This is a genomic window from Chryseobacterium piperi (genome assembly GCF_002285635.2).
GTDB classification, from domain to species: domain Bacteria; phylum Bacteroidota; class Bacteroidia; order Flavobacteriales; family Weeksellaceae; genus Chryseobacterium; species Chryseobacterium piperi.
The window spans coordinates 1326441-1384111 of sequence record NZ_CP023049.2; the positions used below are offsets into that span (position 1 = coordinate 1326441).

A 57671-nucleotide genomic window follows, 5' to 3' on the forward strand; every position below is an offset into this window, starting at 1 on the left:
AAAGACAATCCCTTTTGGTTTGTATATTACCAATTCCGTTCAGGAAGAGGTAGGTTTATATGGTGCAGACATGATTGCGGATACCATCAAGCCCAATATCGCCATTGTAACAGATGTTACTCATGACACTACCACCCCAATGATCGAAAAGAAAAAAGAAGGAGATCAAAAATGTGGGGACGGACCGGTTATTTTCTTTGCACCAAGTGTTCACCATACTATCAGAGAGCTCATTATAGATACAGCAAAATCTAAAAAAATCCCTTTCCAGAGAGCCGCAGCCAGCAGAGCAACGGGAACCGATACGGATGCCTTTGCACATTCTAATGGCGGGGTTCCAAGTGCCTTAATTTCATTACCTTTGCGATACATGCACACAACGGTTGAAATGGTTTCAAAAGAAGATGTAGGAAATGTAATTTCATTGATCTATGAAACTGTTTTGAAAATAAAACCGGAAATGAAATTGAAATATCATTAATAGACATAAGATTCAAGAATCGAGAAACAAGATTTTGCAATCAAAAATATCTTGAATCTCGGCTCTTGAATCTAAATATAATATAAAAGTAAAAATGAAAACGAAGCTTATTGCTCCTTCCCTTTTATCCGCAGACTTTGGGAATCTGCAAAGAGATATTGAAATGTTGAACAATTCTCAGGCCGACTGGTTGCATGTAGATGTCATGGACGGAAGGTTTGTTCCTAACATCTCATTTGGTTTTCCTGTGATGAAAACTGTTCAGCAGCATGCTAAAAAGTTCGTAGACGTTCATTTAATGATCGTGGAGCCGGAAAAGTATGTTGAAGAATTTATTAATCACGGTGCAGATTTGGTTTCCGTTCATTATGAAGCTTGCACTCACTTGCACAGAACCATCCATCATATCCAGAGCCTTGGAGCAAAAGCAGGAGTTGTTCTTAATCCTTCTACTCCGGTATTAATGCTTGAAGATATTATTACTGATGTAGATCTGGTATTATTAATGAGTGTAAACCCAGGATTCGGAGGACAGAAATTTATTGAGAATACTTATAAAAAGATCGCTGAAACTAAAGATTTAATTTTAAGTAATAATTCTACTGCGCTTATTGAAGTGGATGGTGGCGTTAATCTCGATAATGCTTCTAAATTATTTGAAGCAGGAGCTGATGTTCTGGTAGCAGGAAATGCTGTTTTCTCTTCTGAAAGCCCTGAAAGAACCATTGAACTTTTAAAAATTTAAATAATTAAATATTTAATATCATATGAAAAGGCAGCTTTACAGCTGCCTTTCTTCTTTGAAAATCCGAGTTGATGATGGTTATTAGTTCTGTCGTAAAGACTCTAGTTCTTCAATTTTCTTTGTTCTATGCTGGTGTAAAGATCTCAATAAAATACCATACAGCACATCCGTAAAAACACGGAAATTATCATCCGTATTTCTACGGTATTTCTCTTACAATAAAATTTTACACATCTGATGATTTAGTCCAGACACAAGCAACTATTACTAGCAGAATACTCAATGTTGCGCATGTTGCTCTTATATGATTCAAATAATTCCATCTGTTTTCAAAAGTATCCCGCATCTTTTTTACTGCTTCAACAGAAGCATCGCCAATATTGAACTGATCCAGCCGATCGTTTAAAGGAACATTTCCCACTACAGTTATTCCGAAAACCCCGATTAAATAACATATCGTTGCCAGAAGCAATAAAATAAAAACGGGATTTTGCGCCCGGCATAAAAAAGTAGAAACAGGAAGCATAACTGCTGTTCCCATAAAGCTCAGAAAGAATACAGGATTAAGGATTTCACGGTTAATCGATTGCATAGCCTTCAGGTATTCTGCATCCGTCAATTTGCCCAGCCCTAATATAACAGAACAGGAATAAGCATAGAAAAGCCCGGCTATAAGAGCTGTGAGCACTCCGGTGATAATCAATACAATTGTTGTCATTTTCATAGTTTTTATTTTATAGTTTTCATGTAAGGTCTAAACAACTATTTTAATACGGATTCCATTTTTAATGACAGTTCTCCTTGTATTGATCACTTCCCAATCCCATTTCTCCATTTTAAAATAGCGAAATTGATAGCTTTTGAACAAATACCACTTTATCTCCAGACAGCAAGTGTTCAATAGCCCTTCCTCAAGTCTTCAAAGCAGTAATGCTAAATTAATACTTTTTTTAATCCAAATAGTCTAACAAAGGAAAACACAATAATAGTTTTATATAGAGGTTTTATAAGACACTTTCCTTATTTTTGAGATTAAAATAAAAAACTATGAATAGCAGGTTTACTGGTTTATTTTTCCTTGGACTCACTTTAACAACCGGAAATATAAGTGCTCAAAACACATCGGCTGACATTAAAAAAATGGAATGGTTTCAGGATGCCAAACTGGGGATATTTATCCATTGGGGAATCTATTCAGTTGATGGAATATCAGAATCCTGGTCTTTTTTCAATAATTATATCAATCATGAAAATTACATGAAGCAATTGAACGGATTTTCTGCTTCACAATATACCCCTGATGCCTGGGTTAAACTTATAAAAAATTCAGGGGCAAAATATTCTGTAATTACAACAAGACATCATGACGGAGTTTCACTCTGGAACTCTAAAGCAGACAAAGCCATTAGCATTCCTCAGAATGCACTGGCTAAAAAAGATGTTCTAACGCCCTTTGTTGTCGCTCTTAAACAATCAGGACTTCGGACCGGACTTTATTATTCACTCCCTGACTGGAGCCATCCTTATTATGATATCAATACAAGAACAAAGAAAAGATATGATCTCAAAAATGATACTGCAAAATGGCAGAACTACATCCGCTACTACCAAACACAGCTGAACGAACTATCAACCCAATATCAGCCTGATTTAATATGGTTTGACGGAGACTGGGAACATTCATCAGAAGAGTGGCAGGCTTCGGAAACATTAAAAAATTTGAGGAAATTCAACTCAGAGGTTATCATCAATTCCAGATTAAACAACCACGGGGATTATGAAACGCCGGAGCAAGGAATTCCGGTGATCAGCCCACAAAGTAAATATTGGGAATTATGCTATACCATGAATGATTCCTGGGGATTCCAGCCCTTTGATCATCATTATAAAACACCCAATATGCTGATCAGAACCTTAGCTGATGTGATAAGCATGGGAGGTAATTTACTTCTTGATATAGGACCTAAAGCAGACGGAACTATTCCTGACGAACAGGTAAAAATTTTGCAAAGCCTGGGACGCTGGACCTCAAAATATCCTGAAGCCATCTATGGAACACGTCGTGGATTACCTTTTGAAAATTACAAGGGCAAATCCAGTATGTCAAAGGATGGAAAAAAACTGTTTCTCTATCTGGAGGAAGCTAAAGATTTTGCAAAAATTTACGGATTGGATTCTATTCCAACTACTGCCCGGATTCTGGGAGATTCCAAAGGAAAAGTACAGTTCACCTCTGATCATAATGGGAATCTTACATTACATTTCTTGAATACTTCCTTTGATCAGGATGTAACAGTTGTCGAGCTTTCTTTTGATAAAGAATTAATGTTAAAACCAAGTATAAAAAAGGATAAGCCAACTTTAAAAACTCTGACAGAATACCCTGATACAAGATCAGCAGTCTATGAAATTGCCGAACAACTACATGAAGGAAATAGTATTTTCACCAATTCCGGACTTACCCAGGATGGTATGGATATGAAAATTCCAGAAACATCAAAAACCAACAAAGAAACTCTTTCCTGGATCAGTAAACATGCAGAAGCTTTGTTTGAAACCGAAAAGGGACTTCCTGACGGTCATTATTCAGGAGTGAGTACGCTTTCAAAAGATCAGCAAACCCTTTATCTTTTTGTGGAAGGAATTCCTACTGGACCCGTTGCTTTAAAAGGGATTAAAAATGGAATTTCTCGGATTCGTATTGTAGGTGAAGGCTCCATGATTAATCATTCTGTGTATAATAAATTGTATTGGAGTGACAGACCTGGAATTATTTACATTGATGTTCCCAAAGAAAGGCTGGATAAAAAAATGACGGTTATTGCTGTATTACTGGATAAACCTGTTGAATTGTATCGTGAGAAAGTAGGTGCTGTTGAAAGTAATTTGTAGCCTGTAAATATTCAATAATCTGTGCCATCGTGAAATCTGTGGGATAATATTTTTTAACTCTCGCAAATTGAACGGTTTTAAAAACTTATATTTAATTCTTTGTTGAGATACCTTCACTTCGCTTCTGAACTGCGTTCGCAGACTTATCGTCTGTGTTCTGAAATTGAAGATTAGACGTAGTCAATGACAAACCGGAATGGTAAAATCCTCACTCTTCTTTGCTGAGTGAAACGCCTTTGCGTCTTAAAAAAGCAAAACTTTGAAAATCCTTTGCGACCTTTTGCGTTTAACCATATTAACCACTTTCTAATATTTTCATGTTCCATACTTCGCTTCGCTCTGAAATCGAAGATTAGACGAAGTCAATGACAAGACTCTGTTTTAAGTCTATCTGAAGAAATACATTAATATAGAAACCAGACGTAGTCAATGGCAAACACCAACCTTATTTTTCATCGTGCTTTTCCTTACTATAAGAGCATAAAAAAATCCGGAGATTGCTCTCCGGATTAGTATTTTGAAAAAATTTCTTCTTAAAAAATTTCTCTTCCTGAAAAATGGAATTGTGCTTCAATAAGAGCGTTCTCATCAGAATCAGAACCATGAACAGCGTTCTCTCCAATGCTTCTTGCAAACATTTTTCTGATAGTCCCTTCTGCAGCTTCTGCAGGGTTAGTAGCACCAATAAGAGTTCTGAAATCTTCAACAGCGTTGTCTTTTTCTAAAACAGCAGCAACGATTGGTCCTGAACTCATGAATTCTACTAATTCTCCATAGAATGGTCTCTCAGCATGTACTTCGTAGAATTTTTTGGCATCAGCAACAGTAAGTTGAGTTAATTTCAAAGCTTTGATTTTAAAACCACCTTCTGCAATTTTACCTAAAATAGCACCGATATGTCCGTCTGCTACGGCATCAGGCTTAATCATAGTGAATGTAATGTTAGACATAAATGTATAATTTTTTAATGGCGCAAAATTACAAAAAATATTTTTTAGATTCATTTTAATTTTTTTTAACATAAAAATAACTTTTATTAAGAAATGTCATGCCAATCTTTGGCACAGTAATTGTTTATTCTATTCCGATTCTCATGTTTAATTTGAGTTTTCATGGTTATTAGTTTTTACCCAGCTTCGGCTGGGTTTTTTATTATAAATACTTAAAGAATTTATTCCTATTTTGACCATAAATCCCCAAAATCATCACCTAAGACCATAAAAACACAAAAATTAATCATGTGTTCAATAAAAAGATGCCAAAATATCCCTTTTTTATTTTACAAAAACGAAACATTTTGGCACCCTATATTATTTATTTGTTAATAATCTATGCCATTATTTTTTTTCGGGAAAAAGTTCCATAAGCAAAATATACCGCTACCAACGCAAGTAAAACACGCGTAATAACCATAGGCATAATTGATTTAGATTCTAAAAATCCTACCAACGCAGACATTAAAAAAGTAACCATAAGCTGCATAAAACCCATTAGTGCAGCAGCTGTTCCGCGTCCTTCTTTAAAAGGAGATAAAGCATGAGCCGTAGTAATAGGAAACAAAAGACCTATAGCCACAAGAGAAAGGTATAATACTGCGATTTCCAGCCCCACAGGCAAATGATTCATTGCAACAATTATGTGCAGGAAGCTCATCGAAAACAAAAGAAGAGCTGCAGAAAGTAAAATTTTAGTGTCCTGCATTCTCAGAACTAATTTAGGCGTAATATATGCGGCAAAAATCAAAGCCATTGAATTAAAGGCAAATATAATACTGAACACTTCACTGGAAAATCCGTGAATTTCCATAAATAGTAAAGGAGCATTAGAAATATAAATAATAAGAGAGGAAAAAGCAATGCTTCCAATAATGGTATTACTTATAAAATCTCTGTTTGAAATAATAGCTTTTAACTGGTGTTTTAATTTTGTTTCATCCGTTATACTTTCAGGAGATGTTATTCTTGAATTGGTTTCCGGTACAAATCTTACGACCAACAGTAAAGTAATGGCACCTAAAATACTTAAGAAAGTAAATGCACTATTCCACCCCCAGAATCTTAAAAATACACTTCCTAATAGGGGTGCTACAATCGGAGCAATACCACTGATCTGAGATTGCTTGGAAAAAATAGTTACCGCCTTTTCCTTATCATACAAATCAATTACAATAGCTCTACCAATAACAATTCCTGCACTTCCGCCAAAGGCCTGAAGAAAACGCATTGTCCATAATACATAAATATTCTTGGTAAAAATAATAGCTACAGCTCCCAGGATAAAAAGAATCAGTCCACAATACAACATAGGCTTTCTTCCTTTTTTATCTGATAAGGGTCCCCATAACAGCTGCCCTGTCGCAAAACCGGCAAAGAAAATAGATATTGAAATTTGAATATGTCCAATATCAGTCTGGAAGATTCTGGCCATACTGGGAAAAGCAGGCAGATATAAATCAATACTCAGCGATTCCAATGTGTTCAGTAGGGCTAAAATAAATACAATAATACTCAGGTTTCTCATAAAGATTTTTTTAAATCATTAAACATCTACATAGTGATTTTCACGATCGCAAAATTCTTATAAAAAAGGGAGGTATTCAATACAACAAGTGAGGAGATACCAGCACAAACTGAGGATCTATTTTTAAGACATGATTTCTGTGATCCAATTCAAATTTTATGAAAAGAAGTCTTTAATCTCTTATATTTTTAAACTGTTCGGGACTATAGTTTGTCTGTTTTTTAAAGAACCGGGAGAAATAAGAAGTATCATTAAATCCTAATTTAAAGGCCACTTCCTTAGTCGTTAAAGCACCATAACTCAATTCTCTTTTAGCTTCCAGTAAAAGCCGTTGAGCAATCATTTTCTTAACGGTCGTTCCTCTCGCAAGCCGGACAATATCATTTAAATGATGGGTACTTACATTTAGTTTTTCTGCATAAAATCCGGAATCTTTTTGAACCTTATAATTTTCTTCAATCAAAGTAATCAACTGCTGGATGCGCTGTTTCTCATTGGTCAAAGATTCCTGGCTATTCAGTTCTTCGGTTATTACAATACAAAAAGCTTTAAGATAAGCTTTCATTAAGCCAATCCGTGAACTGTTATGATATTCCTGTTCAAGAAGGTCTACAATAAGCTGACAGGTCATTTGGTTGGCAACATTCAGAAAAAAAGGTGATGTTCCACTTGTAAGAACTGTTTCTATGTCACAGACTTCCTTGAATATTTCTCTACTTATCGCAAAGACATATCCTTTTTCGCCACGCAACTTCATATTGAATACCTGTCCAGGAGCTATGATACAAATCTGATTATTTTTGATATGGTAGTTCTCAAAATCCAATTCCAGACGGCTTTCTTTTCCAACTTCCCTGAACCAAAGAATTTCAAAAAAATTATGCCTATGGATATCGTTAAAATTCTCAGGATGCCCATTCTCCAATGTAGTCAGCTGAAATTCCTGATAGGTCAGGTTATGAATAGGAATATGTTTTTCCTGGCTCATGGAATCGTTTTATTTTTGAGAAAGCTCATCTGCTTCTTCCATCAGTTTGATGTAGGTAGAATATCGCGAATGCTGTATTTCTCCTGTTTCAAGAGCATCAATAACTGCACATTTCGGTTCATTGATATGCATGCAATTATGGAATTTGCATTCCTCTCTTTTCTTAAAAATTTCAGGGAAATAATGCTGTACCTCTTCTTTTTCAATGTCGATCATTGCAAACTCTCTCACTCCGGGAGTATCAATTACATTCCCTCCGAAATCCCAGAAATACATTTGGGCAAAGGTAGTCGTATGCTTTCCTTTAAGATGGGTATCTGAAATTTCCGATGTTTTCAAATTCAGTCCTGGCTGTAATGCATTTACCAATGTAGATTTACCACATCCTGAATGCCCAAAAAAGACAGATGTTTTACCTTGTAAACATTCTTTCAAATCGTCCAGGTTTAATCTGGAGTAAGATGAAATTTCCAATGTTTTATATCCTATTTCCTGATAAAGAAATTCAATATCTTTTACAATCTCTATTTCTTCATCATGTAAAACATCTATTTTATTAAACAAAATTAGCGGTGTAATATTGTAAGCTTCACAACAAGCCAAAAAGCGGTCTAAAAAACCAAGTGATGTTTCCGGATACTTAAGCGTAAAAATAAAACATGCCAAATCTATATTAGATGCAATAATATGAGCTTCTTTTGAAAGGTTTACAGATTTTCTAATCAGGTAATTTTTGCGGGGCTCAATTTTAGTAATCCATGCAATATCATCCTGCTCTAACTGAAATTCAACATAATCACCCACAGCAAGCGGATTGGTAAGACGGGTTTTAATCAATTTGAATTTTCCACGGATTCTTGCTTCGAAAATCCTATTGGTTTCCGACTCTAAAACCTGATACCAGCTTCCTGTAGATTTAATAATTTTTCCTTTCATACGTATAGAATGCAAATATAAGGAATTAGGTGATAGGTAGTGGAGTTTAGAGGTAAAAGGTAGCAGGTTGCAGATAGCAGTAACTATTTTTAGAAATTATAAGTGATCTATTTCTTATACTTCATAATAAATAGGGCTTAAGATTCAGGATCTCATTACAGATTTTCATCTTCAACTTCTCCTGATTCCTAAGCCCTAAATTCTGCAACCTTCGACCTAATTACCTTTCTATCATGATACTGTTCTGTACCTCAATAGATTCTTCATGAATCGCTTTAAAAACCTTCTCAATAAATTCCTGAGACATACCGGTTTCTATAGCTTTCTGAGTTGCATATTCTGTAATTACTTTCCAACGTTCCGGCTGGAAAATAGCAATGTCATTCTCTTTTTTAAGCTTTCCAATTTTTTCTGAAATTTTCATTCTTTGAGAAAGCAATTCTATTAACTGGAAATCAAGATCCGATATCAGGGTTCTGTGCCTTCCCATTTCATCATCAAATCCAGCTAATCCGGAGTTTCTGATTTTTAAATTTCCTATTAATTCAGACAATACTTCTGGAGTAATCTGCTGTGAAGCATCACTCCACGCTTCATCAGGATTACAGTGGCTTTCTATGATAGCACCCTGGTACCCCACGTTCATAGCTTCCTGAGTAATATCTGCCAATCCTGTTCTGTTTCCACAAATATGAGAAGGATCAATCAACATTGGAATGTTTGGAAACTGGCTTTTGAAATCCAGTGCAATCTGCCAGTTTGGATTATTTCTGTATTTAGTCTTCTGGTACGTAGAAAACCCTCTGTGAATTGCTCCAAGATTGGTAATCCCTTGTCCTAAAAGCCTTTCTAAAGCTCCGATCCACAATGCCAAATCCGGATTTACCGGGTTTTTAACCAAAACAGGTTTATCTGTTCCTCTTAAAGCCATTGCAATTTCCTGAACTGTGAATGGGTTCACTGTAGAACGCGCTCCGATCCAAAGAATATCAACATCAGCTTCTAATGCAGCAAATACATGGTGCGCATTGGCAACTTCCGTAGCTGTTTTAAAACCATACTCTTCTTTCACTTTCTTCAGCCAATTAAGACCGATTACTCCTACTCCTTCAAAGCCGTTCGGTTTTGTACGAGGCTTCCAGATCCCTGCACGGAAAACTGACACGTTCGCATTTGTTTCTTTTATTCTTTTGGCAGTCTCCAGCATCTGAGTTTCGCTTTCTGCGCTACAAGGTCCTGCAATCATTAATGGTTGTGAAAACTCATTAATCCAGTCGTTTTTTAAATCCTTTAAATTCATATTGTTCATTTATTTTATTTCTTGTTTTTCTTAAAATTTCACACAAATAATTCTTCCCTTATAAAATTTACTTTATAATTCTTTTCAAAAAATGCCGTTTAAAAATTTTTAATGGAATCAGGAATTAAGAGAGAATCTTTTTATTCCTATATTTTTTGAGAAAGAAATTCAGTTAGTAATACCAATAAAATCGGTAATAGGTTCTGAAATTTCTATAATAGGTAGCCGAAAAGCTAAAATAACTGCTAAAATAATTAGCAGGTATAAAACCAAAAAGGTTTTTAAAATTAGACAGATATGGGATAAATAATTTTTCCACTTTATACTGTGAATCGTCTATTTCTAGCTTTACAATTTAAAATTTGTTTTGATAAAAAAGTTCTTTTAACCAAAATTATTCGACAAAGATATAAAATTAAGTTAAATCAAACTTCATTAAATCATCAAGATCTTTTAGTAAAGGATTTTTTTCGATGAACTTTTCATAGATCTTCTTCTTAGTAACTACCTCAATTTTAAGACTTTGAACATCTTTTTTATACTCAATTTCAATCGAGTAATTTTGTACTTTTCTTTTGAAATGATTAAAAAATTCACCACTTATTTTATCAAATTCAACCTTGGCTGAATCAGAAGGATATAAAACCTGGATGTTTTTTTCATCAATTTTAACCATTTTAAATGATTTGACAGCATTATAAATGACTGCCTCTTTGAATTGGATCTGCTTTAGCATCAGATTCCATTCCATCTGCAAATCAGTTTCGGTAAAATGATGTTGTGGGAGATTGTCTGCCTGAGTAACGACAGCTTCTTCTTTTTCTTCCTTCTCTTCCTTGTTTAAGAAAGAATTAATACTAAATCCTGAAGAAACAGCTTGCCTTGATAAGGGCTTGGATGTTTTTTTAACAACAATTTCCTCAGGAGCAGCATCTGTGCTCACCGGTTTTCCCGTTTTCTCTTCTTTAACCGGTTGTACTTTCTCCTTCTCCGGAAGTTTTACTTCCTGTTTCTCATTAAGAAACGGAGCTAGTATTATAAACTTTTTTTTTTAGTAACGTCTGCTGATTGAGCCGTCAAAGAAGCTAATTGCATTAAAGCAATTTCTACGGTAAGTCTTGGATTTTTCGAATTTTTATAATTGATATCCGCATGATTACAAATTTCAATGGCATCAATTAATTGCTGTACACTCCACTTCTGGCTCTGCTCTACAAATTTAATTTTCGTTTTTTCACCAACTTCAATCAAATCTATGGTTGACGTATTCTGAGCCATCATCAGATCTCTGCAATGGTTTCCTAATCCGGCAATAAAAATATGGGGATCAAAACCTCTTTTTACAATTTCATTGAATGCAAAAAGAACTTCAGGAATTTTATTCTCCTTAGCCAGGTCCAGAATATTCAAATATTGATCATAATCCAGAATATTAAGTACTTCAGCAGCTTTTGCCAGAGTAATATTCTTCTGAGAAAATGTAGAAAGCCTGTCAAAAATAGAAAGTGCATCTCTCAGGGCACCATCTGCTTTTTGGGCAATAAGATATAAAGCATCGTCTTCATATTGAATATTCTCCTTCTGAGCAATATTTCTTAAATGTCCCTGAATGTCTTCAATAACGATTCTTTTAAAATCATAAATCTGACATCGGGATAAAATCGTAGGAATGATTTTATGCTTTTCTGTTGTTGCCAGAATAAAAATGGCATGAGCAGGCGGCTCTTCAAGAGTCTTAAGGAAAGCATTGAAGGCTGCAGAAGACAGCATATGCACCTCATCAATAATGTATACCTTATACTGGCCGACCTGAGGTGCAAAACGAACCTGATCGATCAATTCCCGGATATCATCCACTGAGTTATTAGAGGCAGCATCAAGCTCATAAATATTATAAGCAAAGCCATCTTCTGAAACGGAACCATCTTTTTCGTTGATTTTTCTGGCCAGAATTCTGGCACATGTAGTCTTACCAACACCACGAGGTCCGCAAAACAGTAAAGCCTGTGCTAACTGATTCTCTTCAATTGCATGTTCTAAAGTATCCGTAATATGGGATTGTCCAACAACAGTGTCAAACTCTTGTGGGCGATATTTTCTTGCAGATACGATGAAATTTTCCATTGGTCAAAAATAAGAAATATAGTTCTAATTTGAAAGTCAAAAGTTTTCAAATTATCCACAAATTTTATTTTTGATCAAATAGAAAAGTTTTATTGCTTACTTTTTTTCTCGTAGGCAAAATCTATCATATCAACAATTACTTTTTCAATTTCAGCTCTTCCTTCATTTGTTCTCATATCAATACCACAAAATTCAGTCCCGTTATAGGCAGGAAATAGGTTCAGATAGTAAACTCCTGAAACAATTAAAGCCAGCATTGCTCTAAATCTTGTCGCATCTTCTCCAAAATAAGGATCGGTAACATTTTCAAATAAATTGGCACCTACTTCTTCTCTTTGTTTTAGTATATTTTTAAGAATAGGTTTACTTTCAGAAAGTTCCCAAAGAATAATTTTTTGAAGTTCTTTATTTTTCTTTAGGCTTTCAAATTGTGCAAGGATTCCTTGGGTTAAAGCTTCTTTACCTTTTCCAGCATGCACTTCCTCTTCTATATTCGGGCTGAATTTGCTCCAATAATCCTGAGACTTGATATATTCATCAATAAGTTTGTCTGTGCTCCCAAAATACTCATAAATAAGCTTTTTGTCAAAGCCTGCTACGGCTGCAATTTTACTTACTTTCAGACCTGAATAGCCTTTCACTCTCAAGATTTTCCCCACTGCTGCAAGCAGTTTTTGTTTTGTTTTTTCTTTGTCCCTAATGGGGCCTTGCACTACTTTTCTAGGCATAATTATTATTATTTTTTCGCAATATGCATTTTTTTATTAATATCATCAAAGACATTAAGTGTTTTATCCAGATGTTCTTTTTCATGTCTCGCTGTTACACTCATTCTGATGCGTGCATCTTTTCTTGGTACAGCAGGATACATAATAGGATTAGCATAAATTCCATTTTCAATCAATATTCTACCAATATCCCACATTTTACTCTGGTCTCCTATTTTCACCGGAATAATAGCTGAACAAGTAATTCCGGTATCCAAGCCTAAATCATTAAGCCCTTTTTTAAAATAATTGATATTATCCCACAGCTTATCTTTCCAAAACGGTTCTTCATCAACCAAATCAATCGCTTTTACTATTCCCAAGGAAGAAGGCGGTGCTGTTACTGAAAAAATATGCTGTCGAGACTGGAATTTAAGGAATGATGCTATTTTTTTATTTGCAATCACATATCCTCCCAAATTACCAAAGGTCTTACTAAATGTTCCCGTTATAAAATCTACTTTATCTAATAAACCATTATCCTCAAGTGCACCTCTTCCTGTTTCTCCCAAAACTCCAACACCATGCGCATCATCTACCATCAGATAGGCATTATATTTTTTTACAAGGTCATATATCTCACTAGATCGTGAAGCATCACCTTCTTGAGAATAAATTCCATCTAAAATAACAAGTTTCGTACGATATTTATCTTCAGATATCCTCAAAATCTGTTCCAAAGCTTCCAAATTATTGTGTGGAAATGTTTTTTTATTGGTAAAAGCACATCCTTCATGTACACTGGCATGTACTCCCATATCTAAAATAGCGATATCTTCTTTCTGCATTAAAATTTGTAAAGTAGCACTATTAGCATTATATCCGCTAGTAAATAATACCACTTCATCTTCATTTCTTCCAAAGAAACTGGAAATTCTTTTCTCTAAAGCACCATGATAATCAAAGTAACCACCGATCAAAGGTGATGCACCAGTTCCAGTTCCATATTTTTCAATTCCATCAATAGCAGCCTGCTTTACTTTGGGGTGCTGCGTAAACCCTAGATAATCACTGGAAACAAAGCTTACATATTCCTTATTCTGGTTGGCAATATTGATATTTAATAGTGCATCGCTTCCGGAAGTATTTTCCAATCTGTAGGTCATATGCCCTCTCTCTTTCATATGATCCAGAAACTCATAAAAATATTCTGCTCTTTGAGCAATGCTGTAATCCGGGATATTTTCAAAATCCTTGAAAGTCGCTGTGGTAAAATCTATTTTCATCCTTAATATAATATATTAGTTGTTTATAAAACAAATATATGATTATTTCATATTTGTCATATCTATTTTTAATTAAAAATTATTATGGATACAATATTTAAACCTTATTTATTGAAAATCAAATTAATTCGCAAGTAATAATTGTTTATTATCAAGAATAATTAATTTAATTAAATTATTTTTTTAATATTATAAATAGAATTATTTACTAAAAAAAGCGATTGTTTTTACAATCGCTTTTCATCATTTGGTTATTTTTTTACCTGGTCGTATATCCTCCGTTTGCGAATATGGTTTGCCCTGTAATCCACCAACCGTCGCTCACTAAAAATTCTATCAGCGGAGCAATATCTTTAATATCGGTTAAACCACCTAGAGCAGAAGCCGATTTATGATAGTTTACAGCATCATCATTTTCCTGTCCGTAGAAGAAAGGAGTATCCATTGGTCCGGGAGCAACTGCCGTTACTGAAATTCCACGGTCTCCAAATTCTTTAGATGCCATTCTGGTAAAATGTTCTACCGGAGCTTTTGCTCCTGCATAGGTAGAATATAAACCTGTATATGCAGCCAATAAGGAAGTAACAATAGTACATATTTTACCTTCGTTATTCAACTTCTTCCCTGCTTCCTGTATAAAAAAGTAAGCTACTTTGGAATTGATATTAAACATAGAATCATATTCAGCCTCTGTTGTTTCTACAAAAGGTTTCTTAAGAACCATCCCAACTGTATTGATGGCAATATCAATTCCTCCGAAAGTCTTTATAGTTTCATCAAAGAGCTTCGTAATATTCCCTACCTGTGTAAGATCTCCCTGAAATAAAAATGCTTCAGCTCCCAAAGCTTTAACTTCTGCCAGTGTTTTTTCACTTTCTTGTCTTGAACTTTCACTATTGTAATGAATAGCCAGCTTGGCTCCTTTTTTAGCAAAATCCCTGCTTAACAAACCTCCCAGGTTTTTTCCACCTCCTGCTATCAGCACCACTTTTCCGTTTAAATCATTTCTTGACATAATTTATGTTTTAAATTGTTATGTCTAACAAATGTATCTAATAGAATTAATCTAAGTATGGTGAACTTTTCGGAATTTTGTTCTGGACTGTTTTTCTGAAGTCTCCTGGCGTTATGTGCATCCATTTTTTAAAGAACTTGGAAAAGTTCGAGGGATCATAAGTGAAGATGCGGGCAATCTCAGCTATTGATTTATCTTTCCCAGCAAGCATTAACTGGGCTTGTTCTATTATCTTAGCATCATAAAAATAACAAGGATGTTTTCCTTTTACTTTCTTTACCGTATCCGTAAGGTGCTGATGAGAAACTGCTAATTGCCCTGCTATTTCATTAACTTCCATAAATTCAGAAACCTTCCCTGAGATCACATCCTGAATATGCTGGTCTAAAAAAGCAAAGAAATTACCAGCAATTTCGTCACTTCTTTTTATTTTTTTTTCATCATTTTTCATTTGTCTTTGTTTTTTAATCTTTATTAAAATTACGAATTTAAAAAAGATCAAGTAACTTAAAATGGTGAACTTTTCGGAAATGTTAAAAGCTTTACACTACATATGAAAGCTTTCATTAAAGGCTTTTACGGAATTTTTGACCTTCAGTTTCTCCAGGATATTCTGCCTGTGGCGGCTTACTGTATTAATACTTATAAAAAGCAGGTCCGCAATTTCCTTGCTGGTATATCCCTCTCCTACACATTTTAACACTTCCAGCTCACGTTGTGACAATATATTTTTATAATTAAGCTTATCTTCTATAAGTGTCTCTCCTTTTATGGTATTAACAATGAGGAAATCCGAAGGCAGAAGAGCAGACTGATCTAAAGAAAAGCTATATAGACACAACGCAAATCTTAATTTCTTATTATAGGGAGAATAGATGTAGAACATCCGGTGCTGCACCAATTTATATAAGTCATTCTTATCTTTTACTCTTATTCTTGATACGACACAATAATCCGCACGCTCTTCTTCTCCCATCCTATCCAATAACTTGAAAAATCTTAATTCATGGATATATTTTTTAAGTTTATCATCCGGATGTATCTTCTTCAGAATTTCTTCTTCCCAAATGGAATCAATAACCGAAGGATCTTCTTTCATTTCAAGCCCTAATTCAATTGCTATTTTAGATTTATACACATAACTTTTATTAGCCTGCATATCGCTTAATACTGAAATCGCATTTTCAGTTCGGGAATAAATCATTGCCCTATTCTTATATTCATCAACATTCAATAAACACGTATTGTTTTTATTTGAGTCTTTATTTAACAAAGTTTCGTTCAATGTTTTCAGGATCTCCATAAAATGGTTATTTATAAGTATTGATGATATAAGCGTTAAATGATACTTTTGCTAAATTAATAATTTACAGCCAGCTGGAAAGATATTTATCCAATGAAGAGATTAATTTTAAGTTTATGCACTCTTATGTTAGCAAGCAAGGGGTTTGCACAGACATTAGAAAAGATGACATGGTTTAATGAACCTGCAAAATGGGAGATAAAAAACAATACCCTGTCGATGTTTGTAACCGCACAAAGTGACTACTGGAGAATTTCACATTATGGTTTTACGGTAGATGATGCTCCGTTTTATTATTCAACATATGGTGGAGAATTTGAAGTAAAAGTAAAAATTAACGGAAATTATAAGGCCAGATTTGATCAAATGGGTCTAATGCTAAGAACAGATAAAGAAAACTATATCAAGGCAGGAATTGAGTTTGTAGACGGAAAATACAATCTAAGTACTGTTGTAACCCATACTACCAGCGACTGGAGTGTTATCACCTTAGAAAAAATTCCACCTGCTGTATGGATTAAAGCTGTAAGAAGATTGGATGCGGTAGAAATTTTCTATTCATTTGATGATAAGAATTACATCCTCATGCGTAATGCACATTTGCAGGATAACACCCCTGTTATGGTTGGTTTAATGGCTGCGTGTCCTGACGGAACAGGTTTTGATGCTGTTTTCGAAAATTTCAAAGTCAAACATCTTCCTGATGAACGTCGTTTGAAATGGCTTGAAAACAATAAATAATGATTGAATTACACTTCAATATACAGTCAATTTTTAGAGAGGCTGTCTCAAAAGGACAGTCTCTTTTTAGTATTTCATTGAAAAAAGATTTCGATATTTTGAATAAAAAAAATATCTTGGAAAAAAGAAGATATAAGTCAAAAAAGCAGTCTGTTTTAGGCTGCTTTTGACATTTTCTTTAGATTGTGGGCAATTGCGAGTATGCCGATTTCTACCTCGACTTTATTTTTTCCCCGAAGCATGAATCGTTTAAAATTTTTGTTGTGTTTGAGCTCTGCAAAAACAGGTTCAACATCATGGGATCTTTGTTTTCTGAGTTTTATGCCCTTGCTGGTATTAAGAAGTTTGAAAACCTTTTCTCTGATTTTTGCCAATTTAGGATTGTTTTGTGAAGTGGTTATTTGTCCCGATTTCTGATCTTTTCTGAAGTAATTATATTTAACATAAGCTTTTATTTTCTTAGATTTTAACAAGTTGTAATTTTCTTCTGAGCCATAACCAGCATCAGCAACAAGCTCTTTGGGAGCTTTATGATAGCTTTCTTCAAAACCCAGTAAATGAGTCGCTAATGTTTTGGTGTCTGTTGGGTTGGGATGAATTGAATAATGTAAAATGAATTGTCTATGGGTAGAAATTTGTAGATTGTAAGCGGGTTTTAGTTGTCCGTTTCGCATATGATCCTCCTTCATTCGCATAAAAGTAGCGTCTGTATCGGTTTTGGAATAGGAATTTCTATCTTCTAATAATTCTTGCTGTTTTTTATATTTCTCTAAATTATCTGCCCAGTTTTTCTTAGCATAATTCAGTTTCTGACGAACTTTTGAAGCTACTTTTTTATCTTTCAAAACTTCATTGATCTTTTCGATGGTTTGAGTTACTTTTTCAGAATCTACTTCTTTAAAATCAATACTTTCTGTATTTTCAAGCTCGTCTTTGGCAACTGTTTCTGCATAGTTCCAAAGCTCTTCTAATTGCTCTGCAATCCTTTCTTTGTGTTTTTTGACAGCTCTTCCCCAAACAAAAGTATAGCGATTGGCATTGGCTTCTATCTTGGTGCCATCTACAAAAGTGGTTTTCAGACTTACCAAACCTTCCTTTTCCAAAAGAAGAACAATTTGTGTGAAAATAGCTTTAATCTCACCTTTCAATCGTTCACTACGGAACCTGTTTAAGGTGTTATGATCGGGACGGCTCATTGCAGAGAGCCACATAAAATGGATGTTTTCTTTCAAGGCCTGCTCCATTTTGCGGCTTGAATAGATATTGCTTAAATAGCCATAAATCAAAACTTTCAAAAGCATTTTCGGGTGGTAGCAAGATGTTCCGCCAGGTTTGTAGGTTTTAATTAAGCTTTTGATATCCAAGCCATCAATAATGTTTGAAACAATTTTCACAGGATGTCGCTCATCAATCAACTCCGATAAATTGGGAGGAAAAAGCAGATTTTCTTTGGGGGTGTAATCTTTAAAGACTACTTTTGACGTACTTAACACAATGCAAATTAATCAATTTGCAACTATTAGGAAAGCGAAAGCTTTCCTTTTTGCATAAAAAAGGCTATCTCTTTTGAGACAGCCTCTTTTAATTTATAATGACTACAGTCATTATACTATATTATTATATAAGGTATTAATTAATTCTGGTAAACGTCGCCCGGTAAGTCCTGGAAACATTTCCATTATTGATTACATTAATAGTTCCTGCTGAAGGCATCGTCAGGGTATAATCCAAAGCAGTTGAATTCCCTCCGTCAGCACACCCAGGCTTACCACTCCAGGTGACTACAGTAGTCGTCCTATTGGTCTCGGTAAATGTTGGTGTTTTAGAAGATCCACTGCTAAAAAGCCCATTGGTTCCTACGATTGAAAAATTATTATTAAAAGGGAAAGTAAAAGCAAGGTATTCTGCATAAGTATTATAACCACAATTATTTCCAACAGTAACGAAAACTTTATACAAGGCACGTTCAACCAAACTGTCAACCAATGTTTCCGTAGCACCAGATGCAACATCAACAGAAACAGATACAAGCTCTCCATAAGTTGATGAATTCGAAGCTTTAACCAGAACCCCATTAGCATCAGAATACACAGGCGTTATGGCTGCAGACCCTGCAACCTGCTCCATTGTCCTTACCCTCATATTCCCCGCGACATCTAAACTAGCTTCAGGTGATGTCGTATTAATCCCCACCTGTGCATTTGTTTTAAACTGAAACGCTGAAATAGCAATTACAACTAATAATGTTACTTTCTTCATATAAAAAAAATTAAATTCTCAACATTGTGAATTATTATAAAAAATAATTGCAAATATAATAAAATAATTACTATACGAATGGGCTGGATTTTGCAATACACCATATCCTCCCCCCACATAAGCGGCGAAATAAATATATGAGGCTAATTCCTTTAGAGGTATTAAGCTTTAAGAAAGTAAGTCGATTATCATTCTATTTGTCAATGAATCAAATGTTACAAAGTATTAAAAGTATCTAACATTTCCTGAAACTCTTAGATATAGAAATTTCCGAGGCTTTTTTGTCTTTGAATTTAATGGATAAAATGATTCTTTTTCCTATCCAGGTTCTTCCCAATTCATAAGTCCAGATATCACTTTTAAAATAATTAAAACCATCTCCTATTTCCTGGGTAATTTCATGACGGGTCTTCCCAAGCAAGTGGTTAAATTTTTCTTTCATCATTGTGTAAGTGTTTTGTGTTGTGTTGGGGGTTAATTATCAAAAAAGAGACCAGACTGTCAAACAACATTCTGGCCTCCACACAAAGACAAATATTTAACCTTAAAATAGTTAAAATTTTAACTAAAATATAATTAAAATACGATTTTATTTCATAAAAAACTTAATTACACAATATAAATTAAGGCTGAAAAAAATTTTATAGGGAACTAAACAATTTCAGCCTTAAACATTTGTACTTTTAGAAAAGTATATCTAAATAGTATGCTTTTTGATTAAAATCATCCTTCTAAAAATGATCTTGTTTTGACTAACAAAAGCAACCGTGCAAAAATAGAACACTTAAAGCTTAAAATAAAATATTTTCTATAGAATAAAAATCACAATACATAGAAATAATTCTATAAAAAACCAGATTTTATAAGTGATAAAAAATAGCATGACTCATTAAATCAAAATATTTAAAACGACATTACACCTTATAATTTTAGAAAAAAAAATAATCAGACACCTAAACATATTAAAAAAAAAACACCATTTTTTTAAACAATCCAAGTATTTTGGTTAAGTTTTTGAAATGAAAAAATTAAACTATTATTAAGCTATTAGTTTAAAAATTTCAAAATAACTAAAAACTATTTCCGGATTATGATTTTTGAAGATAACTCACAGGATAAACATAATTTATCGTTCATTAAAAACGTAATTAATTTTTATGGTGATCAATCACTGATATTAAATTCGCTTCAAAAAATAAAGCAATGTACTTTATGCGACATGAAGAGAAAAATGATTGACAAATATATTAAAGAATACCTCCTTCATTTAAATCAATATACAAAAAACGAAGAATCTCAATCAGTACCTGAGCATTACAAACTGTCGTCGGCTTACGCGAGAGAATCTTATAATAAGGTTTTGCAGGAGGAAAAATACCTACAAAACCTCTTATCTATACTTACTATTGATTAATGTGCATATTTGATTCTCTCTTCTTCAAGGTCAATTCTCATCATATGCTTTCTTATCAGATCTTCATCGAATTCTTTATGGTGATTCTGATCTATGAGTAATAAGCGCTGCTGGTTTAAAACGTCGAGATAAGCCAGCTTTACTTCAGGAGATACCTGAATATTGGACTCGTCGTCTATTTTTTCCTTCCATTTACTATGTATACTTCTCAAAAAAGGACTTTTTTCCAGAATATCACCATAATGTTCAGTAAGATATTCCAACGTATGTTTAGCCATCATTTTCCTGATAACCTCATCAGCTTCTTCATCGGATAAATAATCATCGAAAGATGGCATATTAACTTTCCTAATTAAAAAAGGAAGTGTAAGCCCTTGCACAAGAAGAGTGGTCAATATAACAATAAACGTGATAAACAAAATAAGGTTTCTTTGTGGGAAATCCGGACCACCAGGGTATAACTGGGTGGGAATCGAAAGTGCAGCAGCCAGAGACACTACCCCTCGCATTCCTGTCCATCCCATAATAATCGGCGCTTTAAATCCTGGACTTCTGGTATCAGCAACCCTGATATAATTTCGGGCAATGAGCGTAATAATTACGGCTCCATAAGCAGACAAAAGTCTCACCACAATCAGTACTCCGGTAATCAGCAACCCATAACCAATCGCTGCAGAAAGACTAACTCCTTCTAATCCAGAAGTAATTTCAGGCAGGTCCAGTCCTATTAGCAAGAAAACAAGACCGTTGAGTACAAAAGCAAAGCTTTGCCAAACATTAATCCCCCGCAGTCTTGATGATGCACTTAAGATACGGTGCCGGTGGTTAGATAAAAGCAAACCTCCACTGACCACAGACAAAACTCCGGAGCTATGAACCTCTTCTGCTGCGATATACATAATATAAGGGGCTACAATTGTCAGAATAGTATCCATATTGGCATCCGTAGGAAGATTTTTGTGTATTTTCATAAAGATCCATCCTATTAACAGACCTATGCCTACTCCACCCACAACCATCCAGGAGAAACTAAATACAGCTTCATGCCATATGAATTGACCGGTAGCTACTGCTACCATTGCAAAACGAAGTATAATTAGCGAGGACGCATCATTCAAAAGACTTTCACCTTCTAAAATGGAAGCCATCCTTTTCGGTACTTTTACAAACTTGAGAATCGCTCCTGCACTAACAGCATCAGGAGGAGAAACAATTCCACCTAATAAAAATCCTAGTGCCAAAGAAAATCCCGGAATAAAATAATTGGCGACAAAAGCCACAGACATGGCGGTAAGGAAAACGACTACGAAAGCAAAGCTCCCAATAATACGTCTCCATTTCCATAATTCTTTCCATGAAATAGACCAGGCTGCTTCATACAGCAAAGGAGGAAGGAAAATAATAAAAATTAATTCTGGATCAATTTTCATTGCCGGAACCCCCGGAATAAAACTAATCAGCAAGCCTGCAATAACAAGCAATACAGGATAAGCGACTTTTATTTTGTTTGCCAGCATAACCAGCAGTACAATAGCCACAATAAGGGATAAATAGAATGGGAAATTCTCTATCATTTGTTCGATGTTTTTAGTAATGCAATGATAGTGATTTACAGACTTTTAATCAATAAGAAATCACTATTAATAATAAAACACTACAATATAAAAAATTGAATTAATTTTAATCTTAAAAACATATTATTTAACAAATTTCATTCTAATTCTCTATAAAAACAAGAGAACACCTATTGATACAGTATCAACTTCAGTACATCGATATCATAAGCTCATTAATATAAAAAAAAACACCTATTAGTCAGTTTTAACGATTGATATTATCGAAAATAATCATTTTTTAGATTAAAAATTTATCAGGAACTTTGTATAGTCAATTCTTAGATATATTAATGGAACAGATCAACAATACTATAAATCCGGCTGATAAAGCAGTTAAAAATAGTCAGCGTTTTAAATATATCAAATTATGTATTTTCCTTTCCGGATTATCTGTATTTGCTCAACTTTATCTTTTTCAACCATTGCTTCCCATTGTTGCAGATCATTTTCATAGCAGTGTCGGAGACAGCTCATTGCTGGTTTCCTCTTCCACAATAGGAATGGCAGCTGGCCTTTTATTCTTTGCTTTTAATGCGGACAGCTACTCCAGGAAAAAATTAATGACATTTTCTTTAGTATCTTCTGCACTCCTCACCATTATATCAACATGGATTCCTAGTCTTACATTATTGATCTTTATAGGGGTTTTAAAAGGATTCGTTATTTCAGGAGTTTCAGCGGTAGCACTTGCTTATCTTACAGAAGAAGTTCACACTTCCGTTGTTGCTTTAGCTATCAGCATGTATCTCAGCGGGAATACTATTGGCGGAATGAGTGGGAGAATTCTGGCAACAGTACTGGCAGGAGAACTGGGATGGAGAACTGCCGTTTTGATTATCGGGATTGAAAGCCTCATACTAGGAATTATATTCTGGAAATTATTTCCGGATTCAAAATTCTTCAATCCTCAAAAAGTAGATTATCATCTGAAGATAAAACAGATGCAAAAGTTTCTCACCGATCCGTATACGCTCCGCCTCTATCTTATTGCAGCATTGCTGATGGGTACTTTTGTAAGTGTATACAATTATCTTACTTTTCGTCTGGAAGCTCCCCCTTTTTCTCTTAATCATTTTTACATTGCTTTCATATTTCTGATGTATACCTTTGGTGTTTTTGGGACCATGCTTACAAGCCGGTTGTCAAAGAGAATGGAACAGAAAAGTATTTTAAAAGGAGCCATTCTTTTTATGCTGGGAGGAATTTCTTTACTACTGTCTGAAAATATCTATATTGTTATTTTTGGATTAGGCTTATTTACTCTTTCCTTTTTTGCTGCTCATACCATGGCAAGTCAGATGACCACCCTTCGGGCAAAAGAAGGAAAATCTTCAGCGACATCCATTTACTGGCTCTTTTATTATTTTGGCTCAAGTATTCTGGGAAGTGGCACCGGATATTTGCTTCATGGTACTTCCTGGACTTTTTTTATTCTATTTCTTATTTTCTCTATTCTTATTGCTTTTTCGCTTACTTATCATAAAATTCATCACAATTCATAATTTTACATCAATAAATGTTATTAATTTACATAAATAACTAATAATTAATGTAAATACAACTATTATATTAACATATATTTATATAAAATATATTCTGTAAGGCATAGTATTTGCAACTATATATTATACCACATCATACTTTCTTTAACCTTAACACTAAATATTATGAACGTTGCAGATCTTAAAATTAGAAATTTAGTCGAGTACAAAAATCAAATTTTCACGATTACGGAAATATTTCAAAATAATGAAAAAGATTATTTTGTTAAACTTGAAAATGATATTCATAGTATTTCTGCCCCGGCAAATTCAATTAGCCCTATTCAGATTACTGAAGAGTGGTTAGAAAAATTCGGTTTTTCAAGAACATACAGTTCTGATCAAAGGATTCGGTACGAGCGTCCCGAAGAGTTTATTAAATACGACTTTGATTTAAGTCCTAAAAAAATTCTGGAAGGCCTGAAAATATACGGAAATTCAATCCGGTGTAAATACATCCATGAATTTCAAAATATATTTTCGAGTCTGTGCGGAAAAGAGGCTAATACGCTCATTAACGTCCGGTCTTAAAATTTGAAGGTTAAAACAACTATAGGAAGAAGCTGTCTCACTTTTGAGACAGCTTCTTTTTTTATGCAAGCAAAAAGCAGATACCCATTGGATTCGTGGTATCTGTATTTGAATATTTTAAAACAAGAAGCCTTTAAACAATGTTTAAAGACTTCTCCACCACTGAAATATAAATATGAAAAAATATTTTAAAAGGAATGATTAATAATCATTTGATTTTTACCGATCCAATTCGGTCGCTTCCAGCATTAAATAATGCAGTTCTGTATTTTTTACAAAAGGTTTTAGCAGTTCACTTCCTGGACCAAACATAGCCAGTTCTACGTAATCCCCGGAATGATCCATACTGATCCACCCGACAGAATTATGGTTTTTCTGAATTTCCGAATAGAGTTTAAAGGGAAGCTTTTTATAGTTATACAATCCATCTTCTTTTTCCAGACTGTTATAGAAACTTAAAAGATGCTTTGCTTCATCATTGGCAAGACTCAACTTATTGGTCTCATAAATCCAATCTTTAATCTGCTGAAGATTAAAATCGGGATGAATGGCATTCAGGATATATTCATTCGTAAATCTGTAATCAGAAATTGAATTGAATTTTTTTGTGGAGTCAACCCCGTAGATTGTTCCAGGATTTGCGTTACCATGATCTGTGGTAATAATGACTAATGTATTTTTATCTTTTTCCGCAAAGTCAACAGCAACTTTCACTGCTTCCTCGAAAGCAATTTGGTCGTGAATGAGGGCGCTAACATCATTGGCATGAGCTGACCAGTCTACTTTTCCTCCTTCAATCTGAAGGACAAAACCTTCTTTATGATCTTTCATCTGATTTATAGCTGCTTTCGACATTTCAGCAAGCGTCGGTGTGCTTTGCAAGTCAACAGTGTTGGACCTGTCTATAGCATAAGGTAATGCCCCTGTACTGAAAATACCCAGCACCTTTTTACCTTTCTCAATGTTCTGCAGAGCCGATCGGTCTTTCAGAATCTGATATCCTTTTTGTCGGTACAGTCCATAGACATCCTTTTTATCTTCTCTTTTTGCAGGGTTAAAGAATTCGTCACCACCTCCCATCATAACATCAAACCCAATATGAGCATACATTTTTGCTATTTCAGGTTCGGCATTTCTACTGGCTGAGTTTACACAAAATCCCGCCGGTGTAGCATGCGTAATGGTTACAGTGGTTACACAGCCTGTTTTCTTGCCTGCTTTTTGGAATTTTTGCCAGATAGGCATGTACTTTTCTCCATTAGCTCCGATATTTAGAACTCCATTTTTTACCCGGAATCCACCTCCGAATGAGGAGCTTGCAGCCGCGGAATCCGTAACGATTGAGCTTGCCGATGCAGTATCCATTAATGCTCTTGATACTTTGTTTTCAAGATAAAGATTGATCCAATATCCATTTCTACCCAGAATATTCTGAGAATACAAATTAGCCATTGCCAAGGTTCCGGAACTCATCCCATCACTAACCATGAAGATAATATTTTTGGCTTTCCTCTTCCCTTTCGGCAGTACATCAGCCGTGTTGGCTAAAAGATCAATGGGATTAATAGCCAATATTCCGGAAAGCAGTGCCGAACCTTTTAGAAACTTCCGTCTGTCCATCTTTTACTAGAATTTTGCATTACAATAATACTTATTAAACTCAAATAACGAAACATTGTTGCATTAATTAATTATGAATTAAATTTTAATGCAACCTCAAATATTTTCAGGAAAAGGATCCTGAAAATGTATTCCATTCTCAAACACACTTTTCTCATCATCAGTCAAAAGGCAGCTTTCAAGATCACCCAACATTTTTTCTTTATCCAGATCCTGTCCTATAAAAACCAGTTCATTCACCCGGTCACCCCAGTCTTTATCCCATCTGCTTTCTATAAATTCCTGATTTTGTATAAAAGACGGATATTGTACACGATGATTGAGTGGCATACTGCACCACCACACCCCTGCTTTTTCTAACCTGAAAGAACCCCCTGCTTGCGAAAAATTCAATGCATCATCGGATCTGGAAGCCAGCCAAAATAGGCCTTTCGCCCGCAATACTCCCTGCGGATATTCATTATTGAGATAGTCCCATAATCGTACAGGATGAAAAGGCTTTTTATTTCTGAACACGAATGATCCAATTCCATACTCTTCTGTTTCAGGAGTGTGATGGCTCCCCTGCAGTTCTTTTTGCCAACCGGCAGACTGCTGTGCTTCTTCAAAATCAAATAAATGGGTATTCATAATTTCTGAAGGATTAACTTTTCCGAATTCCGAAAACAGGATTTTCGCAACAGGATTTAATTTTTTGATGGCTGCTTTCAAAAAATTGACCGTTTCAGCATCTACCATGTCTGTCTTGTTGAGAACAATTACATTAGCAAACTCAATCTGATCAGTTAAAAGATTGACAATTGTCCGGAAATCGCCTTCTATATCCGTAAGCTCCCGATCCATTAATAATTCATTAGAACCGAAGTCCCTGGAAAAATTATAGCAGTCTACCACAGTTACCATCGTATCTACATAACTGAAAGAAGAAAGGTCAATCCCATTTTCGTCATCCACATAGCTGAAAGTTTGCGCTACGGGAATAGGCTCACTAATCCCCGTACTTTCTATGAGCAGGTAATCAAAACGCATTCCTTTGCCAGCCGTTCTACTTCCATCATCAGATCTTCCCTCAACGTACAGCAGATGCAGCCATTACTCATCTCTACCAATTTTTCTTCTGTTCTGGAAAGGGTATTTTGATTTTCAATAAGACGTGCATCAATATTAACCTCACTCATATCGTTAACGATTACAGCTACTTTCAATCCCTCTTTATTATGTAAAATATGGTTTAACAAAGTGGTCTTTCCTGCTCCAAGAAAACCACTGAGAACTGTCACCGGTAATTTTTTGTCTACAATCATCAGATTAATGTTTATGGTGTTTGAAATTAATGATATGTCCGGCAATCAGTCCAGCTGCCCCAAGATAGATCAAAGGAACATGGATTTCATAAATCAGGTCAAGTGCTACCGAAATAGAAATTAAAATAATTGACATCCAGAAAAGCCATTTCAACCAACGAACTGAAGTTTGCTTTGTCACTCTGTACACCACTACCACACCAATCAAAAGAAAGCCAAGATCGACATAAGGGTTATGAGAAATTCCTAGTGGAATAACCATTAAAAGAGGAAAAATAATACAATGAATAAGGCATAAAACCGCTGCAGAAATTCCTATTGCATCTAAAATCTTTGATTTCATAATCTTTTATATTTGAACATTCCATCGCTAATTTGTAAAATTGTAAATCAAGTAAGAGTACTTATCATTCTGTAAGGTTGGATCCCTTAATACTCTTAACTGAATACGAAATCTTACAATACCTATTTAAGTTTTGAAATACTTATTGTAACTTTGTTGCAAAAGTATATATAAATTTTAATAAACGCAACTTTGTTGCAATAATTCATGAAACAAGTCAGAAATACCCACGCAAAAACAGAGATATTGAATATTATCAACAACTCTGAGAACGCATTGTCACATACAGCTATACAAGAAAAAATAGGTGATTTATGCAACCGTGTTACGATCTACCGAGTCTTGGATCGATTGGAAGAGGAAGGAAAAATCCACAAGATCGTTAATGTTGATGGTGTTGTCAATTATGCCAAATGTCATCACTGTGAAGAAAACAATCATTCACATAACCACATTCATTTCAATTGTGAAAAGTGTCAATCGGTTACCTGCATAGAAAATATTGTCCCTGAAATTTCATTGCCGAAAAATTTCATTGCCAAAAGCTATAATTTTGTAGTAAGCGGAATTTGTCCTAAATGTATCAACTAATCAGAATCATTTATTCTTCTCCCTTAATGTATCTTTTTAAGCGCTGAAGTCCATCTTCCAGCATTGTTCTGGGACAGGCAATATTGATCCTGAGAAATCCTTCTCCTGAACTTCCATATATACTCCCGGCATTAAGCCAGAGCTTTTCTTTTTTAAGCAATGATTGAGAAAGGTCATCAGATTTCTCTCCCATAAAATTACAGTCCAGCCATACAAGATAGGTGGCCTCTAAAGGACTTACTGTAATTTCCGGTATATATTTTTTGCAAAACTCAACCAGATACAGGTAATTATCATACAGATATTCTTTTAAATCTTCCATCCAGCTACGCCCATATTTATAAGCAGCAATCAATGCCTCTGCCGCAAAGGGGTTAACAGATTCTGTTTCCTGCATGATCAGTACTTTTTCAATCTTTTTGAGTATTTCTTCATCTTTACTGATGGCATAAGCTACTGACAAACTGGATATATTGAATGTTTTGCAAGGTGACCCGCAAGTTACCGATTTCAGATCCAAATTCTCTGCAACAGAAGCAAAAGAGATATGACGATGGCCATTATAAACAAGATCCGCATGGATCTCATCCGAAACTACCATCACCTGATATTTCGAACAAATCAATGCTATTTTTTCCAGTTCCTCTTTGGTCCAGACTCTTCCAACAGGATTATGAGGGTTACATAAAAGCAACATTTTCGTTTTCGGATCAGAGGCTTTTCGTTCAAAATCCTCAAAATCGATCTGATAGCTTCCATTGGAATACATCAAATGATTTTCAACAGCATTACAGCCACAATTCTCAATAAGTGTATAGAAATGATTGTAGACAGGAGACTGCACTAAAATCTGATCTCCGGGCTGGAGATAGGCTCTTATAACAGCCGAAATGGTGGGTATCATTCCAGGAACCGGCAACAGCCACTCTTTTTTCAAAACGATCTGATGGCTTAGTTTCCACCAATCTATTATTGCATCATAAAAAGCAGCAGGAATCGTATTATAGCCAAACACTCCCTGAGCAGCTCTATCTGAAAGTGCTTTTATAATTTCAGGAGGTGTTTTAAAATCCATATCAGCCACCCACATCGGTAAAACATCAGCATCTTCTATCATATCCCATTTTATGGAATCAGTACCTCTTCTTGGTATTATTTCATCAAAATTGTGTTTCATTTAAGACTATCTAAATAATGTTTCAAGTCGGAAATACTTTTTATTTGTAATTGTCCGGCTTGTTCTTTGCGCATCATTAAAGCGTAGGAATTATTAAAGCCCAACGGCTTTAGCCATTCCATACCATATTGTTTTTTAAATTCAGCATCCACATATTCAAAGGTTTCCTCTGCGCTTTGAGTCACTTTTTTTATAGTGGATTCATTAGGTTTTAAAAGGACTAAAAGTCCGGTTCCGGTATATTCCGGATAAAAATCAATAGCATCATTGACTAACGCATCGAAACAAATTTTAGTACCTCCCAAACCTGTTTTAGTTTCTACTTTATAATCTGTATATCCTTCAATCAGCATTTTATACATTTCAGCCAGGATATACTGTTCTCCAAAAATTTTTGATCCTATCCGTATAGTTCCACCACTCCTTTTCCCCGGATTTTTCAGGAGATTATTTTGTTTTAAAAAATCTTTAGCAATTTTCTCGGGCGTCTGATGAAGATAGTCCGACCGATAATTAAGATCCGTCATGATGGAATCATTAAACTTCCCTGCTAACAAATTTAAAGTTTCCTTCAATTTAGGAAAATTATTTAATGTTTTTGTTTTAATAACCGGCGCTGCAAAATAAGGAGGAAATATTTTTTTATCATCATCCAATACATATAAGTCAAAAGCCTTAATACGTCCGTCAGTAGAATATCCGCTGATTAAATCCAGCTCTTTATCATAAGCGGCTTTATACATGATAGCGTCACTTACTATGAGCGGTTTTACATTAAGCCCATACACTGTCCTTAAACCAATATCTCCATCTTGCCTACCCATAAACTCCGGAGTAAAACCAGCTTTCAATTTATGCTCAGATGAAGTGTTGAATACATAGATTCCACCAACAACGATCAGTATAACAGGGATGACATAAGCTATTTTTCGGAGACTTCCATATCCTGATTTCTGTAGTACTGCAATCAGTTGATCCAATATAATGGCAAGCAATGCCGCCGGAATAGCTCCGGCAAGAATCATATTGGTATTATTAAGTGAAATTCCTCCAAATATAAATTCTCCCAACCCTCCTGCTGCTACAAAGGAAGCCAGCGTAGCTACTCCCACATTAATTACAGCTGCTGTTCTGATACCTGCAATAATCACAGGCATAGCCAAAGGAAGTTCCACTTTAAAAAGTAATTGCCTCCGGCTCATTCCCATTGCTTTTGCTGCTTCTACTACTGCTGGGTCTACTCCTGTAATCCCGGTATAGGTATTTCTGATTATTGGCAAAAGCGCATAGATTAATAATGCTACAATAGCAGGAGTCGCTCCGATTCCAAAAGCCGGAATCATAAAGCCCAGTAAGGCGATACTCGGCACCGTCTGCAAAATTCCCGCTGTTCCTAATACAGGATTTGCTAATATCTTTTTCCTGGCTATCAGTATTCCCAATGGAAGCCCAACAAGGATCGCCAATAATAATGACACAAAGGTCAGTCCAAGATGTTGTATAACTTGAGTCAGGAGCTTATCCTGTTGTTCGGCAATAAACTGCCAAAGATTTTGCTGTGTCATCCTATCTCCATTTTTCTGTATTGATTGAAAGCCATGGTCAGGGTTTCATATCGATCATTATTCTGATGGTCAGCACTTAATTTTTGAAGCGCATCCCAGACACTTAAATTTTCTGTCATATTCCATCCGGTTTCCGGTTTTTGCCCTTCTGAAAGAAATGGACGGATATTTTCCAGAGTCGCCACTTTATATTCCAGTAAAAGGCGATTCTCTGCAAAAAAGTTTCTTACAAAGTCATTCTCCGGTCGGTACAGCATTTCTTTTGGAGTTCCGATCTGAACAATTTTACCTTTATCCATCAGACAGATGCGATGCCCCAGTTCAAAAGCCTCCTGTACATCATGGGTAACCAGAATAATTGTTTTGTTTTTAAGTTCTTCTAAAGATTTAAATTCCGAATGGATATCTGCTTTGGTGATATTGTCCAGCGCTCCAAATGGCTCATCCATTAATAGTATTGGGGTATCGGCAATCAATGCTCTTGCAATTCCAACCCTCTGTTGCTGACCTCCACTCAGTTCCTGAGGAAAACGTGAAAGAAGTTCTTCCGGTAAATGGAGCTTATGAAGCAGTTCTTCTGTTCTCTTTTGAATATCTTTTTTATTCCATTTCAGCAATTCAGGAACCACAGCTATGTTTTGCCGTATTGTATAATGAGGAAATAAACCGGCATGTTGCATTACGAAACCAATGTGCATCCTAAGCTGCTCCAGAGGCTTATCCCGGATATTTTCACCATCAATCCATATATCTCCCGAATCTGCTTCTATCAAGCGGTTAATCATTTTCAGCGTTGTTGTCTTTCCGCAGCCACTGGTTCCTAAAAGCACCAATATCTCCTGATCATTCGCCTCAAAGGAAATATGATCTACCGCAATTCTTTCGTCAAAACTTTTAGTAATCGATTCTACTTTAATCATAGGCATCCATTATTTAGCCAATCTAATGCCTGTAAACTGCCATTGCAAGCTTGCATGAAAGAAATTCCGATAAGTATTCCTGCTGTGCCACGGAGATGTTGCCACTGAAGCCCCGCGCAGAACCATCTGGTTAACCATAAATTTACCATTGTATTCTCCTACAGCTCCTGCTTCTTTTTTGAAACCGGGGTAAGGTAAATAAGCACTTCCTGTCCATTCCCAACGATTTCCCCATTTGAATTTTTCAGAGGCAACCTCCCATTCTGCTTCTGTAGGCAGGCGCATTCCTTTCCATGCAGCATAAGCTGACGCTTCATAAAAATTAATATGACAAAGAGTTTCTTCAAGATCGAGTTCCTGTAACCCTTCTAAAGTATAGTACATCCATTTGCCATCTATATGATGCCAGTACAATGGAGATTGTGCATTATTTTGTTTCACCCAATCCCATCCTTCGGCATGCCAGTGTCTGAAATCAGTATATCCTCCGTCTTCTATAAACTGAAGATATTCTCCATTCGTTACCGCGCGGCTGGCTATTTTAAAATCCGGCAAATAAACTTTATGCCGTCCTAATTCATTATCAAAACAAAACCCGTTTCCTGAAAATCCAATTTCATAAATTCCTTCCGCAAAAGAAATCATTTCCATAGGAACAAGCTCTTCCTTTTCTGAAGCCTTATTTTTCTTATATACAGGGAAAAGCGGATTGTGTCCTAAAATATATTTGATATCCGTAAGTAATAATTCCTGATGCTGTTGTTCATGATTCAATCCTAATTCCAATAAGGATTCTACAGAGTCGGTCAGCCACTCACTTTGAAGGAAAGCCTGCATTTGTTCATCCACATACTGCCGGTAACGGTAAACATCTGCCACCGAAGGCCGACTCAGGTTTCCCCGATCTGTACGGATCACTCGAGCTCCGATGGTCTCATAGTAGCTATTGAATACAAAATTATATTGAGAATCAAAAACTTCATACCCCGGAAAATGGGGCATCAGTATGAAGGTTTCAAAGAACCAGGTTGTATGTCCTAAATGCCATTTAGGAGGGCTTACATCAACGATAGGTTGTACTACGTAATCCTCAATTTCAAGAGGAGCACAAATAGCTATAGAATGATTACGGATATCCGTAAATTTTTTAACGGCTTTATTAATCTTAGGATTTGCTATCATCTTTTTAGATTTAATTATTTTGTGACGGTCCAGACAGAATCTATAAACCAGTTTTTTGAATCTCTTATTTCTCCTTTGATCTCAAAACCTGATTTTTCTGCCAGTTCTTTTATATCTTCTTCTGAAAATTTCTGTGAAACCTCCATATCAATCAGCTCATTCTCTTTGAATGATATGGACGTTTGATCTATCGTTACTACCTGATCAACAAGGCTCACCAGATAGCTTCTACAGGCTCCGCTTACCGGATCATAGGTTTGATAGTGCTGAAATTCTTTCAAATCGAAATCAGCATCCAGCTCACGGTTGATACGGGTCAGAAGGTTCAGGTTAAAGGCTGCGGTAATCCCTGTTTTGTCATTATAGGCATTTAAAATAGTATGTGGGTTTTTCTTTAGATCAAAACCAATGAGCAACTGATCTCCTGCAGCAAGATTTTGTTTTAAACCTGAACAAAAATGATAGGCCTCTTCCAGCTCCATATTGCCTATATTACCCCCTAAGAACAAAATCACTTTTCTTCTTGAGGACAGTGCAGCTGCCTTATTCAGCATTTCAAAATATTCTCCCTCCAGACATACTGTATGTAATTCCGGGATATTCTTTTCTAATTTCTCTTGTAAAATCGACAGAATATTTCCGGAAATATCAATCGGCATATAGGTAAAATCCGTTCCCTTATCTACCAAGTATTTAAGAAAGTAAGATGATTTCATAGCATCCCCTGCTCCTAGTTCAATAAGATCAAAGGGACTGCTATCCGATGTAATAAGATCTGCAATTTCTGCTGTTTTATTTTTGAATATATCCAGCTCACATTGGGTGAGATAGTATTCGGGCATGGCCATGATTTTCTGGAACAGCTCATCTCCTATTTCATCATAGAAATATTTCGAAGATAACTTTTTAGGGGTATTTTGCAATCCCGATTTTATATCCAGGAAAAAATTTTCAGCCTTATTATGATTGTTTTTTATCTGAGTTTTGGTGTTTAAATTCATTTTACGTTTTCATTATAGGTTCGGTAAGCACTACTATTTTACCGTCGTCTACACTACTCTCCATAAAAGTATGCGCTTGATTATTCTCGCTAAATTTAAATATACGCTTAATTTTTGATTTAGCAATTTCATTTTTTTCAGCATATTGCAAAAAAACACGAAAATATCACCTTTAAACCTTGAGTTATAAAGAAAAATGATCTATTTGTTAAATATTTTTAAATAATTAAAAAAGATTTAACTTTTGTTAAAATAGCATGTACTCTTAGGCATTATTTCAATCACGCCATTGACCTGACTAGTCTATTTTTTTCGAAGAATTAGCACTCAGTCCCACCAATTTAGCAATAATAACGGCCGGAAATAAGATTCCCAACATGGAGAGGAACACGGACAGCATTTTGGTTTCCACCGATACGGGATGAATATCACCAAACCCCACCGTGGTTAAAGAAACTAAACTAAAATAGATAAAATGAACATAATCTTGATCCGAACCGGTCAACGTTATGGGTCCCGCAATAGATACTCCCGTTACCGCATTAATTATTTCAAATGCCAACGCTCCCATTAGCGCCAGCAGCAAATAAACATTTACTCCTCCGATAATACGGTACATATTGACACTGTCGTCACGAAAAAGCAAACGAACATTAATAGTGATAAAGACAATGGTATTGAGTATGGCAATTACATTTTCAAGAACATAGAATGAAAACGGATTATCTGAAAAACGAACCAATCTCAGAATACAGTGGATCATAAATAAACTGCCTGAAATTAACATCATCCATTTATTACGGGTTGAAAATATCCCTGAGAAAAATACACTCAAAAGTATGGTATTGTACAACAAAATCCCTTCTTTACTGTTATCCATAATGACAGGGGTAATGAATACTACTAAAAATAACATCAGCAACAGCACGACAAAACTGAGGTCCTCCAGCCAAAATGTTTGAAATTTTTCTAACGCTTTTTTCATCAGGTTATATGTATATAACAGTCTATAAAGTTAACAATAATCAGCTACTTCACTGTTTAAATCTTATCATGAATATTGTAACAGATTACAAGATACTTCAACTCTGAAAGTATTTCAGAGGCTTAAAAATATAAAAATACCTTATGAAAACAAAGATATACTTTTTAATACGCCGGATCATCAAACAGCATCAACGAATCAAGTGGTCAATATTATTTATCAAATTTCCAGTCATAAAAAATATGTTTTGACAAATTATATTTATAAAAATATTTTTTATTAAAATTTCATAGAAAAAACTAATTTTATATTTTCATTTTTACAAAAAAAAATAAACGGTTGTCATATTTTAACCGGAATTTGAGCTGATAAAAGAATTCTTTTTAAATTCAAATTCCTGAAATATCAACAATCTGAATTGAATAAAAAAGATTGAACTCCTTACTATTATGAAGAAAGCAGGAATTATTGGCTGTGGCTGGCTGGGCTCACGGATTGCAGAAGTACTTTCAAAACATTTTGAAATGTATACCACGATTACGAATCCGGATAAAATAGAGCAACTGGAATCTAAAGGGTTCCATCCTCGTCTTGCTAATTTCCCTGATTATTTATTGACTGAAAAGCACGCTCAATGGGATGTCATCAATAAGCTTGATATTCTGATCATCACGATTCCTCTTTCAGGGAAAAGCTGTTGTGTCAGTTCATTATACAACAGAATCCAAAACTTACTTTCCTTTATAGGCGAATTTAACGGGCAGCTGTTTCTCATGAGTTCGACGGGGGTGTATCCTGATCTTTCCAAAGAATTTTCTGAAGAAGATATGCCATCTGATCGTATTTCAGGTGAAAGAATGATCAAAGCAAAGTATCCTCAGGTTAATGTTTTAAGGTTAGCCGGACTCATGGGTGACGACCGTTTTTTGAGCAAGTATAAGGTTTCCAACCTGAATTTCTTCGTTAATCATATTCACTATATGGATGTCTGTTCAGTCATTAAAAAAATGATTGAAAAACAGGTTCATTCCAAAGTCTATAATGTAGTAGCTCCGATTCATCCTGTAAAATCAGAAGTGATCAGTATTCAAAAGAATGTTCCTCATTCAGAGGAACTTAATGCTGAGGGGAAAATAATTTTGTCTTCCAGACTTATTTCCGAGCTTAATTTTACATTTATCCATGCAGATCCAAGGTATTTTCATCAGCTGAGCTCTACCGAAGGACATTCATAATACAATAAACAGAGTATATAAATTTATGGTAGGAGTCTCTTCTCCCCAACAGAACAAAATACACCCAACCTAATCATAAACCCTATAGTATGAATGATAATACCTCTATCTGGAAAAAAGTAAAAAATCAGCTCCAACGTATAAAAACTTCGATTACCCCCGGCAAGCTAACGTTAATAGCGAGCGGTTATGGAATTCTGATCAGTGCTGTCATCTTTTTTATTGTGGTATCAGCCGACAAATTCCTTCCTGAAATAGGTTTGGGCAATTTCATTTTATTCCTGATCCTTTCTTTTTTAGTGAGTTATGTTATCGGTTTTCTTATAGGTGGCCTGGCAGGTTTACTTGGTAAAACCCCACCCAATTTCAGATACGCGATAGGCTTCGTACTCTTCTTTTTCTTCTATTTTATTTTGCTTACCCCTACCTTCCGCTGGATATTAACGGCCTTTATTATTATCTTCCCAGCTCTTACTTTTGGGGCATTATATTACTGGAAATCAAAATCTAAAGAACACTGGTCTTTAAGTCAAAAAATTTTAACTGCACTTTCACTTGTAACCGGAGCTCTCGGTTTAGTTATAGGCGGTTATATCTATTTATATGCTGGGCAATCACAATCTGTTCTAAAGAATTATAAGATGTCTGGTAGTCTCCCTGCTGCTATTGAAGCTTCCAACCCTGCCCTTCCGGGACAATATAAGGTTGCTTTTCTAAGCTATGGTTCAGGAAAAGATCAACACCGTGCCATCTATGGTAAAGACGTACGTATCAAAACACCATCTGTCGACGGTTCTATTCTTCTTAAGTCATGGGATGGGATTTCAGGTAAGCTGCGTACCCGATATTTCGGATTTGATAAAACACAACTTCCATTAAATGCCATGGTCTGGTATCCTGAAAATTTCCAGGGGCAAGCACCATTGGTCCTTATTGTGCATGGCAATCATTTGGCTCAGGACTGGTCGGAGGAAGGTTATGATTATCTGGGAAAACTTTTAGCCAGCAGAGGATATATTGTTGCATCGGTAGACGAAAACTTTTTAAATACGAGCTTTACGGATCTGGATCAAAAAGGTTTTAAGGATGAAAACGGTACCAGAGGCTGGCTGATGCTGAAGCATCTTCAACTATGGCGTCAATGGAATAAAGATCCTTCCAATCCTTTTTTTAACCGGATCAATATGGATCAGATTGCTCTGATCGGACATTCACGAGGTGGAGAAGCCATGTCTCATGCTGCTTTATTCAATAAACTACCCTATTTCCCGGACAATGCCAATGAAATTTTTGATTTCAACTTTAATATCAAGGCTTATGTAGCTATTGCACCGGTCGACGGACAATACCAGCCTGCATCGATATTAGCTCCATTGGAAGATATCAATTATTTCGTCATACAAGGCGTACATGATATGGATATGCAATCTTACGGAGGACTTGCCACTTACAAACGGATTAAGTATTCCCCCGACTATCAAGGTTTCAAAGCCGGTTTATATGTTCATCAGGCCAACCACGGCCAGTTCAATACTTCCTGGGGAAAGTATGACTCCAGCAGTCCCTACATTAACCAATTTAACATGACCAATCTGATGCCTGAAAATGAACAACAACAGATTGCCAAAGTATACATCAGTGCCTTTTTGGATGTCAATCTGAAAGGAGATATGAGATATAAACCTCTTTTTGTAGATTACCGTTATGGCCGTCAGTGGCTTCCGAAACATATTTATTTCAATCAGTTTGAAGACAGCCAAACTACTTTTATTGCACGTTATGAGGAAGATCTTAATCTATCTACCGCCACTTCGCAAGGGGTCACCATTAGTACTGAAAACCTCAGCCTCTGGAGAGAAGCACAGCAAAAACTGATGTGGAATAATCTTATTTCCAGGGCAGTATATATCGGATGGAACCATCAGGAAACCACTAATAAACCAGGCAGATATATATTTAATTTTGCAGAAAATACACATCCGGATTTAAAGGATCATGCATTGGCCTTTAATCTAGCGGAAAGTGACGAGCCTTCTGTAGCCGTAAAAAGGGGCATAAAAAAGAAGAAAGAGGAAAAAGAAAAAGCTCCAAAAAAAGACCAGGAGAAAAAGGCAATTGACTTCAGTATTGAAATTACAGACCAAAAAGGCACCCGTGCCCGGTTTCTTCTGAGTGAATGTGCCCCTTTGCAGCCTCAATTGAAAAAGAATTTAACCAAATTAAGCTTTTTCAATGATAATGCAGATGCAGAAGCTATTCCGGATTTCTTTTATTTTGATTTCAATATGCTTCAAAAGAAATATCCACAACTAGACTTAGGTAGTCTAAAATCCATTTCCTTTATCTTTGACAAAAGTCCTGAAGGAGTAATCGTTTTAGATGATGTAAGTATTGTAAAACTTCCTGGTACCCGTTAACTCACCATTTTTAAATACATGGATATAGATCCAAAAGGTGCTTTATTTAAAACAAACTGATATGATAAACAATAATGATAACAAGCTCTTCCTGGGAATGGTTGTATTTGATGGTTTTGAATTACTGGATGCTTTCGGACCTCTTGAGATGTTTGGTTTACTAAAGGATACGGTAGAGATTTTGATCATAGGCCAACACCATGGAACAGTAAAGAGTAATGCAGGCCCTTCGGTAGTTATAGACCGCACTTTTGAAGAAATCGAAAAGCTGGATATTCTGATGGTACCTGGCGGAGGCGGAACCAGGCAAGAAGTCAACAATCAACCTTTCTTAGATGCTTTAAAAAAATTAGGAGAACGGACACCGCATGTTGCTTCTATTTGTACAGGATCCGCAATTTTAGCTAAAACAGGATTAACAGATGACGTAAAGGCCACTACCAATAAACGGGCATATCAATGGGCTACAAGCCAAAGTGATCAGGTTTTATGGATTAAGGAGGCACGCTGGGTTGAAGACGGGAAATTTTTTACTTCATCAGGCGTTTCGGCAGGAACAGATATGGGATTAGCTCTTATAGAAAAGCTTTTTGGGCATGATGAAGCGATTAAAACGGCCAATGCTGCGGAATACATATGGAATGAAAATCCCCATGATGATCCGTTTGCAAAGCTAAATGGTTTAGTAGACTGATACAAAGAAGCTTATCATTAAAAGAATTGATATTCAAAATAAGATTGGATTACTTTCAACAAAAATTATGTACTACACTTAAAATCAGGCTTTATCTCTCTTCCACCAGCAGGATAAAATAGTACATTTATCAGGCATTATTTCTTAATATACTACCATGAAAACAGTAGAAATTATAACGGATAAAGGGTATCCCGTTTCTGCCAATGTCTTTGAGTCGCCGGAAAGTAAAACAATTCTTATTATCGCTTCTGCCACAGGAGTGAAGCAATCTTATTACAGAAAGTTCTCTGAATTTGTGTGTGAAAAAGGTATTTCGGTCATCACTTTTGATTATTTAGGAATCGGACAATCGCTTACACAACCTATTCAAAAACTGAATAATAATGCTTCTGACTGGGGAGCAACCGATTTGCATGCTGTCGCAGAATATGCAAAAAAACATTATCCTGAATTAAAGATTACCTTATTGGGGCACAGTATCGGAGGACAACTAATCGGACTATCTTCATCTTCAGTATATGCCAGTAAAATTATCCTCGTAGCAGCACAAAGCGGCTATTGGAAATTCTGGAAAGGTTTTGAAGGATATAAATTGTGGATGTATTGGAAAGTCCTTTTTCCTTCTCTGATCAATATATTTAATTATTTACCCTCTAAAAAAATGAGCGGCATGGAAAATTTACCCAAGAATGTGGCAAGGCAGTGGATCAAGTGGTGCCTATCTCCAGATTATCTCTTTGGAAGTATTTCTGATCAATATTTATTTTACAAAAATATCACGGCTCCCCTAACTTCCATCAGTATCAAAAATGACAAGTTTGCACCACGAAAAGCGGTTGAATGGATTACAAAGAAATATGAGAACACGGCCAGTAAAAGGATTCACTGGTCACCAGAAGACTTTAGTACTGATACCATAGGACATTTTGGTGTTTTCAGGGAAAAGTTTAAAGATGATATTTGGCCATTACTTTTAAATGAGATTAAACACAGCTAATTTCAAAAATAGTATATTGCATTAAAGGAAACCCGGGATTTTTTAATGTAATGAGAGGCATTAAACGGTCAGAGTTTTACATATTTCTAAAGCCATTTTGAACCGATTCATTCTATACATAGACAAAAAATGAGATTACCTATATCCTTTCTTCTAATAGCCTTATTTTATGGAACTATTGTTTTTTCGCAAACACCCGAAAGGAAATTTGTGACCATTAACAGCAAAAAATTAGCGTACAAAATTTTCGGAGCTGAAACAAGAAAAGCGAATGAACCTTTCCTCGTGTTTGAAAGCGGGCTGGGCTCCGGCGGAGGTAATTTTTCAAATCTATTTTCTTTTCTTCCCAATGATATTTCAGGCATAGTCTATGACAGAAATGGGATTGCCGAGTCAGAAACCGATCCTTCAATAAAAACTGATGCTGATGTTATAAAAAGGCTTCATGATTTACTGAACACTTTAAAAATAGCCCCTCCTTATTTATTCATAGGACATTCTATCGGCGGACCATTCATTCGCTTATATGCTTCCACTTATCCCGATGAAGTTTCCGGGCTTGTATTTATAGACCCCACCGATTATATGCTCACCCATGAAGAAGATGAATATGTAAAAAATAAGACTTCCAGTTCAACCGGATACAGGGATTTATTTCTTATTAACCTGAATTATATTTTAAAAGACTCATCCATCTCAACAGGCTTTCAGAGTGAAGTTAAAAGGGAACTCAATGAGAGTTCACCTGTCTTTTTTAAAAACTATACCGAATTGCCACCTCTTAAAAATATTCCAGTCACGGTATTAATTGCTTACAATAAGCATATTGAGAATTATGAGACAGAAATGAATAAAAGCCTGAAATTAAATATTAATTTGGTTTCATGGTGGAAAGAATTAGACGATTTAAGAATAAAACACTATGCAGATATGATAAAAAATAATGCTGACAGTCGTGTCATATTATTACCACAATATAGCCATGGGATTCACCATCAGAATCCCCAACTTGTAGCAAAAGCGATACAAGAGACTTATGAAAATTGCCTGAAAACATTAACCAAAAAATAGGACAGAAAAAGAATTAAGCCATAAAGTTTATTCATAATAATGTCCAACCTCTATCATTAGATTTTCAAAATTAAAATAGAACCCAAAGCTGTCCCTTATTTTTCTGGGTTCCTGCTCTCCTACAATGCCACCGGCTTTTAAACGTTGGTATACTTCATTCACCTTCTCTACATTGTCCAACATAAATCCAATGTGAAAAGCTTCCGGATATGCAGGGTTTCCTTCTCTGTTTTTCATAATCACCAACGTAAAATTACCTTCTCCTTTTAATACGGTAACAATATAATCTCCTTTTATATCGACACATTTAAAACCGAAATAAGTCTCAAAGAATTGTGTCGTCTTTTCAACGTCGGCAACGACTAGGTTAATATGGTTAAGCTTCATCTTCTTTTTGTTAAAAAGTGAATTTAGCTATTATTTTTTAATTTAAAATAAATAGGTATCATATTAAAAGAAAAATTAAAGAAAAAGTCAGATGGTATCTTCAATCGTTATCGGGTGTTACATAAAAAAGATAATATAAACATCTGTGCAAATCTGAGTATTCTAAGACATATGCAAATTATATCTTGTTAAATTTACAAAAGGTTCTTCCCTTTTTACGACAGCAAATATTCTATATACAATTTTACAGCATACAGCATTGATAATAGAATTATGTGCTTTTCCCTGTTGTTTTTTTCTTTGGTAATAAGATTTTAATTCTTCATCATAAATTACGGCAGAATTAGCACCATTAAAAAGAATCGTTTTAATTCTTTTATTTCTAAGTTTACTTGTTTTAGTTTTGCCTTGAACACTTGTTCCTGATGTATGCTCAAAAGGAGCAATCCCTGCATAACAGTTGAATTTCCTTGGGTTTTGAAAACTTGTAAAATTATTCGTTAATACAATCATATAAGCTGCTGTGAGGAATCCAACCCCTTTCACTTTGGTTATTTTTTCAAAGTTTCGGTTGAGGTGTTGTTGATTATGGATTTCCTGTTTTATTTTTTCTTCAACTAATGCTATATTTTTATCCAGTTGCTGTATATGGCCCATAATATCATTAATTTCAAAACTTACATCAGCTATTTTATTGATCTGATAAAAAGCTTTTATCTCATTCTTGAACTGTGTTCTTACCTTTATCAAATGATTTCTGTAGGTAAGAAGATTTTTTATCTTAAGCAGTTCTTTACTGGGAAGGAGATAAGGTTTAAGTTCTTTGCAATATGTTTTTGCATACTTGGCAATCCTCCAGGCATCAACTCGATCATTCTTTCCTCTTTGTATTCCCTGACTTAATTTTATTTCGAGAGCCGGGACCTGATAATAGCTTATTTCTTGGCTTTCCAATATCCTGGCAAGGAGCAGCCCATAATTTCCTGTATTTTCAAAGCAATACCACAATTGAGCATTCTCTGGGATGTTTCTTGAAATCATACTTTCAATTCCTGATAGAGTATTTTCAACTTTAAAAAAAATGTCTTTCTCTTCAGAATCACTCATGATACAAACATCCAAGGTATCTTTGGAAATATCAATTCCTATAAAATAACTTTTCATAACTTTGGATTTAGGATTTATCCTGAATGAACCATTTTGAATAATGCTAAAACCTTTAATAAGCCTTAATGCTTAACATTCTAAATGGCAGATATTCAAAAGAGAAAATAAAGTCTGATACTCAGAATAGTTCTGTTCTGGAAATCTGTTTAGTTCACTTTATTTTCTCTGGTTCTTCAGAATATAATTATTATCTAATTTAATACTAATTCATTGTGTAAATCTAAAGGTCATCTGTGGTGAAAAAAAATTAAACCACAAAAGACACAAAAGTTATTTAAAACACTTAAGCTATTTAAGTTCAATTCATAATGTATAACAAGTACACATAAGTTTCTTAAAAATCAAAGATTTTTATAAGATCTGCAAAATCAGCTCAATCTGCGAGCAAAAAATAACATAAATATCTGTACAAATCTTAGTAATTTGTGGCTAAGATTAACCGATCATTAAGAGATTTCCCCTTCGAAATGACAAACTCCCGTGAAATCCATATTGAGAAGTCTTACACTTAAAAGATCTCAATGCATTCCTCTCCATTTCTTGGTGAAAAGCACTTGGTCTGACGGAACCCGGAATTCAAGTTTCTTTACCCAATGAAAAACCAGGCTTATATGCCTGGTTTTATGATAAAACTTAATATGATTTTATTACATCAATATATCATTGATAGATTGTATAGGCTTAGGCAGATCAGTTTCTCCCAGCATTTGTAACAGATCGATCTCAATTGTCCGGCAAATGGAAAGCATAGGTATATCAGTCGCCAAGCCTTCAAATGGATTTTCTGAATAATCCCCGATCAGCTCCATCACCACATAAACCCATCCTACAATGGTACCAAATGGAACCATGAGCCAGATACTGGCTTCCCCTAATTTTGCAAACTCTGCCACAATTCCCAGAGGGAGTAAAAAAATAAATATACAAGTGAAAATAAAGCTCAGACTGGCATATTGCCTAGGCAATGGAAATTTCTTGATCCGCTCTGCTTTACCCTGATGATCATAAAAATCATTAAGAACCTTCTGCATATCGATCTGTTTCCAGATATGCAAGTATTCTTTCTCTTCAAGTTCTGCTAAATACTGCGATTGTAAATTGATTATCTGTGTGGCTGCATTGGCTGTATTCTTCCACTCATCAGCATCTGAAAAATAGGCGGCCTTTTGCTTTTCGTTTAAGTAATCTTTATACACCCCTATTCCATAGATCTCTCTTCGCTTCATTCCTACTTTTCCAAAAATCCATTTCAGGCTGGCATGTTCCCATTCGGTTGGTACAAGCAGCTGTTCTCTTAATCTGTACAGCCAGGCAATATGTCGGTATATTAATTTTGTCTTAATAGCCTTGAGTTCCTCAGGAGAAAGCTCGCTATTGTAAATATAGGCATTAACCAGTACTCCCCAACTCCTGCTGCTATTGACAATAGCACCCCATATTTTACGGGCTTCCCAAACCCTGTCATAAGATTGGTTATTTTTGAATCCTACATAAAAAGCTACAGCCGTTCCAATCAGCGATACTGGTAACCAGGGAATAGAGATCCATTTCCAATCCATAATATCATACATGAACGAAACGATAGCCATATACCCAATAAGCCACCAAAAATGATGACCTGAAAATTCTAATAGCCTTTTTAAGGTAATATTTTTTTTAACAAGCATTGTGTGTGTTTTTCACTCACAATATAATAAAACATTTAAGTTTATTACAACTCTATAATAGATACTAACGAAAAAATGGAGTAATAGATCCGTAGTACTAAATTAAGTTGACTTTTACAACAAAGTAAAAATGACCAGTAGAACAAAACAGTTTGATCATGAAGGAGGTACATTTGTTTCAATAATAAAAATAAACAGACATGAAAAAAGTATGGTTTATCACAGGCAGTTCAAGTGGATTAGGAAGAATCCTTACAGAAGCCATCCTCTTAAAGGGAGAAATCGTTGTGGCTACCGCAAGAACACCATCAAAACTACAAGATCTTATCAACAAGTACCAGGAACAGATTCTTGTATTAGAACTCGATGTTACCAACCAGGGACAAATCCAAAAAGCTGTATCGGATACTATTTCAAAATTTGGACGTATTGATGTTCTTGTCAATAACGCCGGTTTTGGTATAACCGGTGCCACAGAAGCATTTACCAATGAACAGGTGCAGAGCCAGTTTATCGCTAATTTACTCGCACCTGTTGAAATATGCAGAGCGGTACTTCCTTATATGAGAAAACAAAAATCCGGCAGGATTTTAAACCTGAGCTCTGTTGGCGGACTTGTAGCCAGCATTGGCCTTTCCATCTATCAGAGTGCGTGGGCTTCAGTGAGGCATTAGCTAAAGAAACAGCTCCACTGGGGATCAAAGTCACTTCAGTTGAACCGGGTGGAATGGGTACTAATTGGGCTGGACCTTCAATGTCTTTTGCACCTCATGTACCTGGTTATGAATCTACTGTTGATTAGCGTGTAGAATTCTTTAAAAGTGGTAACTTTATTCCAAAAAGTGATCCCGATAAAGTGGCACAGGTACTCATTGAACTTACAGATAGCCCAACTCCACCTATTCATCTGGTCCTTGGAAGCGACGCCGTAGGAATTTTGAATCAGGCAGAAAGTCTCAGGAAAGAAGAGTATGAAAAATGGATGCCGGTAACACTCTCAACTGACGCCATCTAACGAGCTCTTACTATTTTGATCACAATAATTAAGATATCAGGATGAATAATAATACGGATCATAAGGCATTCAGCACCATAACTTACGCCTGTTATTCCAGCAGAATGAGGGATGGTGAGCAGTTTATACCACAACATGTTTTCAGCTATCAGATTGCAGGTAAACTCATCTACAACAATGGTGAAAATGAATATGTTTTTGATGAAGGAAGTTTCCGGTTAACACGAAGAAATACCCTGATTAAGTTTAATAAGATTCCACCTGAAAATGGTGAATATCAAAATATTTCCGTTTTTATAGATCAAGCAATGTTGAAGAGTTTGAGTATGGAATATGATTATAAGGCGACCAAAAACCACTCCAGCGAACCGGCTTTCCATATACCATCCAATGAACTGCTATCAGCTTATCTGGAATCCTTAAAACCATACGATCAGCTCGATAAGCCCGGAAATGAGATGCTAAAAAATTTAAAGCTAAAGGAACTTGTAGTCCTACTACTCGAAACCCATCCTTTTTTAAAGGATATATTGTTCGATTTTACCGAACCCGGAAAAATTGATCTGGAGTCTTTTATGAACCGGAATTTTCGTTTCAATGTATCGCTTGAACGTTTTGCCTATCTTACAGGCAGAAGTCTTTCCACCTTTCAGAGGGATTTTGAGAAGACTTTTGCCTCAAAGCCCAGAAAGTGGCTGCAGCAAAAAAGACTTCAGGAAGCCTATTACCTCATTAAAGAAAAAGGAGTGAGTGCTTCTGACGTATATCTTGAAGTCGGATTCCAGAACCTCTCTCATTTTTCGTTCGCTTTTAAAAAGATGTTTGGCCTCCCTCCTTCACAGGTGTTATCTTGATAATTCTTATTTAAAGAACTTTACTAATACTTAATTTATTGACAACCGGATTAGCATACATGGCTAAAAAACTCTGCTTTAAAGCTTCATCAGAAATATCAATACGCATTTCCATTCTTCTTTCGAACAGCATTTTTTCATTTTCTGTATAACTTTCAGAATATTGAGTTGTTTTATGAAGTAAGTCGTAAGCAATAAAATTCGTCGGCCAAAGTTTATAATTCCTTATAATAGAATCATCAATCACTTGCGCAATGGCCTGCAACTGCTTATTTTTATTGTCGAACTTCGACATGATTTCATCAAATTCTGTATCAAGTACATGCCCTGCGTGCAGATGAATATGTTTTTTCTGTCCCAATACTCCACTTAACATAGTTGTAAAGTCTTCATTATCATTCTTAACATACACCTCATTTCTTGATTTAGCCATCAATTGTGGGATTTTAAGAACGTCTGTAGGATCATATTCATATGAAATAGATAACGGAACGATTTTCAGTGTTTTGAAGAAATCAGTCAAGGGCTGATTACCCGCCGCCATAGCAAGCATTTTTAAGACGCCTTGTTGAGTAGCGTCATTCCCGTCTTTGGTCCTGCCTTCGCGTTGTGCAATCCATACGGAACGATTCTCTTCATTGAGCAGGTTATAAATATACTCAGACATTACCTTGGAACTTTCAAGCTGTTCACGAATAGGCAATCCTCTTTGAACTAAAAAATTACGGTTTAATTTTGCAAGTATATGCAGAAATTTTTTCTGTACAAGATTATCTCCGATTGCCGAAGAAGTCATGATCAATCCGAGATCCAGCAATACTAAATTGAGCAGACAAGTATCCAAAACAATATCTCTGTGGCTGGATACATATAAATAGGCTGTATTCTTATCCAACTGATCAAAACCGGATGTGCTCAGTCCTTCAGAACTTTGTTTTATAATCTGACGAACGGTTTGCGATATACAGCTATGCTGAAAATCACCTATAGAATGAATCTCTTTAAATTGGTCGAGCCAAAATTGTTCATCACGGTCCGGAAAAGTAAACTGCATTAATGCCTTCATCATAGGATGTCGGGATATGCTTAGCAGCGCATCATTTACTTCATGGTCATCAAAGGGCCTTATATCATCAAATTTCGACATCTCTTTATTTAAAAAATTAAACGCACTGCAAAAGAACAAAAAATTATTGACTACAACCGATGATCGATGTCATAATTGCTATTTTATAAATAGGTTGCTGAAAATAAGCTTTAAATTTTCTATCTTTTCAACACCCATTGCCTGGCATTATAACAGATTCTCTATTGAATAGCACTCTTATTGGTATTCTATAAATTCTGTAACTTGATTTTTCAAAAATAACAACATCATATGAATTATACATACTTTTTTCTACTTCTTTCCATTTTGATTTTTCCTCACTATACATGGGGGCAAGTACATGATTATAACAGTACTCAGGTAGACAGTACAACTTTTGTACAAACCCGAATGATTATGAACAATTTATCTACTGAAAAGTTCATTAAAAAAGTTTTTCAATCGGATGATATGGAATTACCCTATAGATTTTTGATCCCGGAAAATTTTGATCAAAACAAAAAATATCCTCTGGTAATCACTTTTCATAACTCAGTCAGAATTGGAAACGATAATGAAAAACAGCTGGAGCCCCTCGCCAGAATTTGGCTGAGAGATGAAATTTATCATCATTATAACGGTTTTGTTTTAGCGCCTCAATTTAACAGCCGTTCTTCTGAATATGTCAAAAATAATGATGGGCTCATGGTTTCTCAACCTTCAAAAGACCTCTTTACCTTACTGAAACTCATTAATACTATAGAAGTTGAATACCCTTCTATTGACAAAACCAGGATTTATCTTGTAGGATTCTACAGTAGAAGCAAAACTATTCGACAGATCATGAATATCTCACCTGGAACACTCCAAAATATTCGTGTTGCAGGAAAAATTCGTTTTCGAAAAGTAATGGGATCATATTATTACAGTAGAACTGATTTATTAAAACTATTTGGAAATGACAACGGATAGTGCATTAAAATGGTTGAATTTCTTTAATCTCATTGCAAATGACCCAAGGCTAAATGTTTGGCATTTAGCCTTGTTGTCAGCATTGGTTCAATTGGCCTATTTGCAAAATGAGCCGAGGATCATAAGGGTAAGCAGGAGCAGACTCATGGCCCTTTCTCATATTCGCACTCTGCCTACTTATCACAAGTATTTTAAAGAGCTTCAGGACTTTGGTTATGTAAAATATATCCCCTCTTATCATCCCGGATACCGAAGTACGGTAGAAATTACAGGATTTTAAGCTCTGTAAACCTTTAATTGATTCAGTATTTCTTCAACTTGAACAATCTTCTCTTCAAAACTTTGAGAGCTTCTAGAATGTTGCATTTGTTTCAAATCTCTCAACTCGTTTTCGAATCTCAGCAATATTCTAGAAAAATCATTACTACTTTCTAATTTATCTGATGCGAAAAGCCTTTCCCCTAAACCTATCATTTCTTTACTGATTGTTTCCTGCTCCGTAATAGCGTAATCCTCAGTTTGGGTTACTGAATGGTGACCCAACATTTCTTTGACCACATGGATGGGGACACCATTACTCAGTGTTACCGTACTGGCGAAAGTGCGTCTGAACCTGTGGGTATTAAGTGTACCGCTAATTTTGCACAGTATTGCAATTTCTTTAAGATACTCATTCATCTTCTGATTTGATTTTACCGGGAGTACAGAACCTCGGGAAATACAGGTCGGGTGATCTTTATATTTTTCGATGATCTTCAAAGCTTCTGGTAACAAAGGAATATTAGTAGTAGATTTTGTTTTTTGCCTACTGCTCATGATCCACAATCTCCCATCATCCCCTTCTTGAATAACTTCTTTTTTCAGTTGATAAACATCAATGTATGCCAATCCGGTATAACACTGGAAAACAGAAATATCTCGTACAATAGAAAGCCTTTCTGTAGAGAACTGCTTATTTTCAAGCCGATAAAGTTCTGCTTTGGTAAGCGGTTTTTTCTTGATCTTCGTCTTTTTACCTTTGAACAGTACAAATGGATCTTTGGAAATGATTTCCTTGGCAATCGCGCGAAGCACAATTTTTTTTAAATTACTTATATACTTTAAAGTCGTATTGTTAGCGCAGTTTCTGACCGTTTTTAAGTAAAATTCATAATCCTTGATAAATTCATAGTTGAGCTCACGAAACTCCAAATCTTCTCTATGATATTTGAAACGGATAAATTCCTGTACATGAGATCGTGCAGTTACAAAACGGGTATGAGTTCCCTTTGCAAATTCTTTAGGAACCAATGCGTCCATTTCATCATTATGCTTTTGAAACTCTTCGAGTACTTTAGCCTTTGCTACGTTGTTACCTTTTACAAAATCAATAATCTTAGCTGCTGTAATGGTTTGGCTGGCATTAATTAGCTCCGTTTTGTAATTGCTAATTTTTGTTACCAATGATTCCAAAAAGAAATTAATCGCTTTAGCGTCTTCTTTAGTACCTGTTGCTCTTTCTAGTTTCTGATCCCATCTTTGAATATCCCATCTTCTTTTAGTGGATGTTTCTTTTGGTGTTCCATCAACAGTAACTCTCAAATAAACATATCTGACCGTATCAGATTTCTTTTTCGGACTCTTCAAAAAGAAGGTTAGTCCATAACTTGTTTCTAGCATAAGCCGACAATTTTAAAAGTTAGTAAATGTCGAACTAAAGCTCCCTCGAATCAAGTCGTTAACGAGTTTTACATGTTGATATACAGATTGTTATACTTAAATCTGTGGCACTTTTTTTGAGATTTAAAAGTGCCACGAATGTGCCACAAACATTTAGAGCATTTTTGAAAATTTTGGCTGTCTATACTAAAAACAAAAAACCTGCAATCCTTTAAAATTGCAGGTTTTACAAGCTTTTGAAACATTTGCTATGTGATTAGCGATGTTCAGTTGCGGAGAGTGAGGGATTCGAACCCCCGGACCTGTTACAGTCAACAGTTTTCAAGACTGCCGCAATCGACCACTCTGCCAACTCTCCTTAAACTCCGATTACATCGTCGTTTTCAGTGGTGCAAATATAAAAAGTTTTTTTGTTTCTGGCAAAATATTTTTAACAGTCAAGCGATAAAAAACAATAAAATTCTGTTTTCAATTGAGAATCAACTGGTAAAAATTAATATTTTTTTAGAATTTATAAACAAATGCATTCACATTCATTCCAGCTCCTACCGAAGCAAACATGACAATATCTCCTTTATTAATTTCATGTAATGCCAATTCATCATTCAGAATCATCGTCAATAAAGACGGAATGGTTGCTACACTACTATTCCCTAGTTTACAAATAACCATTGGCATGATATGCTCAGGCATAGGCCTGTCATAAAGCTGGTAGAACCTCTTGACAATAGCTTCGTCCATTTTTTCATTCGCCTGATGGATAATAATCTTGTTCAGCTGATCGATTTCATATCCACTATCGTTCAGACATTTTTTCATCGCATCCGGAACATTGGAAAGTGCAAATTCATAAATCTTTCTGCCTTCCATTTTGATATATTTGGTATCCGGACAGCAATCGTTTTTATACGATTTTCCAAAATACAGATAATCTTTTTCATTCAATGTAAAGGAAGCGGAAACATGGGATTGTATTCCGGAATCATCATCAGAAATCTCTAAAATAGAGGCTCCAGCCCCATCCGCATAGATCATGCTATCTCTGTCGTGAATATCTACAACACGGGATAGCGTTTCGGCTCCTATAACCAGGCAGCGCTTGGCAATTCCCGCTTTAATAAAGGCGTTGGCCTGTATCACTCCTTCAATCCATCCCGGACATCCGAATAATACGTCATACGCTACACAAAAATTGTTTTTGATTTTCAAAAGATGTTTTACCCTTGAGGCAAGACTTGGAACGGTATCAGATTGAATGGTTCCGAAGCGAACGTCGCCAAAATTATGGGCAAATATAATGTAGTCTAATGTTTCTGGATCGATTCCGGCGTCATCTATCGCTGCCTGTGCAGCAATTAATCCTAAATCCGAAGTAACCTGATCATTACTTGCATATCTTCTTTCTTCGATGCCTGTAATCTCCTTTAGTTTACTGGCAATAATTGCATTACTCTCTTTTAATGACTCGCCGCTTTTGTTTATAAAATTGTGTTTATCAAAGAATAAATTGGTAATGGTTTCTGGGGGAATGTAGTTTCCTACACCGATGATTTTACTAGTCATTTAAAAGTTATGATCTTTTAATTCATTTTGATTTAAGAATTAATTCGATAAATATAACGATTAAATGTAAAAAATAGTACCTCTGGAAAAATTATCTCTTAATTTTATCCTTAATCTGCTATGCATATCATAACCATTTTCTTCTATAATCTCTATACAAATCTTTCAATTCCTGATGAATATTCTACCTATTGTTCTAAAATACAGTTCATCAGCTGTATTTTATTCTTTCTGCTATCAAGCCTCAGCATCTGCTAAAGCCTCTTTCACATCATATGTTCTTTCCCAGTCTTCCAGCAAGTGCAAAATCGGTAAAAGAGCCAACCCTTTATCCGTGAGATAGTATTCAACCCTGGGAGGCAATTCTTTAAATTCTTCCCGGGTTAACAGACCATCCTCTTCCATTTCTCTTAACTGGTCCGTAAGAACCTTCCGGGAAATTACATGAATACGTGCGTCAATCTGTCCAAAACGTAATCTCCTGTCTTTGATCACCATTACAATGATCGGTTTCCATTTACTTCCAAGCGCCGACATTGCTTTTCCCAAAGGGCAGTTGCATTGCGTCATTTTGTTTTGTCTCATAGGTTACCCGTAAGTTACTATTATTTGTTACGGCAAAGTTACCACAATTTTTCGTCAATAGATACAAAAACGAATTATTATTAGTTACTTTGTGTAACAAAAAGAAAATTACACTAATAAATTTATTATAAAATGAGTACAAACGCATTATTTACTCCATTCAATTATAAAAGCTTACAGCTTAAAAACAGACTTGTCATGGCTCCTATGACCAGAGCACAATCAGCAGATGGAGTACCTACGCAGAAAATAGCAGATTATTATGGACGAAGAGCGGCTTCAGAAGTAGGATTAATCCTTTCTGAAGGAACGGTGATTAACCGCCCAGCTTCTAAAAATGTGCAGAACATTCCCGACTTCTACGGAACAGAAGCATTGGAGGGATGGAAAAATGTAATCAATCAGGTACATCAGAATGGCGGTAAAATGGGACCACAGATCTGGCATGTAGGTGACACCAGAATGTCCGAAGAGTATCCGGCTGTTCCTATGGAGAAGGCTTCCACCATGTCATTGGAAGATATCCAGGATACCATCCGTCAATTTGCAGCTTCTGCAAAATCAGCTAAAGATTTGGGTTTCGACTGTCTTGAAATCCATGGAGCTCACGGATATCTTATCGACCAGTTCTTCTGGGAAGTAACGAATACCAGAACGGATGAATACGGTGGAAAAACACTGAAAGAAAGATCACGTTTTGCTGTAGATATTATCAAAGCAATAAGAGCAGCGGTAGGAGAAGATTTCACCATCATCATCCGTCTTTCTCAATGGAAGCAGCAGGACTACAAAAGCAGATTAGCCCTTACTCCTTCAGAAATGGAAGATTGGTTGCTTCCAATGAAAGAAGCAGGAGCAGATATCTTTCACTGTTCACAACGCCGTTTCTGGGAACCTGAATTTGAAGGTTCTGATCTTAATTTCGCAGGATGGGCAAAAAAAGTAACGGGTCAACCAACTATTACGGTAGGATCGGTAGGTCTTAAAGGTGACTTTATGGCTGCATTTGCAGGAGAAAGTTCAGAAAAATCAGATCTTACAGAGTTAATCAGAAGACTGGAAAGAGAGGACTTTGACCTTGTAGCAGTAGGACGTGCATTACTTAATGATCACCAATGGGTCAAAAAAATAAAAGAGGGGAAATTAGAAGAACTTTCCGGCTTTTCAGCTGAAAGCATGGGAGTTTTATACTAAGACTTTTTCCTGTTTTTATATCACTTTAATTTTCTTCAATACCAGACTCCTTCAAATCGATGATTTGAAGGAGTCGATTTTTTAACGGCCGGTTTAAATAAAGATTATTTCACCACAGTCGCTTCCAACTCTACTGTTAACGTCTCGAATAATCCTGTCACTTCCAACATGGTAACCGCCTGCTCGATACCATGTTTTCCAATCCATTCCTGAAGAATAGGAAAATGAGGCCAAAGCTCTTTAGTCGAGGTAGTATAAATATTGAGCCTTACAATACCATTACATTGATATCCCGCAGTGCTTATTACTTCTTCCAAGTTAGCAATAGCCTGTTGAAGCTGGGATTTCATATCTTCATTACTGGAGATCCCATCAGGATCAATCGCTGCCTGGCCGGAGCAATATAAAGTACTTTCTACATTTTTTACTTCGACAGCCTGAGAATAGCTGCGTTCGTTTTGCCATTTCCAGGGATTGATTGTTCTTTTTTCCATTATTTTAATATTAGTATGGCAAAATTGCAATTTATCCCCAAGGCCATCTCTTGACCTGGATCACCATTATGAAGTGATGAACATCACATATTAACGAGACAAACGGCTTAATGTTTCCCTTGAAACACCCAGATATGCTGCCAGAAGTGATTTCGGAACCCTTTGTACCAGCAATGGATATTGTTGGAGCAATTGATTATAGCGCTCTTTAGTACCGGAGGTCATCATAGAAATAATGCGTTGCTGGGCTGCAATAAAACCAAAATAAGCCTTCTCAAGGAAAAACCTTTCTATCTTCGGAAGTTCATTGCATAGTTTTCTGTAGTTTTCAAGGCTTACGCATAATACTTCCGTATCTTCAATACATTCTAGTGACATGGTTGCTTTTTTCTGTGTATAAAAAGCCTGAAAATCACTTTCCCACCAATCTTCCATTGCAAAACCAACAATATGGCTTTTACCCGTATCATCCGTATATACTAATTTTAAAAGCCCTTTCACTACGAAATAATGATAAGTAACCGGCTCTCCTTCCTGTATTAAAAACTGGTATTTTTTATATTTTTTCCCGATAAAATAGGAAGCTACGATCGCAAATTCCTCATCAGTAAGAGGAACTACTTTTTCGATATGTATTCTTAATGGATCAGACATTGTTGCATTTATAAAAATATAAAAGTAGTATTTTTACTTTTTCTATTATTTAGCTAAACACATATTAATTAAAAAACAGCTTTTAATAGTGCGAAATTTTTAAATTGTGGATTAATCATAAAACCGTGATATTTCTGATCAAACTTTTGTTCCCAACCCAAATTCACATTAATTTAGTTGTTATAAAATCGTCAATTGAAATCATAATGTGAATATTTTTAAAAATTAACATAATTGATATTTTTTTAATAATATTATATTATTTTACGAAATTATTTCTTTAATACCCACTTTATTTCAGGAATAGTCCATTGAAATCTATTATGACTCCAGAGAAATTCTTATTTTCTGTTTTTTTCGCTAGTGAAAATGAATCATAAATAACAAAAAATGACCTAATGATGCTTAGACGAAGCCCTGGCTCCTGAATAGTAAAGGATCAAAGCGAGCCCCAGTAAAAATAAAATAGGAACATAACTGTCAATATTCGATTCATAAACCTCTTGATCCGGCTCAGGAAGACGGTTGTCCTTAGTATTAGTAAAATCCATATTGATATTAACCGGTGGATTTTGATCATAGTTTCCGGCTAATAATACAGGAAAAAAATTCTCTTTCTCCTTCTGAGTGAAACTACTAAAAATAAAAAATAACGAGATCATAATGAATACTAAAAATGGGTGAATCTTTTTCATATATATAAAGTTTTAAATTGCAAATCCCAAAGACATAGTCCTACTTAGACTATTTTTGAAAATATCTTATTAGTATTCAATCTTAACCATAAAATAACATCTAAAAAAACACCGATTTAATCACATTATCAATCAGATAGCACACCACTTAAAGGGTCATTATTTTTTTCGTATATTTATCAACACCAACACTTTATTATATTCGTTGTATTCTTAAATTTGATTATATTTGTACGCATAAGTAGTCTAAGTAGGACTACTTTTTTTTATTAAATTCGTTGATAATTAATCCTTTAAATTATCAAAAATGACATTCCAGTTTTTTCTCACAACGAATGGTGGGCTAAAAAAGATCAATCTTAAGATCTCTGATCCTTCGAAAAATACCCATTTTATATTTCGAACACCATTTAGCATTGATGAGAATGATTGGGACCCCAAAAAAGAAAGACCTAAGAATATCTATATTAAAAAATACAAACGACTGTATGAGAAAATGAATAACCTAAAACTTGAGTTAAAACAATACATTGAAAAGAAAAATGAAATCGGAAAGTCAATTAATCAAAGGTTATTATCAGCAAAAGCCAAGCAGATATATGCTGAAGGAAAAAAAGAGTTTTTTGAAAGTACATTGCTACACTTTATGCAGCTGTACATTTCTACAAAGGAGAATTTAATTTGTACATCCACCTATAAACGTTATAAAGTCTTTTTCAATCTCTTACAAAGATTTGAAGCCCACATGATGAGTCGTCTGCGTATCGATGAAATTAATGCTACATTCATCAAAGACTTTATGATTTTTGGTAAAGAAGAGCAATATAGTGAAAATACCATTTACAGAACCATCCATTTTGTAAAAACCATATTAAATTTTGCAGAAAGAAAAGGTATTCGCACCTGTGTACGCGAGCTGGAAATAAAAAGAGAAAAGCAAAATAAGGAAATCATTACACTCAATGAGCATGAACTGATTCAAATAAAAAAAACCAATGTTCCGGTAGAATTACAAGCTGCAAAAGACTGGCTTATCATCAGCTGCTACACTGGCCAGAGGTTTTCCGATTTCATGCATTTCTCCACCGATCAACTGATTCAAATTGATGGTAGAACCTGCATAAGCTTTGTTCAACAAAAAACACAAAAACAAATAATCCTCCCCTTACACCCTACAGTACTTAATATTTTACGGAAGAATAATAGCCAATTTCCTTCCCTGATGGATATGAAAGACTACAATGACTGTATTAAAAGAATTGCTAAAATTGCAAAATTAAACGAAAGGGTGAACGCTAAAAAACGCTTTGGTTTCAGGTCGAAAAATGTGGAAACTGAAAAATGGAATGTCATCTCCAGCCATATTGGAAGAAGAAGTTTTGCAACCAATTTCTATGGAAAGATCCCTACTCCTCTATTAATGGAAGCTACGGGACACAGTACTGAACAGATGTTTCTCCGCTATATTAACCCCGTTAATATGGAAAACGTAATATCATTAGGTAAATATTTTGATAAAATGTATACAGATAGAAACCTTAGTGCCAATATCATGCAATCTTCCCAATCTAATAAACACTTCAAAATTGAATCAATAAAATAGAAAGACTGAAGCCTATTGGGCACAACGCTTACAAGTAAAAAATTTAAAGACATTTGCGGAATTAACCAGAGCTATTTATTATTTTTATATAAAAATAAACGACTATGCCCAACCACCCCGTCATTGCCTTACTTTTCCCCGGAGACATGGGAACCCAAATTGCCCGGGAATTAATCAAAAACGGATACCCTATCATTACTGCAGGCGAAGGAAGGTCATCAAGGACATTACAAAATATAAAGGATACAGGAATTATTGATTTGGGCACATTACAAAATGTAGTCAACCAGGCTGACGTTATCATCGCTCTTACCAGTCCTGAAAATAGTCTGGAACTGGCAGAAAAAACAATTTCTTGCTTAAAAAATACAGATAACCGACCTGTTTATATAGATTTAAATTCCAATACTCCTCAAACCGTCTTGTCTATTGAGAATTTATTTTCATCCATGAACATCCGATTTATCAACGGAGCTGTAATGGGTGCTTCCCAGGATATTCCCGACCACGCGACCCTAATCGTAAGTGGAATATACAGGAGTTTATTTATAGAACTCTTTTCAGAAATATT

The 57671-nt window shown here is 35.4% G+C and carries 55 protein-coding genes, 1 tRNA gene and 1 pseudogene (2 of these 57 cut by a window edge); 20 read left to right on the plus strand and 37 right to left on the minus strand.

The window, feature by feature from the left end:
- Both chrP and rpe read left to right on the plus strand, forming a co-directional pair.
- Window positions 1–481: the 3' portion of a chryseobasin maturation metalloprotease ChrP gene (gene chrP, locus CJF12_RS05870; protein ID WP_034687453.1), read on the plus strand. 596 nt of this gene lie to the left of the window's left edge; the window shows 481 of its 1077 coding nt (coding positions 597–1077); the start codon falls outside the window, past its left edge; its stop codon occupies window positions 479–481.
- Window positions 482–575: 94 nt separating this feature from the next.
- Window positions 576–1226: a ribulose-phosphate 3-epimerase gene (gene rpe, locus CJF12_RS05875; RefSeq protein WP_034687451.1), complete on the plus strand. Its 651-nt coding sequence runs from the start codon at window positions 576–578 to the stop codon at window positions 1224–1226.
- Window positions 1227–1452: 226 nt separating this feature from the next.
- On the opposite strand, the gene chrI is transcribed toward rpe, so the two are convergent.
- Window positions 1453–1950 carry a chryseobasin maturation helper ChrI gene (gene chrI, locus CJF12_RS05880; RefSeq protein WP_034687449.1) on the minus strand — a complete coding sequence of 166 codons (498 nt, stop codon included), beginning with the start codon at window positions 1948–1950 and terminating at the stop codon, window positions 1453–1455.
- A 323-nt stretch (window positions 1951–2273) separates the two neighbouring features.
- Between chrI and CJF12_RS05885 the strand changes: the two genes are divergently transcribed.
- A complete protein-coding gene (locus tag CJF12_RS05885; protein ID WP_034687446.1) occupies window positions 2274–4118 on the plus strand; it encodes an alpha-L-fucosidase in 1845 nt (614 codons plus the stop codon).
- A gap of 533 nt (window positions 4119–4651) precedes the next feature.
- On the opposite strand, the gene CJF12_RS05890 is transcribed toward CJF12_RS05885, so the two are convergent.
- The 12 genes from CJF12_RS05890 to CJF12_RS05945 all read right to left on the minus strand — a co-directional run bounded on the left by CJF12_RS05890 (window position 4652) and on the right by CJF12_RS05945 (window position 16297).
- A complete protein-coding gene (locus CJF12_RS05890) occupies window positions 4652–5068 on the minus strand; it encodes a nucleoside-diphosphate kinase (RefSeq protein ID WP_034687444.1) in 417 nt (138 codons plus the stop codon).
- A gap of 379 nt (window positions 5069–5447) precedes the next feature.
- Window positions 5448–6638, minus strand: coding sequence for a multidrug effflux MFS transporter (locus CJF12_RS05895; protein WP_051887393.1), 1191 nt, complete (start codon window positions 6636–6638; stop codon window positions 5448–5450).
- A 172-nt stretch (window positions 6639–6810) separates the two neighbouring features.
- Entirely contained in the window at window positions 6811–7626 is an 816-nt protein-coding gene (locus CJF12_RS05900) for a helix-turn-helix domain-containing protein (protein ID WP_051887392.1), read from the minus strand.
- Between the two features lie 9 nt (window positions 7627–7635).
- Window positions 7636–8562 (minus strand): ribosome small subunit-dependent GTPase A, encoded by a 927-nt coding sequence (gene rsgA / locus CJF12_RS05905; protein ID WP_034687443.1) that lies wholly within the window; start codon window positions 8560–8562, stop codon window positions 7636–7638.
- Window positions 8563–8782: 220 nt separating this feature from the next.
- On the minus strand, window positions 8783–9862 hold the full coding sequence (locus tag CJF12_RS05910) for a chorismate mutase (RefSeq protein ID WP_034687476.1): 1080 nt from the start codon (window positions 9860–9862) through the stop codon (window positions 8783–8785).
- A gap of 415 nt (window positions 9863–10277) precedes the next feature.
- Window positions 10278–10805 (minus strand): hypothetical protein, encoded by a 528-nt coding sequence (locus tag CJF12_RS05915; RefSeq protein ID WP_051887391.1) that lies wholly within the window; start codon window positions 10803–10805, stop codon window positions 10278–10280.
- A 92-nt stretch (window positions 10806–10897) separates the two neighbouring features.
- Window positions 10898–11986, minus strand: a complete 1089-nt coding sequence (gene dnaX, locus CJF12_RS05920; RefSeq protein WP_034687441.1) for a DNA polymerase III subunit gamma/tau — start codon at window positions 11984–11986, stop codon at window positions 10898–10900.
- A gap of 89 nt (window positions 11987–12075) precedes the next feature.
- Window positions 12076–12714: a TetR/AcrR family transcriptional regulator gene (locus CJF12_RS05925; RefSeq protein ID WP_034687439.1), complete on the minus strand. Its 639-nt coding sequence runs from the start codon at window positions 12712–12714 to the stop codon at window positions 12076–12078.
- Window positions 12715–12722: 8 nt separating this feature from the next.
- A complete protein-coding gene (locus tag CJF12_RS05930; protein WP_034687437.1) occupies window positions 12723–13979 on the minus strand; it encodes an aminotransferase class I/II-fold pyridoxal phosphate-dependent enzyme in 1257 nt (418 codons plus the stop codon).
- 259 nt (window positions 13980–14238) lie between these two features.
- Window positions 14239–14994, minus strand: a complete 756-nt coding sequence (locus tag CJF12_RS05935; RefSeq protein WP_034687435.1) for an SDR family oxidoreductase — start codon at window positions 14992–14994, stop codon at window positions 14239–14241.
- A 46-nt stretch (window positions 14995–15040) separates the two neighbouring features.
- Window positions 15041–15445, minus strand: coding sequence for a helix-turn-helix domain-containing protein (locus CJF12_RS05940; RefSeq protein WP_034687432.1), 405 nt, complete (start codon window positions 15443–15445; stop codon window positions 15041–15043).
- A 96-nt stretch (window positions 15446–15541) separates the two neighbouring features.
- A complete protein-coding gene (locus CJF12_RS05945) occupies window positions 15542–16297 on the minus strand; it encodes a response regulator transcription factor (protein ID WP_034687430.1) in 756 nt (251 codons plus the stop codon).
- A 93-nt stretch (window positions 16298–16390) separates the two neighbouring features.
- On the opposite strand from CJF12_RS05945, the gene CJF12_RS05950 reads away from it, so the two are divergent.
- Window positions 16391–17038, plus strand: coding sequence for a DUF1349 domain-containing protein (locus CJF12_RS05950; RefSeq protein WP_034687428.1), 648 nt, complete (start codon window positions 16391–16393; stop codon window positions 17036–17038).
- 155 nt (window positions 17039–17193) lie between these two features.
- Here CJF12_RS05950 and CJF12_RS05955 read toward each other — a convergent pair whose 3' ends face one another.
- The 4 genes from CJF12_RS05955 to CJF12_RS05975 all read right to left on the minus strand — a co-directional run bounded on the left by CJF12_RS05955 (window position 17194) and on the right by CJF12_RS05975 (window position 22285).
- Entirely contained in the window at window positions 17194–18531 is a 1338-nt protein-coding gene (locus CJF12_RS05955; RefSeq protein ID WP_034681241.1) for an IS1182 family transposase, read from the minus strand.
- A 136-nt stretch (window positions 18532–18667) separates the two neighbouring features.
- Window positions 18668–19297: a hypothetical protein gene (locus CJF12_RS05960; RefSeq protein WP_034687543.1), complete on the minus strand. Its 630-nt coding sequence runs from the start codon at window positions 19295–19297 to the stop codon at window positions 18668–18670.
- A 235-nt stretch (window positions 19298–19532) separates the two neighbouring features.
- On the minus strand, window positions 19533–19742 hold the full coding sequence (locus tag CJF12_RS05965; protein ID WP_034687544.1) for a hypothetical protein: 210 nt from the start codon (window positions 19740–19742) through the stop codon (window positions 19533–19535).
- A 965-nt stretch (window positions 19743–20707) separates the two neighbouring features.
- On the minus strand, window positions 20708–22285 hold the full coding sequence (locus tag CJF12_RS05975) for a Na+/H+ antiporter (RefSeq protein WP_034687549.1): 1578 nt from the start codon (window positions 22283–22285) through the stop codon (window positions 20708–20710).
- Window positions 22286–22617: 332 nt separating this feature from the next.
- Between CJF12_RS05975 and CJF12_RS05980 the strand changes: the two genes are divergently transcribed.
- Both CJF12_RS05980 and CJF12_RS05985 read left to right on the plus strand, forming a co-directional pair.
- Window positions 22618–23829, plus strand: coding sequence for an MFS transporter (locus CJF12_RS05980; RefSeq protein ID WP_228379127.1), 1212 nt, complete (start codon window positions 22618–22620; stop codon window positions 23827–23829).
- Window positions 23830–23994: 165 nt separating this feature from the next.
- Window positions 23995–24399 carry a hypothetical protein gene (locus tag CJF12_RS05985; protein WP_034687551.1) on the plus strand — a complete coding sequence of 135 codons (405 nt, stop codon included), beginning with the start codon at window positions 23995–23997 and terminating at the stop codon, window positions 24397–24399.
- Window positions 24400–24618: 219 nt separating this feature from the next.
- Here the strand turns inward: CJF12_RS05985 and CJF12_RS05990 are convergent, their stop codons facing one another.
- From CJF12_RS05990 to CJF12_RS06000, 3 genes and pseudogenes are all read right to left on the minus strand, one after another.
- The gene (locus CJF12_RS05990; protein WP_034687553.1) at window positions 24619–26019 is read right to left on the minus strand and encodes an alkaline phosphatase; all 1401 of its coding nucleotides are present in this window, start codon (window positions 26017–26019) and stop codon (window positions 24619–24621) included.
- 96 nt (window positions 26020–26115) lie between these two features.
- Window positions 26116–27323: pseudogene (locus CJF12_RS05995) on the minus strand (GTP-binding protein).
- A gap of 4 nt (window positions 27324–27327) precedes the next feature.
- Window positions 27328–27666 (minus strand): MerC domain-containing protein, encoded by a 339-nt coding sequence (locus CJF12_RS06000; protein ID WP_034687555.1) that lies wholly within the window; start codon window positions 27664–27666, stop codon window positions 27328–27330.
- Window positions 27667–27873: 207 nt separating this feature from the next.
- Here CJF12_RS06000 and CJF12_RS06005 point away from each other — a divergent pair, with 207 nt between their 5' ends.
- Window positions 27874–28257 (plus strand): Fur family transcriptional regulator, encoded by a 384-nt coding sequence (locus CJF12_RS06005; protein ID WP_034687557.1) that lies wholly within the window; start codon window positions 27874–27876, stop codon window positions 28255–28257.
- Window positions 28258–28267: 10 nt separating this feature from the next.
- On the opposite strand, the gene CJF12_RS06010 is transcribed toward CJF12_RS06005, so the two are convergent.
- The 6 genes from CJF12_RS06010 to CJF12_RS06035 all read right to left on the minus strand — a co-directional run bounded on the left by CJF12_RS06010 (window position 28268) and on the right by CJF12_RS06035 (window position 35087).
- Entirely contained in the window at window positions 28268–29434 is a 1167-nt protein-coding gene (locus tag CJF12_RS06010; protein ID WP_034687559.1) for a MalY/PatB family protein, read from the minus strand.
- A complete protein-coding gene (locus CJF12_RS06015) occupies window positions 29431–30999 on the minus strand; it encodes an ABC transporter permease/substrate-binding protein (RefSeq protein ID WP_034687561.1) in 1569 nt (522 codons plus the stop codon). The genes CJF12_RS06010 and CJF12_RS06015 overlap by 4 nt, the downstream gene beginning before the upstream one ends.
- Window positions 30996–31919, minus strand: coding sequence for an ABC transporter ATP-binding protein (locus CJF12_RS06020; protein ID WP_034687575.1), 924 nt, complete (start codon window positions 31917–31919; stop codon window positions 30996–30998). The genes CJF12_RS06015 and CJF12_RS06020 overlap by 4 nt, the downstream gene beginning before the upstream one ends.
- Window positions 31920–31928: 9 nt before the next feature.
- Window positions 31929–33101 carry an ergothioneine biosynthesis protein EgtB gene (gene egtB / locus CJF12_RS06025; protein ID WP_034687563.1) on the minus strand — a complete coding sequence of 391 codons (1173 nt, stop codon included), beginning with the start codon at window positions 33099–33101 and terminating at the stop codon, window positions 31929–31931.
- Between the two features lie 14 nt (window positions 33102–33115).
- Window positions 33116–34102 (minus strand): L-histidine N(alpha)-methyltransferase, encoded by a 987-nt coding sequence (locus CJF12_RS06030; RefSeq protein ID WP_034687565.1) that lies wholly within the window; start codon window positions 34100–34102, stop codon window positions 33116–33118.
- A 298-nt stretch (window positions 34103–34400) separates the two neighbouring features.
- Window positions 34401–35087 (minus strand): potassium channel family protein, encoded by a 687-nt coding sequence (locus CJF12_RS06035; protein ID WP_034687567.1) that lies wholly within the window; start codon window positions 35085–35087, stop codon window positions 34401–34403.
- A 449-nt stretch (window positions 35088–35536) separates the two neighbouring features.
- On the opposite strand from CJF12_RS06035, the gene CJF12_RS06040 reads away from it, so the two are divergent.
- From CJF12_RS06040 to CJF12_RS06060, 5 genes are all read left to right on the plus strand, one after another.
- Window positions 35537–36322: a Rossmann-fold NAD(P)-binding domain-containing protein gene (locus CJF12_RS06040; RefSeq protein ID WP_034687568.1), complete on the plus strand. Its 786-nt coding sequence runs from the start codon at window positions 35537–35539 to the stop codon at window positions 36320–36322.
- Window positions 36323–36411: 89 nt separating this feature from the next.
- Complete coding sequence (locus CJF12_RS06045) at window positions 36412–38739, plus strand: alpha/beta hydrolase family protein (RefSeq protein ID WP_034687569.1); 2328 nt, start codon at window positions 36412–36414, stop codon at window positions 38737–38739.
- Window positions 38740–38800: 61 nt separating this feature from the next.
- Entirely contained in the window at window positions 38801–39433 is a 633-nt protein-coding gene (locus CJF12_RS06050) for a DJ-1/PfpI family protein (protein ID WP_095591226.1), read from the plus strand.
- A gap of 157 nt (window positions 39434–39590) precedes the next feature.
- Window positions 39591–40433: an alpha/beta hydrolase family protein gene (locus tag CJF12_RS06055; RefSeq protein WP_034687571.1), complete on the plus strand. Its 843-nt coding sequence runs from the start codon at window positions 39591–39593 to the stop codon at window positions 40431–40433.
- Window positions 40434–40562: 129 nt separating this feature from the next.
- On the plus strand, window positions 40563–41504 hold the full coding sequence (locus CJF12_RS06060) for an alpha/beta fold hydrolase (protein ID WP_034687572.1): 942 nt from the start codon (window positions 40563–40565) through the stop codon (window positions 41502–41504).
- 27 nt (window positions 41505–41531) lie between these two features.
- Here CJF12_RS06060 and CJF12_RS06065 read toward each other — a convergent pair whose 3' ends face one another.
- From CJF12_RS06065 to CJF12_RS06075, 3 genes are all read right to left on the minus strand, one after another.
- Window positions 41532–41891: a VOC family protein gene (locus CJF12_RS06065; RefSeq protein ID WP_034687573.1), complete on the minus strand. Its 360-nt coding sequence runs from the start codon at window positions 41889–41891 to the stop codon at window positions 41532–41534.
- 162 nt (window positions 41892–42053) lie between these two features.
- Window positions 42054–43055 (minus strand): IS110 family RNA-guided transposase, encoded by a 1002-nt coding sequence (locus tag CJF12_RS06070; RefSeq protein ID WP_034683537.1) that lies wholly within the window; start codon window positions 43053–43055, stop codon window positions 42054–42056.
- A 650-nt stretch (window positions 43056–43705) separates the two neighbouring features.
- A complete protein-coding gene (locus tag CJF12_RS06075; protein ID WP_034687660.1) occupies window positions 43706–44725 on the minus strand; it encodes a bestrophin family protein in 1020 nt (339 codons plus the stop codon).
- 200 nt (window positions 44726–44925) lie between these two features.
- On the opposite strand from CJF12_RS06075, the gene CJF12_RS20145 reads away from it, so the two are divergent.
- From CJF12_RS20145 to CJF12_RS06085, 3 genes are all read left to right on the plus strand, one after another.
- Window positions 44926–45399: an SDR family NAD(P)-dependent oxidoreductase gene (locus tag CJF12_RS20145; protein ID WP_228379128.1), complete on the plus strand. Its 474-nt coding sequence runs from the start codon at window positions 44926–44928 to the stop codon at window positions 45397–45399.
- Window positions 45400–45581: 182 nt separating this feature from the next.
- Window positions 45582–45740, plus strand: coding sequence for a hypothetical protein (locus tag CJF12_RS20150; RefSeq protein WP_228379129.1), 159 nt, complete (start codon window positions 45582–45584; stop codon window positions 45738–45740).
- A 41-nt stretch (window positions 45741–45781) separates the two neighbouring features.
- Window positions 45782–46594 carry a helix-turn-helix domain-containing protein gene (locus CJF12_RS06085; RefSeq protein ID WP_034687662.1) on the plus strand — a complete coding sequence of 271 codons (813 nt, stop codon included), beginning with the start codon at window positions 45782–45784 and terminating at the stop codon, window positions 46592–46594.
- A gap of 10 nt (window positions 46595–46604) precedes the next feature.
- Here CJF12_RS06085 and CJF12_RS06090 read toward each other — a convergent pair whose 3' ends face one another.
- On the minus strand, window positions 46605–47741 hold the full coding sequence (locus CJF12_RS06090; protein WP_034687664.1) for a 1-acyl-sn-glycerol-3-phosphate acyltransferase: 1137 nt from the start codon (window positions 47739–47741) through the stop codon (window positions 46605–46607).
- A 231-nt stretch (window positions 47742–47972) separates the two neighbouring features.
- On the opposite strand from CJF12_RS06090, the gene CJF12_RS06095 reads away from it, so the two are divergent.
- Together CJF12_RS06095 and CJF12_RS06100 are read left to right on the plus strand one after the other, a co-directional pair.
- The gene (locus CJF12_RS06095; protein ID WP_051887398.1) at window positions 47973–48653 is read left to right on the plus strand and encodes a DNA-binding protein; all 681 of its coding nucleotides are present in this window, start codon (window positions 47973–47975) and stop codon (window positions 48651–48653) included.
- A complete protein-coding gene (locus tag CJF12_RS06100) occupies window positions 48640–48933 on the plus strand; it encodes a hypothetical protein (protein ID WP_034687666.1) in 294 nt (97 codons plus the stop codon). Before CJF12_RS06095 ends, CJF12_RS06100 begins: the two co-directional genes overlap by 14 nt.
- Here the strand turns inward: CJF12_RS06100 and CJF12_RS06105 are convergent.
- The 4 genes from CJF12_RS06105 to CJF12_RS06120 form a co-directional block, all read right to left on the minus strand.
- Window positions 48930–50312: a site-specific integrase gene (locus CJF12_RS06105; protein ID WP_034687668.1), complete on the minus strand. Its 1383-nt coding sequence runs from the start codon at window positions 50310–50312 to the stop codon at window positions 48930–48932. The genes CJF12_RS06100 and CJF12_RS06105 overlap by 4 nt on opposite strands.
- Window positions 50313–50585: 273 nt before the next feature.
- A tRNA-Ser gene (locus tag CJF12_RS06110) sits at window positions 50586–50670 on the minus strand.
- 146 nt (window positions 50671–50816) lie between these two features.
- The gene (locus tag CJF12_RS06115) at window positions 50817–51875 is read right to left on the minus strand and encodes a 3-oxoacyl-ACP synthase III family protein (RefSeq protein WP_034687670.1); all 1059 of its coding nucleotides are present in this window, start codon (window positions 51873–51875) and stop codon (window positions 50817–50819) included.
- Between the two features lie 237 nt (window positions 51876–52112).
- Entirely contained in the window at window positions 52113–52460 is a 348-nt protein-coding gene (locus tag CJF12_RS06120) for a winged helix-turn-helix transcriptional regulator (protein ID WP_034687672.1), read from the minus strand.
- A gap of 132 nt (window positions 52461–52592) precedes the next feature.
- Here CJF12_RS06120 and CJF12_RS06125 point away from each other — a divergent pair, with 132 nt between their 5' ends.
- On the plus strand, window positions 52593–53654 hold the full coding sequence (locus CJF12_RS06125; RefSeq protein WP_034687674.1) for an NADH:flavin oxidoreductase: 1062 nt from the start codon (window positions 52593–52595) through the stop codon (window positions 53652–53654).
- A gap of 104 nt (window positions 53655–53758) precedes the next feature.
- Here CJF12_RS06125 and CJF12_RS06130 read toward each other — a convergent pair whose 3' ends face one another.
- The 3 genes from CJF12_RS06130 to CJF12_RS06140 form a co-directional block, all read right to left on the minus strand.
- Window positions 53759–54148 (minus strand): RidA family protein, encoded by a 390-nt coding sequence (locus tag CJF12_RS06130; RefSeq protein WP_034687676.1) that lies wholly within the window; start codon window positions 54146–54148, stop codon window positions 53759–53761.
- A gap of 90 nt (window positions 54149–54238) precedes the next feature.
- Window positions 54239–54802: a Crp/Fnr family transcriptional regulator gene (locus CJF12_RS06135; RefSeq protein WP_034687678.1), complete on the minus strand. Its 564-nt coding sequence runs from the start codon at window positions 54800–54802 to the stop codon at window positions 54239–54241.
- Between the two features lie 395 nt (window positions 54803–55197).
- The gene (locus CJF12_RS06140; protein WP_034687680.1) at window positions 55198–55497 is read right to left on the minus strand and encodes a hypothetical protein; all 300 of its coding nucleotides are present in this window, start codon (window positions 55495–55497) and stop codon (window positions 55198–55200) included.
- Window positions 55498–55804: 307 nt separating this feature from the next.
- Between CJF12_RS06140 and CJF12_RS06145 the strand changes: the two genes are divergently transcribed.
- Window positions 55805–57100: a phage integrase SAM-like domain-containing protein gene (locus CJF12_RS06145; protein ID WP_051887399.1), complete on the plus strand. Its 1296-nt coding sequence runs from the start codon at window positions 55805–55807 to the stop codon at window positions 57098–57100.
- 104 nt (window positions 57101–57204) lie between these two features.
- Window positions 57205–57671: the 5' portion of an NAD(P)-binding domain-containing protein gene (locus CJF12_RS06150; protein WP_034687682.1), read on the plus strand. It continues 31 nt past the right edge of the window; only the first 467 of its 498 coding nucleotides appear in the window; it begins with the start codon at window positions 57205–57207; the stop codon falls past the right edge of the window.

Coding starts and splice junctions, on each gene's coding strand:
- rpe (WP_034687451.1), top strand. CDS start 576: ATGAAAACGAAGCTTATTGCTCCTTCCCTTTTATCCGCAGACTTTGGG.
- chrI (WP_034687449.1), bottom strand. CDS start 1,950: ATGAAAATGACAACAATTGTATTGATTATCACCGGAGTGCTCACAGCT.
- CJF12_RS05885 (WP_034687446.1), top strand. CDS start 2,274: ATGAATAGCAGGTTTACTGGTTTATTTTTCCTTGGACTCACTTTAACA.
- CJF12_RS05890 (WP_034687444.1), bottom strand. CDS start 5,068: ATGTCTAACATTACATTCACTATGATTAAGCCTGATGCCGTAGCAGAC.
- CJF12_RS05895 (WP_051887393.1), bottom strand. CDS start 6,638: ATGAGAAACCTGAGTATTATTGTATTTATTTTAGCCCTACTGAACACA.
- CJF12_RS05900 (WP_051887392.1), bottom strand. CDS start 7,626: ATGAGCCAGGAAAAACATATTCCTATTCATAACCTGACCTATCAGGAA.
- rsgA (WP_034687443.1), bottom strand. CDS start 8,562: ATGAAAGGAAAAATTATTAAATCTACAGGAAGCTGGTATCAGGTTTTA.
- CJF12_RS05910 (WP_034687476.1), bottom strand. CDS start 9,862: ATGAATTTAAAGGATTTAAAAAACGACTGGATTAATGAGTTTTCACAA.
- dnaX (WP_034687441.1), bottom strand. CDS start 11,986: ATGGAAAATTTCATCGTATCTGCAAGAAAATATCGCCCACAAGAGTTT.
- CJF12_RS05925 (WP_034687439.1), bottom strand. CDS start 12,714: ATGCCTAGAAAAGTAGTGCAAGGCCCCATTAGGGACAAAGAAAAAACA.
- CJF12_RS05930 (WP_034687437.1), bottom strand. CDS start 13,979: ATGAAAATAGATTTTACCACAGCGACTTTCAAGGATTTTGAAAATATC.
- CJF12_RS05935 (WP_034687435.1), bottom strand. CDS start 14,994: ATGTCAAGAAATGATTTAAACGGAAAAGTGGTGCTGATAGCAGGAGGT.
- CJF12_RS05940 (WP_034687432.1), bottom strand. CDS start 15,445: ATGAAAAATGATGAAAAAAAAATAAAAAGAAGTGACGAAATTGCTGGT.
- CJF12_RS05945 (WP_034687430.1), bottom strand. CDS start 16,297: ATGGAGATCCTGAAAACATTGAACGAAACTTTGTTAAATAAAGACTCA.
- CJF12_RS05950 (WP_034687428.1), top strand. CDS start 16,391: ATGAAGAGATTAATTTTAAGTTTATGCACTCTTATGTTAGCAAGCAAG.
- CJF12_RS05960 (WP_034687543.1), bottom strand. CDS start 19,297: ATGAAGAAAGTAACATTATTAGTTGTAATTGCTATTTCAGCGTTTCAG.
- CJF12_RS05965 (WP_034687544.1), bottom strand. CDS start 19,742: ATGATGAAAGAAAAATTTAACCACTTGCTTGGGAAGACCCGTCATGAA.
- CJF12_RS05975 (WP_034687549.1), bottom strand. CDS start 22,285: ATGATAGAGAATTTCCCATTCTATTTATCCCTTATTGTGGCTATTGTA.
- CJF12_RS05980 (WP_228379127.1), top strand. CDS start 22,618: ATGGAACAGATCAACAATACTATAAATCCGGCTGATAAAGCAGTTAAA.
- CJF12_RS05985 (WP_034687551.1), top strand. CDS start 23,995: ATGAACGTTGCAGATCTTAAAATTAGAAATTTAGTCGAGTACAAAAAT.
- CJF12_RS05990 (WP_034687553.1), bottom strand. CDS start 26,019: ATGGACAGACGGAAGTTTCTAAAAGGTTCGGCACTGCTTTCCGGAATA.
- CJF12_RS06000 (WP_034687555.1), bottom strand. CDS start 27,666: ATGAAATCAAAGATTTTAGATGCAATAGGAATTTCTGCAGCGGTTTTA.
- CJF12_RS06005 (WP_034687557.1), top strand. CDS start 27,874: ATGAAACAAGTCAGAAATACCCACGCAAAAACAGAGATATTGAATATT.
- CJF12_RS06010 (WP_034687559.1), bottom strand. CDS start 29,434: ATGAAACACAATTTTGATGAAATAATACCAAGAAGAGGTACTGATTCC.
- CJF12_RS06015 (WP_034687561.1), bottom strand. CDS start 30,999: ATGACACAGCAAAATCTTTGGCAGTTTATTGCCGAACAACAGGATAAG.
- CJF12_RS06020 (WP_034687575.1), bottom strand. CDS start 31,919: ATGATTAAAGTAGAATCGATTACTAAAAGTTTTGACGAAAGAATTGCG.
- egtB (WP_034687563.1), bottom strand. CDS start 33,101: ATGATAGCAAATCCTAAGATTAATAAAGCCGTTAAAAAATTTACGGAT.
- CJF12_RS06030 (WP_034687565.1), bottom strand. CDS start 34,102: ATGAATTTAAACACCAAAACTCAGATAAAAAACAATCATAATAAGGCT.
- CJF12_RS06035 (WP_034687567.1), bottom strand. CDS start 35,087: ATGAAAAAAGCGTTAGAAAAATTTCAAACATTTTGGCTGGAGGACCTC.
- CJF12_RS06040 (WP_034687568.1), top strand. CDS start 35,537: ATGAAGAAAGCAGGAATTATTGGCTGTGGCTGGCTGGGCTCACGGATT.
- CJF12_RS06045 (WP_034687569.1), top strand. CDS start 36,412: ATGAATGATAATACCTCTATCTGGAAAAAAGTAAAAAATCAGCTCCAA.
- CJF12_RS06050 (WP_095591226.1), top strand. CDS start 38,801: ATGATAAACAATAATGATAACAAGCTCTTCCTGGGAATGGTTGTATTT.
- CJF12_RS06055 (WP_034687571.1), top strand. CDS start 39,591: ATGAAAACAGTAGAAATTATAACGGATAAAGGGTATCCCGTTTCTGCC.
- CJF12_RS06060 (WP_034687572.1), top strand. CDS start 40,563: ATGAGATTACCTATATCCTTTCTTCTAATAGCCTTATTTTATGGAACT.
- CJF12_RS06065 (WP_034687573.1), bottom strand. CDS start 41,891: ATGAAGCTTAACCATATTAACCTAGTCGTTGCCGACGTTGAAAAGACG.
- CJF12_RS06070 (WP_034683537.1), bottom strand. CDS start 43,055: ATGAAAAGTTATTTTATAGGAATTGATATTTCCAAAGATACCTTGGAT.
- CJF12_RS06075 (WP_034687660.1), bottom strand. CDS start 44,725: ATGCTTGTTAAAAAAAATATTACCTTAAAAAGGCTATTAGAATTTTCA.
- CJF12_RS20145 (WP_228379128.1), top strand. CDS start 44,926: ATGAAAAAAGTATGGTTTATCACAGGCAGTTCAAGTGGATTAGGAAGA.
- CJF12_RS06085 (WP_034687662.1), top strand. CDS start 45,782: ATGAATAATAATACGGATCATAAGGCATTCAGCACCATAACTTACGCC.
- CJF12_RS06090 (WP_034687664.1), bottom strand. CDS start 47,741: ATGTCGAAATTTGATGATATAAGGCCCTTTGATGACCATGAAGTAAAT.
- CJF12_RS06095 (WP_051887398.1), top strand. CDS start 47,973: ATGAATTATACATACTTTTTTCTACTTCTTTCCATTTTGATTTTTCCT.
- CJF12_RS06100 (WP_034687666.1), top strand. CDS start 48,640: ATGACAACGGATAGTGCATTAAAATGGTTGAATTTCTTTAATCTCATT.
- CJF12_RS06105 (WP_034687668.1), bottom strand. CDS start 50,312: ATGCTAGAAACAAGTTATGGACTAACCTTCTTTTTGAAGAGTCCGAAA.
- CJF12_RS06115 (WP_034687670.1), bottom strand. CDS start 51,875: ATGACTAGTAAAATCATCGGTGTAGGAAACTACATTCCCCCAGAAACC.
- CJF12_RS06120 (WP_034687672.1), bottom strand. CDS start 52,460: ATGAGACAAAACAAAATGACGCAATGCAACTGCCCTTTGGGAAAAGCA.
- CJF12_RS06125 (WP_034687674.1), top strand. CDS start 52,593: ATGAGTACAAACGCATTATTTACTCCATTCAATTATAAAAGCTTACAG.
- CJF12_RS06130 (WP_034687676.1), bottom strand. CDS start 54,148: ATGGAAAAAAGAACAATCAATCCCTGGAAATGGCAAAACGAACGCAGC.
- CJF12_RS06135 (WP_034687678.1), bottom strand. CDS start 54,802: ATGTCTGATCCATTAAGAATACATATCGAAAAAGTAGTTCCTCTTACT.
- CJF12_RS06140 (WP_034687680.1), bottom strand. CDS start 55,497: ATGAAAAAGATTCACCCATTTTTAGTATTCATTATGATCTCGTTATTT.
- CJF12_RS06145 (WP_051887399.1), top strand. CDS start 55,805: ATGACATTCCAGTTTTTTCTCACAACGAATGGTGGGCTAAAAAAGATC.